General features: G+C 72.4%; 51 protein-coding genes and 3 pseudogenes (1 of these 54 running past the window's edge). 31 read left to right on the forward strand and 23 right to left on the reverse strand.

Going from position 1 to position 56,623, the window contains the following annotated elements; all coding sequences use genetic code 11:
* Positions 1-51: 51 nt before the first annotated feature.
* The 3 genes from ACGF13_RS29130 (at position 52) to ACGF13_RS29140 (ending at position 3,297) form a co-directional block, all read left to right on the forward strand.
* On the forward strand, positions 52-642 hold the full coding sequence (locus ACGF13_RS29130; RefSeq protein WP_392880637.1) for a hypothetical protein: 591 nt from the start codon (positions 52-54) through the stop codon (positions 640-642).
* A gap of 117 nt (positions 643-759) precedes the next feature.
* Positions 760-2,109, forward strand: coding sequence for a Dyp-type peroxidase (locus ACGF13_RS29135; RefSeq protein ID WP_392880639.1), 1,350 nt, complete (start codon positions 760-762; stop codon positions 2,107-2,109).
* A 57-nt stretch (positions 2,110-2,166) separates the two neighbouring features.
* Positions 2,167-3,297 (forward strand): catalase family protein, encoded by a 1,131-nt coding sequence (locus ACGF13_RS29140; RefSeq protein WP_392880641.1) that lies wholly within the window; start codon positions 2,167-2,169, stop codon positions 3,295-3,297.
* A 37-nt stretch (positions 3,298-3,334) separates the two neighbouring features.
* Here ACGF13_RS29140 and ACGF13_RS29145 read toward each other — a convergent pair whose 3' ends face one another.
* Complete coding sequence (locus ACGF13_RS29145; protein WP_392880643.1) at positions 3,335-3,568, reverse strand: hypothetical protein; 234 nt, start codon at positions 3,566-3,568, stop codon at positions 3,335-3,337.
* A gap of 88 nt (positions 3,569-3,656) precedes the next feature.
* A pseudogene (locus tag ACGF13_RS29150) lies at positions 3,657-3,806 on the reverse strand (histone-like nucleoid-structuring protein Lsr2); the annotation flags it as partial.
* A gap of 285 nt (positions 3,807-4,091) precedes the next feature.
* On the opposite strand from ACGF13_RS29150, the pseudogene ACGF13_RS29155 reads away from it, so the two are divergent.
* A pseudogene (locus tag ACGF13_RS29155) lies at positions 4,092-4,379 on the forward strand (integrase core domain-containing protein); the annotation flags it as partial.
* 194 nt (positions 4,380-4,573) lie between these two features.
* Here the strand turns inward: ACGF13_RS29155 and ACGF13_RS29160 are convergent.
* The gene (locus ACGF13_RS29160) at positions 4,574-5,158 is read right to left on the reverse strand and encodes a hypothetical protein (protein WP_392880645.1); all 585 of its coding nucleotides are present in this window, start codon (positions 5,156-5,158) and stop codon (positions 4,574-4,576) included.
* Positions 5,159-5,292: 134 nt separating this feature from the next.
* Positions 5,293-5,724, reverse strand: coding sequence for a transposase family protein (locus ACGF13_RS29165; RefSeq protein WP_392880806.1), 432 nt, complete (start codon positions 5,722-5,724; stop codon positions 5,293-5,295).
* Between the two features lie 118 nt (positions 5,725-5,842).
* On the opposite strand from ACGF13_RS29165, the gene ACGF13_RS29170 reads away from it, so the two are divergent.
* Together ACGF13_RS29170 and ACGF13_RS29175 are read left to right on the forward strand one after the other, a co-directional pair.
* A complete protein-coding gene (locus tag ACGF13_RS29170) occupies positions 5,843-5,995 on the forward strand; it encodes a hypothetical protein (protein WP_392880647.1) in 153 nt (50 codons plus the stop codon).
* 70 nt (positions 5,996-6,065) lie between these two features.
* Positions 6,066-6,506 (forward strand): annotated as a pseudogene (locus tag ACGF13_RS29175) (flavodoxin family protein); the annotation flags it as partial.
* Positions 6,507-6,676: 170 nt separating this feature from the next.
* On the opposite strand, the gene ACGF13_RS29180 reads toward ACGF13_RS29175, so the two are convergent.
* Complete coding sequence (locus ACGF13_RS29180; protein ID WP_392880649.1) at positions 6,677-8,128, reverse strand: sensor histidine kinase; 1,452 nt, start codon at positions 8,126-8,128, stop codon at positions 6,677-6,679.
* Between the two features lie 16 nt (positions 8,129-8,144).
* Complete coding sequence (locus tag ACGF13_RS29185; RefSeq protein ID WP_392880652.1) at positions 8,145-8,822, reverse strand: response regulator transcription factor; 678 nt, start codon at positions 8,820-8,822, stop codon at positions 8,145-8,147.
* 129 nt (positions 8,823-8,951) lie between these two features.
* Here ACGF13_RS29185 and ACGF13_RS29190 point away from each other — a divergent pair, with 129 nt between their 5' ends.
* The 5 genes from ACGF13_RS29190 (at position 8,952) to ACGF13_RS29210 (ending at position 12,740) form a co-directional block, all read left to right on the forward strand.
* Positions 8,952-9,491, forward strand: a complete 540-nt coding sequence (locus ACGF13_RS29190; protein ID WP_392880654.1) for a hypothetical protein — start codon at positions 8,952-8,954, stop codon at positions 9,489-9,491.
* Between the two features lie 55 nt (positions 9,492-9,546).
* Positions 9,547-10,347, forward strand: a complete 801-nt coding sequence (locus ACGF13_RS29195; protein ID WP_392880656.1) for a hypothetical protein — start codon at positions 9,547-9,549, stop codon at positions 10,345-10,347.
* 347 nt (positions 10,348-10,694) lie between these two features.
* A complete protein-coding gene (locus ACGF13_RS29200; RefSeq protein ID WP_392880659.1) occupies positions 10,695-11,114 on the forward strand; it encodes a BlaI/MecI/CopY family transcriptional regulator in 420 nt (139 codons plus the stop codon).
* A gap of 122 nt (positions 11,115-11,236) precedes the next feature.
* Positions 11,237-12,052: a M56 family metallopeptidase gene (locus ACGF13_RS29205; RefSeq protein ID WP_392880661.1), complete on the forward strand. Its 816-nt coding sequence runs from the start codon at positions 11,237-11,239 to the stop codon at positions 12,050-12,052.
* Positions 12,053-12,164: 112 nt separating this feature from the next.
* Positions 12,165-12,740 carry a hypothetical protein gene (locus ACGF13_RS29210; protein WP_392880663.1) on the forward strand — a complete coding sequence of 192 codons (576 nt, stop codon included), beginning with the start codon at positions 12,165-12,167 and terminating at the stop codon, positions 12,738-12,740.
* 74 nt (positions 12,741-12,814) lie between these two features.
* On the opposite strand, the gene ACGF13_RS29215 is transcribed toward ACGF13_RS29210, so the two are convergent.
* The 4 genes from ACGF13_RS29215 to ACGF13_RS29230 are packed head-to-tail and all read right to left on the reverse strand — an operon-like array spanning position 12,815 to position 17,668.
* On the reverse strand, positions 12,815-14,278 hold the full coding sequence (locus ACGF13_RS29215) for an ABC transporter ATP-binding protein (protein WP_392880666.1): 1,464 nt from the start codon (positions 14,276-14,278) through the stop codon (positions 12,815-12,817).
* On the reverse strand, positions 14,275-15,117 hold the full coding sequence (locus tag ACGF13_RS29220; protein WP_392880669.1) for an ABC transporter permease: 843 nt from the start codon (positions 15,115-15,117) through the stop codon (positions 14,275-14,277). Before ACGF13_RS29220 ends, ACGF13_RS29215 begins: the two co-directional genes overlap by 4 nt.
* Positions 15,117-16,112: an ABC transporter permease gene (locus tag ACGF13_RS29225; RefSeq protein ID WP_392880671.1), complete on the reverse strand. Its 996-nt coding sequence runs from the start codon at positions 16,110-16,112 to the stop codon at positions 15,117-15,119. Before ACGF13_RS29225 ends, ACGF13_RS29220 begins: the two co-directional genes overlap by 1 nt.
* Positions 16,109-17,668: an ABC transporter substrate-binding protein gene (locus ACGF13_RS29230; protein ID WP_392880674.1), complete on the reverse strand. Its 1,560-nt coding sequence runs from the start codon at positions 17,666-17,668 to the stop codon at positions 16,109-16,111. The genes ACGF13_RS29225 and ACGF13_RS29230 overlap by 4 nt, the downstream gene beginning before the upstream one ends.
* A gap of 380 nt (positions 17,669-18,048) precedes the next feature.
* On the opposite strand from ACGF13_RS29230, the gene ACGF13_RS29235 reads away from it, so the two are divergent.
* The 5 genes from ACGF13_RS29235 to ACGF13_RS29255 are packed head-to-tail and all read left to right on the forward strand — an operon-like array spanning position 18,049 to position 23,886.
* Positions 18,049-19,038, forward strand: coding sequence for a TauD/TfdA family dioxygenase (locus ACGF13_RS29235; RefSeq protein WP_392880676.1), 990 nt, complete (start codon positions 18,049-18,051; stop codon positions 19,036-19,038).
* A gap of 43 nt (positions 19,039-19,081) precedes the next feature.
* Entirely contained in the window at positions 19,082-20,071 is a 990-nt protein-coding gene (locus ACGF13_RS29240; RefSeq protein WP_392880678.1) for an ornithine cyclodeaminase family protein, read from the forward strand.
* Positions 20,062-21,390 (forward strand): Y4yA family PLP-dependent enzyme, encoded by a 1,329-nt coding sequence (locus tag ACGF13_RS29245; RefSeq protein ID WP_392880681.1) that lies wholly within the window; start codon positions 20,062-20,064, stop codon positions 21,388-21,390. The genes ACGF13_RS29240 and ACGF13_RS29245 overlap by 10 nt, the downstream gene beginning before the upstream one ends.
* A gap of 22 nt (positions 21,391-21,412) precedes the next feature.
* Positions 21,413-22,441, forward strand: coding sequence for a cysteine synthase family protein (locus ACGF13_RS29250; protein ID WP_392880684.1), 1,029 nt, complete (start codon positions 21,413-21,415; stop codon positions 22,439-22,441).
* 23 nt (positions 22,442-22,464) lie between these two features.
* Positions 22,465-23,886, forward strand: a complete 1,422-nt coding sequence (locus ACGF13_RS29255) for an MATE family efflux transporter (protein WP_392880808.1) — start codon at positions 22,465-22,467, stop codon at positions 23,884-23,886.
* Positions 23,887-24,119: 233 nt separating this feature from the next.
* Here ACGF13_RS29255 and ACGF13_RS29260 read toward each other — a convergent pair whose 3' ends face one another.
* Positions 24,120-24,512 (reverse strand): MerR family transcriptional regulator, encoded by a 393-nt coding sequence (locus ACGF13_RS29260; protein WP_392880687.1) that lies wholly within the window; start codon positions 24,510-24,512, stop codon positions 24,120-24,122.
* 122 nt (positions 24,513-24,634) lie between these two features.
* On the opposite strand from ACGF13_RS29260, the gene ACGF13_RS29265 reads away from it, so the two are divergent.
* Together ACGF13_RS29265 and ACGF13_RS29270 are read left to right on the forward strand one after the other, a co-directional pair.
* Positions 24,635-25,300 carry a class II aldolase/adducin family protein gene (locus ACGF13_RS29265; RefSeq protein WP_392880689.1) on the forward strand — a complete coding sequence of 222 codons (666 nt, stop codon included), beginning with the start codon at positions 24,635-24,637 and terminating at the stop codon, positions 25,298-25,300.
* Positions 25,297-25,701, forward strand: coding sequence for a carboxymuconolactone decarboxylase family protein (locus ACGF13_RS29270; protein ID WP_392880690.1), 405 nt, complete (start codon positions 25,297-25,299; stop codon positions 25,699-25,701). The genes ACGF13_RS29265 and ACGF13_RS29270 overlap by 4 nt, the downstream gene beginning before the upstream one ends.
* A gap of 60 nt (positions 25,702-25,761) precedes the next feature.
* Here the strand turns inward: ACGF13_RS29270 and ACGF13_RS29275 are convergent, their stop codons facing one another.
* From ACGF13_RS29275 to ACGF13_RS29295, 5 genes are all read right to left on the reverse strand, one after another.
* Positions 25,762-26,622: an amidohydrolase family protein gene (locus ACGF13_RS29275; RefSeq protein ID WP_392880692.1), complete on the reverse strand. Its 861-nt coding sequence runs from the start codon at positions 26,620-26,622 to the stop codon at positions 25,762-25,764.
* Between the two features lie 8 nt (positions 26,623-26,630).
* Positions 26,631-27,515 carry a 3-hydroxyacyl-CoA dehydrogenase NAD-binding domain-containing protein gene (locus ACGF13_RS29280; protein WP_392880693.1) on the reverse strand — a complete coding sequence of 295 codons (885 nt, stop codon included), beginning with the start codon at positions 27,513-27,515 and terminating at the stop codon, positions 26,631-26,633.
* The gene (locus ACGF13_RS29285) at positions 27,512-29,482 is read right to left on the reverse strand and encodes an acetoacetate--CoA ligase (RefSeq protein ID WP_392880694.1); all 1,971 of its coding nucleotides are present in this window, start codon (positions 29,480-29,482) and stop codon (positions 27,512-27,514) included. The genes ACGF13_RS29280 and ACGF13_RS29285 overlap by 4 nt, the downstream gene beginning before the upstream one ends.
* On the reverse strand, positions 29,479-30,273 hold the full coding sequence (locus ACGF13_RS29290) for a crotonase/enoyl-CoA hydratase family protein (RefSeq protein ID WP_392880696.1): 795 nt from the start codon (positions 30,271-30,273) through the stop codon (positions 29,479-29,481). Before ACGF13_RS29290 ends, ACGF13_RS29285 begins: the two co-directional genes overlap by 4 nt.
* Before the next feature lie 359 nt (positions 30,274-30,632).
* On the reverse strand, positions 30,633-31,334 hold the full coding sequence (locus ACGF13_RS29295) for a substrate-binding domain-containing protein (protein WP_392880698.1): 702 nt from the start codon (positions 31,332-31,334) through the stop codon (positions 30,633-30,635).
* Between the two features lie 74 nt (positions 31,335-31,408).
* Here ACGF13_RS29295 and ACGF13_RS29300 point away from each other — a divergent pair, with 74 nt between their 5' ends.
* From ACGF13_RS29300 to ACGF13_RS29330, 7 genes are all read left to right on the forward strand, one after another.
* The gene (locus ACGF13_RS29300) at positions 31,409-32,176 is read left to right on the forward strand and encodes an IclR family transcriptional regulator (protein WP_392880700.1); all 768 of its coding nucleotides are present in this window, start codon (positions 31,409-31,411) and stop codon (positions 32,174-32,176) included.
* 105 nt (positions 32,177-32,281) lie between these two features.
* Positions 32,282-33,493, forward strand: coding sequence for a 4-hydroxybenzoate 3-monooxygenase (locus ACGF13_RS29305; RefSeq protein ID WP_392880703.1), 1,212 nt, complete (start codon positions 32,282-32,284; stop codon positions 33,491-33,493).
* Between the two features lie 26 nt (positions 33,494-33,519).
* Positions 33,520-34,542, forward strand: coding sequence for an amidohydrolase family protein (locus ACGF13_RS29310; RefSeq protein ID WP_392880705.1), 1,023 nt, complete (start codon positions 33,520-33,522; stop codon positions 34,540-34,542).
* Positions 34,543-34,559: 17 nt separating this feature from the next.
* Positions 34,560-35,249 (forward strand): 4-carboxy-4-hydroxy-2-oxoadipate aldolase/oxaloacetate decarboxylase, encoded by a 690-nt coding sequence (gene ligK, locus ACGF13_RS29315; protein ID WP_392880707.1) that lies wholly within the window; start codon positions 34,560-34,562, stop codon positions 35,247-35,249.
* Positions 35,250-35,251: 2 nt separating this feature from the next.
* On the forward strand, positions 35,252-36,169 hold the full coding sequence (locus ACGF13_RS29320) for an amidohydrolase family protein (protein WP_392880710.1): 918 nt from the start codon (positions 35,252-35,254) through the stop codon (positions 36,167-36,169).
* Between the two features lie 27 nt (positions 36,170-36,196).
* Positions 36,197-37,504: a protocatechuate 4,5-dioxygenase subunit alpha gene (ligA, locus tag ACGF13_RS29325; protein WP_392880712.1), complete on the forward strand. Its 1,308-nt coding sequence runs from the start codon at positions 36,197-36,199 to the stop codon at positions 37,502-37,504.
* Between the two features lie 4 nt (positions 37,505-37,508).
* Positions 37,509-38,480 carry a Gfo/Idh/MocA family oxidoreductase gene (locus ACGF13_RS29330; RefSeq protein ID WP_392880714.1) on the forward strand — a complete coding sequence of 324 codons (972 nt, stop codon included), beginning with the start codon at positions 37,509-37,511 and terminating at the stop codon, positions 38,478-38,480.
* Positions 38,481-38,602: 122 nt separating this feature from the next.
* Here the strand turns inward: ACGF13_RS29330 and ACGF13_RS29335 are convergent, their stop codons facing one another.
* Complete coding sequence (locus tag ACGF13_RS29335) at positions 38,603-39,253, reverse strand: FAD-dependent oxidoreductase (RefSeq protein ID WP_392880716.1); 651 nt, start codon at positions 39,251-39,253, stop codon at positions 38,603-38,605.
* Here ACGF13_RS29335 and ACGF13_RS29340 point away from each other — a divergent pair.
* Positions 39,180-39,902 (forward strand): carboxylesterase family protein, encoded by a 723-nt coding sequence (locus ACGF13_RS29340; protein ID WP_392880718.1) that lies wholly within the window; start codon positions 39,180-39,182, stop codon positions 39,900-39,902. The genes ACGF13_RS29335 and ACGF13_RS29340 overlap by 74 nt on opposite strands.
* A gap of 159 nt (positions 39,903-40,061) precedes the next feature.
* Here the strand turns inward: ACGF13_RS29340 and ACGF13_RS29345 are convergent, their stop codons facing one another.
* Positions 40,062-41,357: a sensor histidine kinase gene (locus ACGF13_RS29345; RefSeq protein ID WP_392880720.1), complete on the reverse strand. Its 1,296-nt coding sequence runs from the start codon at positions 41,355-41,357 to the stop codon at positions 40,062-40,064.
* Positions 41,354-42,016: a response regulator transcription factor gene (locus ACGF13_RS29350; RefSeq protein WP_392880723.1), complete on the reverse strand. Its 663-nt coding sequence runs from the start codon at positions 42,014-42,016 to the stop codon at positions 41,354-41,356. The genes ACGF13_RS29345 and ACGF13_RS29350 overlap by 4 nt, the downstream gene beginning before the upstream one ends.
* 21 nt (positions 42,017-42,037) lie before the next feature.
* Between ACGF13_RS29350 and ACGF13_RS29355 the strand changes: the two genes are divergently transcribed.
* From ACGF13_RS29355 to ACGF13_RS29365, 3 genes are all read left to right on the forward strand, one after another.
* Entirely contained in the window at positions 42,038-42,256 is a 219-nt protein-coding gene (locus tag ACGF13_RS29355) for a hypothetical protein (protein ID WP_392880725.1), read from the forward strand.
* Between the two features lie 580 nt (positions 42,257-42,836).
* On the forward strand, positions 42,837-43,100 hold the full coding sequence (locus ACGF13_RS29360; protein WP_392880727.1) for a hypothetical protein: 264 nt from the start codon (positions 42,837-42,839) through the stop codon (positions 43,098-43,100).
* Positions 43,006-43,278 carry an alpha/beta hydrolase gene (locus tag ACGF13_RS29365; protein WP_392880729.1) on the forward strand — a complete coding sequence of 91 codons (273 nt, stop codon included), beginning with the start codon at positions 43,006-43,008 and terminating at the stop codon, positions 43,276-43,278. Before ACGF13_RS29360 ends, ACGF13_RS29365 begins: the two co-directional genes overlap by 95 nt.
* A gap of 361 nt (positions 43,279-43,639) precedes the next feature.
* On the opposite strand, the gene ACGF13_RS29370 is transcribed toward ACGF13_RS29365, so the two are convergent.
* Complete coding sequence (locus tag ACGF13_RS29370) at positions 43,640-45,121, reverse strand: serine/threonine-protein kinase (protein WP_392880731.1); 1,482 nt, start codon at positions 45,119-45,121, stop codon at positions 43,640-43,642.
* Positions 45,122-45,577: 456 nt separating this feature from the next.
* Here ACGF13_RS29370 and ACGF13_RS29375 point away from each other — a divergent pair, with 456 nt between their 5' ends.
* A complete protein-coding gene (locus tag ACGF13_RS29375; protein ID WP_392880733.1) occupies positions 45,578-46,228 on the forward strand; it encodes a hypothetical protein in 651 nt (216 codons plus the stop codon).
* 513 nt (positions 46,229-46,741) lie between these two features.
* On the opposite strand, the gene ACGF13_RS29380 is transcribed toward ACGF13_RS29375, so the two are convergent.
* From ACGF13_RS29380 to ACGF13_RS29390, 3 genes are all read right to left on the reverse strand, one after another.
* Positions 46,742-48,175: an NAD(P)/FAD-dependent oxidoreductase gene (locus tag ACGF13_RS29380; RefSeq protein ID WP_392880735.1), complete on the reverse strand. Its 1,434-nt coding sequence runs from the start codon at positions 48,173-48,175 to the stop codon at positions 46,742-46,744.
* Positions 48,176-48,379: 204 nt separating this feature from the next.
* Positions 48,380-49,258 (reverse strand): nuclease, encoded by an 879-nt coding sequence (locus ACGF13_RS29385; protein WP_392880737.1) that lies wholly within the window; start codon positions 49,256-49,258, stop codon positions 48,380-48,382.
* Positions 49,259-49,465: 207 nt separating this feature from the next.
* Complete coding sequence (locus ACGF13_RS29390) at positions 49,466-50,635, reverse strand: cytochrome P450 (RefSeq protein WP_392880739.1); 1,170 nt, start codon at positions 50,633-50,635, stop codon at positions 49,466-49,468.
* An 827-nt stretch (positions 50,636-51,462) separates the two neighbouring features.
* On the opposite strand from ACGF13_RS29390, the gene ACGF13_RS29395 reads away from it, so the two are divergent.
* Positions 51,463-56,623 carry the 5' portion of an SDR family NAD(P)-dependent oxidoreductase gene (locus ACGF13_RS29395; protein ID WP_392880741.1) on the forward strand. 17,639 nt of this gene lie beyond the right edge of the window, so 5,161 of the gene's 22,800 nt are visible here — the first part of the coding sequence; it begins with the start codon at positions 51,463-51,465; its stop codon lies off the right edge, out of view.

The following is a 56,623-nucleotide window of genomic DNA, read 5'->3' on the forward strand; positions in this document are numbered from 1 at the left end:
ATGTCGTGCGCTTGGAGACCCTCTCACCGACCGCAGCAGGAGGATCTCACGATGACTGCGACGACAGGTGGAACCCAGTCTGCTCACCCCGAGCGCCCGGGCAGGTCGGATGGGGTCTGCAGCGAGTTCACCGTCTTCACCAAGATCAAGCCGGGCGAGGCCGATGCGCTGCGTAAGGACCTCGCCGCGATGGCCGACGCGGCGCAGGACGCGGAGACCCACGCGGCGGTACGGCAGATCGGCACCCTGCATGACGCGCGGCACGTGATCTTCGACGACGACACCCGGTTCATGTTCGCCAGCGTCTTCGACGGTTCCTGGGACACCTACATCGACGACTTCGCCAAGACGGTGGTCGGCGCCCGCTTCGAGAGGGTCTTCTCGCACAGCGAGGGGTTCCCCGGCATCCACGATCCGGGGGTGAAGGACTGGTTCGTCGCCCATCAGGCGCCCGCGAACGTCTTCATCAGCGCCTATCCCGATCTGACCGTTCAGCAGATCTACAAAGATCATCGTGTGGAGGAGGCGTTCGAGGATGTGCTGGACACCCCCGAGTTCCGCTCGGCCCTGAAGAACCCGGCGAACGCGGAGTTGGTGGCCACGCCCGCTTTCCAGAAGCTGCTGGAGGAAGCCTCGGCCTAGCAGCCGGGCGCAAAAAACGACCCTTGGAGCCGACGCGCCGGTGGACCGGCCGGCGACCGTGAGGCCGGTCGCCGGTGGGCTGCCCAGGCAGCGGCCGATGTGGAGGCACGACCGATCATGAACACCGCGGACAGCAGCACGGCGAGTGTGCGCGTCGAGATCGACGACGTCCAGAGCGGGGCCCTCCGTCCTCGGCCCGTTCCCTACGAGGGAAAGTTCGTCTTCCTGCACGTCGACGACCGTCACGCGGGGCGCGCCCTGCTCCGGCGGCTGCTTCCGGTGACCTCGGGTGGTCTGCCCAGCGCGGACCGGAGCCGGGACGCCTGGGTGGCCGTGGCGTTCACCTATCAGGGACTGAAGGCCCTGGGGGTACCCCAGGAGTCGCTGGACAGTTTTCCGCGGGCGTTTCGTGAGGGTATGGCCGCTCGCGCGGAGCTGATCGGTGACGTGGGCGAGAGCGCACCGGCCCGCTGGGAGGCACCGTTCGGAATGGGTGAGGTCCACATCGCGTTGAGTGCTCTCTCCTCCGACGCCGCGCAGATGGAGAGGGAACTGGAGCGGGCCCGTGTCGCCTACGAGGACATCCCCGGTGTCCGGGTGATCTGGCAGCAGGAGGTCCGCCAGCTCCCGACCGGGCGCACCACTTTCGGCTTCCGTGACGGCATCAGCCATCCGAACATCGAGGGCGTCGGGCTGCCCGGCTCCAACCCGCAGGAGGCTCCCATCAAGGCCGGCGAGTTCATCCTCGGTTACCCCGACGAGACCGGCAATCTGCCGCCCATGCCCAGCCCCGATGTGCTGGGGCGCAACGGGACCTACGTGGCCGTCCGCAAGATCCACACCAACGTTGCGGCGTGGCGCCGGTTTCTGCGGGCGAACAGCTCCAGTGCCGAGGAGGAGGCCCTGCTGGCGGCGAAGATGGTCGGGCGCTGGCCCAGCGGGGCGCCGCTGACCCTGGCACCGGAGCACGATGATCCGGAACTGGCGGCCGATCCGCAGCGCGTCAACAACTTTCTGTACCGGGAGCACGACGATGGCGGCTTCCGGTGTCCCGCAGGTGCGCATATCCGGCGCACCAATCCTCGCGATGCCACGATCATCGGCGACGCACGGATGCACCGCCTCATCCGCCGCGGCACCACCTACGGCCCGCCTCTTCCCGAGGGCGTGCTGGAGGACGACGGCGCCGACCGCGGGCTGGTCGGAGTGTTCATCGGGGCCCATCTTGAACGGCAGTTCGAGTTCATCAAGTCCGAGTGGGTCAACGACGGCAACTTCATCGGCTACCCCGGCGAGCAGGACCCCGTGGCCGGGCACCACGGCGGAACCGGCAGCATCACCATCCCGGCGAAGCCGGTCCGCCGGCGCCTGCGCAACCTGCCCAGCTTCGTGGTCACCCGCGGCGGCGAGTACTGCTTCCTTCCGGGTCTGCGTGCCCTGCGCTGGCTCGCCGAACTGGAGGACTGAGAACCGATCCCCGTAGCCCGAGGGTCCGATCACGCTCTGCGAGGAGAGGCCGAAGCCATGGCAACACAGTTCGTCCGCTACACGCCTGACGTCGAAGACGACGACCCGGACTTCGACCAGAACCTGCAGAAGGTGATCGACAAGACCGAGAGCTACGTCACCGAGTCCGTCACGGCCGGCGGCACCGGGCAGGCCCTGCGCGACGCCCATGCCAAGGGCTACGGGCTGGTCCGAGGGGAAGTGGAGATCCTGGCCGGGCTTCCCCCCGAGTACGCCCAGGGCATTTACGCGACCCCGGGAGTCCACGACGCACTCATCCGCTTCTCCAACGGCTCGCCCCACGCCGGAGCCGACGCACGACTGGGCGCCGCCACCGGACTAGCGCTGAAGATGTTCGACGTCCCCGGCCCCACGCTGCTGGAAGACGAACCAGACACCGGCACCTTCGACTACGCCAACATCAACGGACCGATCTTCTTCTGCAACACCATCGAGCACTACCTGTTCATCCAGGATCTGTTCCTGAACGCGCCGGCCTACTTCTCCCAGGGGCGGCCCGGAGCCCACCGCTTCTTCACCGACTTCGTGACCGGAAAGGGATCCCTGGACCAGGACAACTGGGCGTGGGACGAGTTCCTGGCATTCCTGCGCCTGTCGAAGACCCGACCGGCGAACGTGCTGCTGTCCAGCTACTGGACGATGGGCGCGGTCCGGCACGGGGACTACATCGCCAAGGTGCGCATCACCCCCGACCCGGCCTGCGCCGCCGCGGTGCTCCTACGCGACATCGACCCGACCTCCGCGCAGGAGGTCTTCCGCCCGGCCCTGCAAGCTGAACTCCTGGCGCGGCCCTACGCCTTCGACATCCAGGTCCAGCTCTGCACCGACCTGCAGCGTATGCCGGTGGAGGACACCACCGTGGAGTGGCCCGAACAGCTCTCGCCGGCCGTCACCGTGGCGAAATTGCGGCTGCCGCAGCAGGATATCTCCGGTCCTGAGAACCTGGCGAAGATGGACGCGCTGTCCTTCACGCCCTGGCGGGTCACCGCCGAACACGCGCCCCTGGGCAACATCATGCGGGCCCGCAAGGAGGTCTACCGGCGCTCCTCCATCGCCCGTCACAAGCTCAACCAGCAACCCCGGACAGAGCCGCGCAGCGCCGACGAGGTGCTTAGCCCGCCCCGATGAAGCGGGCGGCTGCAGTCATCGATCGGTTCGCCGTCTATCACCCGCGCCCAGCCATGGCCGTGGACGGCCCGTGGCCCGTGTAAGGCCACAGCGCCGTCCCTGGCTCAACACGCTGGACTTTGACAGACAAGGAGTCGGTCGCCATCTCGCGGTAGGCGTCCAGGCAGACCCGCCAGGACGCCAGGCGCTGGCCGGCCAGGGTGGTCTTCCCGGAGCCGGAGATGCCGACCGGGACGGCGAGCGTGCCGCCGGCGAAGGTGATCGAGTCCACGAGCGGGTGCCCTTCTGTAGGTGGGATGGACGAAGCCGCCCGGCCCCGGGCGGGGTCGGGCGGCGGTGAACGGGGGTGCGGGCCGGGGTCAGCCGGTGGGGCGCAGCGCGCCGCTGTGGCGGGCGGCGTAAGCGCCGAGGACCTGCTTGGGGATGACGCCGCGGTCGGCGACCTGGTGGCCGTGCTGGCGGGCCCAGGTGCGGATGCGGTCGCGCTCGGTGCGGTCGGCGGCCAGTTCGGTGACGGTCGCCGGTGTCGGCGCGGGGGTGGGCTTTGCCGGTCTTCACCTGCTTCAGCTTCTGCTCGGCCGCGGCGAGCTGACGGCGCAGCCGCCCGACCTGGGCTTCGGCGGCGGCGAGGACAAGGGGGTCGCCGTCGGGGGGCGCGCTCGCAGGGCCGCGCAGCGCCACCGGGGTGGGCAGGTGGTCCTGGTCGGCGAGGCGGGCGGCGATCATCTTGATGATGGCCGCGGCCCGCGGCTTGGTGGGGGCCGCGGAGGGCTGCGGTCGCGGCGAGCACATGGGCCCAGGACGTGTCGACGGAATTCGCCGCTGTCTGCCGTGAGGTGGGTGTGACCAGGTCGCGCGGCGCTGTCGGCACGAGTGCGGACAACGCCGCTGCGGAGGCGTTCAACGCGACCCTGAAACGGGAGACCCTGCAGGGCGCGAAACGCTGGCTGGGAGCCCGCGCTGCCCGCCTGGCAGTCTTCCGCTGGATCACCCGGTACAACACGAGAAGGAGGCACTCCGCCCTGAACTACCTCAGCCCGATCGAGTTCGAGCAACGATCAGTTACGCTGGCGCTCGCCGCACAGCACTGGTGTCCACACTTCGGGGGAGCCCCCAGCTCCTTCATCATGGACGGCGACGACGGCACCACCATCAAGGCCAGCGACAAGCCAAAGCAGAGCATCACCGCCACGACAACCACTTCCAAGGGAGGCCGGCGGTACCGCCGCCGGTGGTGGAACCAGAGGTCCTGGAGGAGAGCTTGAGCCACGACCGTTCATGATCGCGATTCTGGTGACGCTCCGTGGCTTGGCAGGGAAAGTGCTCCAGAACCACGGTTCGCCAGCAAAGGTGAGACGCTGGCCGTTGGGCCCACCGTGGGAGCCGTCGAGAGCTGCGCCGACGGCGAGGCGGAGCTGACGACATAGGCGTTGACCGTGCCGTGTCCGGCACGAGCGAAAGTGAAACCGACCAGCCGGTACGTGCCCGGGCTGACCGCTCCAGACAGTTGTACCTGTGGATAGCCCGGCGACCCCACCAGGACCGGCTCCCCCGGCGGAAGCACTACACCCGCTGGGGACGAGCCGCCGCCCTCCATGCTGACTGCCGCCAGGGTGTCGGGCTCCCCACTCGGGTTGAGGATGTATGCCGCCAGCGAGGCGGTGCCGTTTCCGCTCGCATCCATGACCAGACGCACATCACGGAGGTTCAGGTCCCCGATGTTGGCGTTCACGTTGTCCGGCTCGATCCGCCCGGTCTCCGCGCCGTTGCCGGCCGCGCACGCCGCTGTTGGGATGACCGTCAGCAGCACAGCACCCCAGCGCAGCACGGCTTTCCGACGAAGGGACGGCTCGGGTCTCATACGGATCCTCCGGTGCACGGTCAGTGTGCGATCCGTTCCCAGCTTGAGACCCGGGCACGCTGTGTCTCACCCGAACCGCCCGTGTGCGCGTGGTGCACGTCCGTGTTGCTGGCACCGCACTGCGAGAAGAACGGTCAGAAAGGACACTCGTGATACCGGCCGTCAAGTGCTGTTGGACGTGCGCGACGGTGCAGGGTGGATCTGTAGCTCGTCGGTACGGCAGGGACAGACCTGGTCAGCGTGTGTGGGTCTTGTGTCTGGTCCGCAGCTGTAGGGCGAGTCTGGTGGCGCAGATGGACAGGGCGACCCTCCATACCGCGGCCAGGCAGGCGACGCACCCTCAGGTCCAGCCGTACCCGCCGACCCGCCACCGGACGGTCCGCAAGACGACGCCTGTAGTAGCAGTGCAGCCGCGACGATCTCCGCCCGCACCCCGGGCAGACGGCCGCCGCCGCCACCGACCGCACGGCGAGACGAACCTCGCCATCCCCAAGAACCATCTCCTCGACCTCCACACCGATCCCCGGAAAGAGAAGGTCCGCCACACGCACACGCACCGGATCCATCACGCCCAGGTCATGCCCACCACCCGATCACGGTCGGCACGCACCCCTCAATCAGCGACAGAGCCACTTTCCGTGCTGGAGCCACGGAGCGTCACCCGAACCGCGATCATGAACGGTCGTGGCTGACGATCTCCTCCAAGACCTCTGGCTCCACCGGACCTGCGACGTCACGGTCAACACCCTGACTGTCCACGCCGTGACGACCGGCGCCGAGGCGGGCTGTCCGTCGTGCGGAACCGTCTCGGCCCGGGTGCACAGCAAGTACGACTAGCGTCCCGACGGTGAGGGGCCCAGGCTCTTCAGGAGTTTCAGCTGGTCAGGTAGTGTGCCAGAGTGTTCCGCCGATCTGGCTGGGAGACAACTCCTCCGTGATGAAGAGGGTGATCGAGCGGCTGTACGCCTGCTCGTCGATCCTCAACTCCGAGGGCCAGTACGCGTATTACGGACGGGTCGGCGGCTGTCTGATCACCGGGAACGAGGACGGCGCCAAGCACTGCGCGATGAACGTGCTCTACAGCCTCCAGCACCTGGGCTGCACCGTCCCGCCGCAGGCCGACGCGGGTTGGGTGGGGGAGGCGGGCCCGGGGCCGTCGTACCTCGACCCCGGGTCGGGTGGCCCGGAGAACGACTTCACCAACCGCAACACCACCTTCATGACCTGGAACCAGCTCCACCTCGCCCGCATCCTCAAGGACGCCGGCGGCATCCCGGCGCACGGCAACCAGCGCTCCGAGTGGGACGCCGGCTGCCGCTTCGACTTCGAGAACCCCGAACACCGCTGAGCCGCCGGGGCCGGTCGATCCGCGGGGCAGATGTCCTCGTCCACGAACGGCTGGTGGTTCACGTTCTGCGTCCCCCGGTGGAGAACGCAGAGTGGCGTGCCGTTCCGGGGCGACGCTGATGCGGGTCATGACGTGTCACCTCCGGACCTGCCGCAGCGCCGAAGTGCACCTCAGCGGTCGCGGTCCGGTTCGTGGCCCGCGGAGCGGCGGGCCGGGAGCGGGATCCGGGTCCGGAAGGTGGCTGTACCGGGGGTGTCGAGGACGGTGAGGGTGCCTCCGTGGACGGCGGCGATGTCGCGGGCGATCGGAAGGCCGAGGCCGGTGCCGCCGTCGTCGCGGCTGCGGGCGTCGTCGAGGCGGGTGAAACGTTCGAAGATCTTCTCGCGGTCCGCCGGTCCGATCGGGGGGCCGTCGTTGGAGACGTCCAGGAGGGCGTGGCCGGTGGCCCCGTCGACGTGCAGGCTCACGGTGACGTGGTGGCGGGCGTGGCGTTGGCCGTTGTCGAGCAGGTTGGTGAGCAGGCGGCCCAGCCACAGCGGGTTGCCGTGGACGGTGACCGGCGTGGACGCGTGGACGGTGACCGGGTGGGGCTCGCTGCCGCGGGCCGCGACCGTGGTGCGGACGAGGTCGGCGAGGTCGACGGGTTCGTGCGGCCAGTCGTGGCCCGTGGCGTCGAGGCGGGCGAGCAGGAGCAGGTCGGTGGCGAGGGCCTGGAGCCGTTCGGTGTCCTGAAGGGCGCCGCTGACCAGGTCGTTGCGGACCCCGGGGTCGGGGTGGGTGAGGGCGACTTCGAGCTGGGTGCGCAGCACGGCGAGGGGGCTGCGCAGTTCGTGGGAGGCGTCGGCGATGAAGCGGCGCTGGCGGGCCCCGGCGGCTTCGAGGCGTTCGAGCATGGCGTTCATGGTGTCGGCGAGGCGGGCGATCTCGTCGTCGCTGCGGGGGCCGGGGACACGGCGGTCCAGGTCGCGGTCGCCGATGGCGGCCACCTCCGCGCGGATGGCCTCGACGGGGCGCAGCGCCCGGCCGGTGGCGCGCCAGGTGAGGGCGCCGACGGTGAGCAGCAGGAGTCCGCTCAGGGCGGCGAGGGCGGCGGTGGCGAGGTCCTCGGCGGTGTCGACGGTGCGCAGGGAGGCGCCGACGTGGACGGTGACGGGGCCGGTCGGGGTGTCGGCGGTGAGCGTGGTGACGCGCTGGTGGTGTTCGTCGCCCAGGGCGCCGAGGTCGAAGGTGTCGTGACCGGCCCGTCGGCCCCCGGGGGCGATGGCGGGGTGGCCGGCGAGGTTCTGGCTGGCGGCGACGACGTGGCCGTCGGCGTCGACGACCTGGATGAAGTCGGTGCCGTGGTCGAGGGGGAGGGGGTTGGTGAGGCGTCCTTCGCCGGCGAGGCGGGCGACGGCCTGGGCCTGTTCGCGGGCGCCGGTCTCGACGGTGCGTACCAGGTTGGCGCGCAGCAGCAGGATGACGGCGGCCGAGGCGACGGCGAGGACGACGGCCACGCTGAGGCAGGCGGCGAGGGTGGTGCGGGCGCGGACCGAGCGCGGGGTCAGCCGGTCGACGAGGGCGGCGAGGCGCGGGTGCCGGGCGAGGTGGCGGCGCCCGGCCGCGCGGACGCGGGCGCTCACGGGGGCGGCGGTCCGGTCAGCCACCGTCGGCCGCCAGCCGGTATCCGGCGCCGCGGACGGTCTGCACCGCCGCTCTCCCGTACGGGGTGTCGATCTTGCGTCGCAGGGCGCTGACGTGGACCTCGACGGTGTTGGGGTCGCTGTCGAGGGCGTTGTTCCAGACGGCGTCGAGGATGTCCCGTTTGGAGACGGCCTCGCCGGCGCGGCGGGCGAGGTAGTCGAGGATGGCGAACTCGCGGGGGGTGAGCGGGATCACGGTGCCGGCCCGGGTGCAGGTGCGGGCGGCGGAGTCGACGACGAGGTCTCCCAGGACGGTTTCGCGGGGTGCGCGGCTGCCGATGCGCCGGGCGAGCGCCTTGAGGCGGGCGACGAGGACGACGAAGGAGAACGGCTTGGACAGGTAGTCGTCGGCGCCGGTGTCCAGGGCCTCGGCCTCGTCCCACTCGCCGTCCTTGGCGGTCAGCATGAGGATGCCGACGTCGCTGCCCGCGGCCCGCAGGCGCGAGCACACCCGGTAGCCGTTGAGGCCGGGCAGCATGATGTCGAGGACGATCACGTCGTAGGTGTGGTCCATGGCCCTGGCCAGGCCGGAGAGCCCGTCGTGGGCGACGTCGACGGTGAAGCCCTCCGCGGTCAGGCCGTGCTGCACCGCCAGGGCCAGCCGGCGTTCGTCCTCCACCACCAGTACGCGCATACCCACCAGGGTGACAGCGCGGGGCTGAAGGCGCCTTCAGGTCTTCAGCCGATCTTCAGCGACCGCCGGACATGCTGGCCGTACCGCCCGGGGAACGGCCCGGGCCTGTCGAGGAACGGGGTGGGTGCCGTGAGCGAACCCATGGAGGCCGGGGAACCCTTCGAGCCGCAGAAGTCCGCGGGACGGAGGCGTACGGGGCTGGGCATCGCCGGGCGCTGGGTGCGCCGGCGTTCCGGGCGCTGGGCCGTGGTCGGTGCGGCGGTGGTCGTGCTGGGCGGTGGCGCCGCCGCGGTGGCGCTCCACCACGAGGGCGAGGGCCACGGCGACCGCAAGCTCGCCGGTGAGCGGGAGCGGCACGACGACCCGGGCGGTCGTCACGGCGGTGAGGGCCGTCACGGCGGTGAGGGCGGTCACGGCGGTCACGCGCAGCGGGGACCGGGGACGGACGGCGCACCGGCGCCGCTGCCGTCGACCGACGCCGCCGACGCGGTGGTCAAGGCCTCGTCGGCGGTGCCCGCCGGCAAGGTCGAGTCGCTGGCCCCGGTCACCGAGCAGGGCGGTGGCCGCGCCTGGCAGGCAGTGGTCCTCGGCCCGGACGGGGTGCGGCACCTGGTGACCGTCGACGGAACCAACGACACGATCACCGCCAACACCGTCCTGGGCGGCTGACCCACTCGCCCCGGTGCGGCCCCGGCCGCGCCCCACGGAAAGGAGCGCCGTCGTCTTGGGCGCCACGATCGTCCCCGCGGGGATCCGCCGACACCGGGCCGGGGCCGCCGGGCCCGTCCTGAGCAGGGTTCCGCAGGTCACCGCCGTGTTCTGGATCGTCAAGATCCTCACCACCGGCATGGGCGAGACCACCTCCGACTATCTCGCCCGGGTGCTCGGGCCGGTGCCCGCCGTCGGCTCGGCGGCCCTGCTGCTGGCCGCCGCGCTGTTCGCACAGGCCCGCACCCGCCGCTACGTCCCGGTCGTGTACTGGGCCGCGGTGGCCATGGTGAGCGTGTTCGGCACCATGGCCGCCGACGTCGCGCACGTCGCCCTCGGCGTGCCGTACGCGGGGTCGGCGGTGGCGTTCGCCGCAGCCCTGGCCCTGGTGTTCGCCGTGTGGCGACGGACCGAGGGAACGCTCGCCGTGGAGACGGTCGCGGGCGGGCGCCGCGAGGTCTTCTACTGGTGCGCGGTCATGGCCACCTTCGCGCTCGGCACCGCCGTGGGTGACCTGACCGCCGCCACCCTGGGCTGGGGCTACCTGCCCTCCGGGCTGCTGTTCGCCGCCCTGATCGCCCTGCCGGCGCTCGCCCACCGCCTGTCCGGCCTCTCGCCGGTGCTCACCTTCTGGTGGGCCTACGTCCTCACCCGGCCTCTGGGCGCCTGCTTCGCGGACTGGGCCGGGGTCAGCCGCGAGCGCGGCGGCCTGGACCTCGGTACCGGGCCGGTCAGCCTCGTCCTCGCGGTGGTCATCGTGGCGGCCGTGGCGTGTCTGGGCAGGGCCGAGCGGCACCGTTCCCGAGTGCCGGCCTGACACCCCACCCCGTACCCGAGCGAACAATTCGTTTCCCGAGGAAGGGCGCTGAACGCGATACACCTCTCGTCGAGCCTCCTGGTCGTCAACCCGCTGGACGCGGGATCACTCCTGGGGGCGTCCGGCTCCCGCGCGCTCGCTCTCGACGGCCGCCCGGTCGACGGTGGCCTGTACCTCACCGTCGACCACCGGGCCCCGGCAGATCGCAAGCCCCTAAACTTAGCTGAGGCACACCTAAGTAACACGGGTCGCACCCCTTCTCGCCACACTGGCGCGAGCGGCCCTCGTCGCCGACGGCCGTCGGTGCTCGGGTGCGCCGGCCAAGGGCATCGGCGACAGGGAGAGAGATGGCGAACGGCAGCCAGGAGGCCAGGCGTCCGCACGGGGAACTGGTCGCGGACGTGATGGCGGTGCTGTGGGCGGCCGGTGAGCCGATGACCGCCAGGCAGGTCAAGGGCGCGCTGAGCCAGGACCTCGCCCGGACGACCGTGGCCACGATCCTTGCCCGCCTGCACGAGAACGGGACCGTGGACCGTACGCGGCCGGGGGGTTCCTTCGCCTATGCGCCGGTTTCGGATGCCGCGGGCCTGGCGGCCGGGCGCATGCGCCGGGAGCTGGAGAAGGAACCGCAACGGGACCTGGTGCTGAAGCGGTTCGTGTCCTCGTTGTCCACGGACGACGGCGAAGTCCTGCGGCGTCTCCTCGTCGAGGTGGAGGCCGGGGTGGCTCCTGCCGGGAGCGAGACCGCCTCGAAGGGCGACGCGTGACGGCGTTCCTGGTGGTCGTGGCGCTCGCGGTCGTCCTTCCGTGGGCCGCGGCACCCGCGGCCCGTCGCCTGGCGGGGCTCCTTCCGCCGCGTGAGGCCTCCCTGGCCCTGGCCGGAGCGGCGGTGCTGCTGGCCGGTGGCACGGCCGCGGCGCTGATCGGGCTCTTCCATGTGCCGTTCCTCGCGAAGCTGGAGGACCTGAGCTTCGCTCAGGTGATCACGAACTGGCCGGTGGTGGTGCCGGTGTCCTGCGCCGCCGGGGTACTTCTCGGCGTCCAGGCGGTGCGGCTGGCGCTGGCTGTCCGTCGGCACCGTGTGCTGCTGTCGCGCGCGTGGAAGCTGACCGGCGAGGGGGCGGCCGAAGGCGATGTGCTCGTCGTGCCGGGTGAGGAGGCGGAGGCCTTCGCCCTGCCGCGTCATCGTGGGCGCGCCGGCCGTGTCGTCGTGACGGAGGGCATGCTCAGGGCCCTCGCGCCGTCCGAGCGCGCGGTGCTGCTCGCGCACGAGCGGGCTCACCTCCGCGGACGGCATCATGTGCTCGCTTCCGTCGCCGACCTCGCTGCCGCCGTGCATCCGGCGCTCCGGCAGCTGGGGGCCGCGCTGGAGTTCCACCTGGAGCGGTGGGCGGACGAAGCCGCCGCCGCGGTGGTGGGGGACCGGAAGGTCGCCGCGACCGCCATCGCCCGCGCCGCGCTCGCCGGCTCGGCCGGGCCGGGAGGGCGCGGTCACGGCTTCCTGTCCGTCAGCACGGGGCCGGTGCCCCGGCGGGTCCGGGCGCTGCTGGAGCCGGAGCCCACCGGGCCGGATGGGCGCGGACCGCGTGCCGCCGCGGCCGGGCTGGTCGCCGTGGTGGTGGTGTCGGGCCTGCTGGCGCTGGGCCTCGCCTACGGCCTTCACGAGTACGTGGAGGAGGTCGCGCGGACGGTCGTCGGGCGGTGACGATCGGACGACATCGATGTAGACCAATGGTCGGGTGCGTGGGTATGGTGAGCCTCGGCTCGCTTGCTGGACGCCAAGGGGCGTCGAGCCCACCCGATGACGAGGACACGGTTTGTACGACGGACGAAATGGCTCGTCGAGCCCGTTCGAGCAAACCGTCTACCTCCTGTCGGAGGCCGGCCGGGCTGCCGAGCGCCTGCTGGCGGACCGGCTGGATCACCGGGGGATGACCTCGGTCCACCGCGCCCTGCTGTCGACACTGGCCCGACTGGGACCCCACGGTCGGGATGACCTCATCGCCCGCGTCACGGCGCCCGCGGCCGAGGCGGACCGGGCACTGGACGACCTCGTGGCTGCGGAGCTGTTGCGGTCGATGGTCGTCCACATCGGCGGTCGGCAGGAGGTGCTGACGATCACCACGGTGGGCCGGTCCGCTCTGGACGTGCTCCATGCCGACGCGTCGGCCACGCAGGAGGACCTGCTGGCGTCGCTGACGAAGGGGCAGCGCGTCGAGCTCAACTCCCTGCTCCGTCGGGTGTGCGCGACGGCCGCCCGCGGAGTCGGCCCGCGGCCGGTGCTCCGCGAGAGCGCCGGCTGGACGCTGACCGCCGGGCCACGGCGGACCTGGACGAGGGCACGCGAAGGCGCCGACGCCACGGCAGGTCCGGTCGCCGAGGCAGCCGGCTGACGCGTCGCGCGGAGACGGCCGCCGAAGGCCCGTGCCGTCCGAGGCCTCGCCCCGAACGCGGTGCCCGCGCTCGCTCAGTTCGGCACTGGGCTCGGGACCGGGTGGAGCTGCGCCTGGAGGGCTTCCCCGGCACCGGTGAGGCGGAGGACGGTGTCGGCGTAGGCCGACACGAGTGGCAGGTCGTGGCTGACCAGGACGACGGCGAGTCCCTGATCGGTCCGTAGGGTGCGCAGGAGTTCCATGATGCCGTCGGCGGTGTCGGCGTCGAGGGCGGAGGTGACCTCGTCGCAGAGCAGGACGTCGGGTTCGGCGGCCAGCGCGCGGGCGATGGAGATGCGTTGGCGCTGTCCACCGGAGAGTTCGTGGGGATACCGGGCGGCGTGGTCGGGGGTGAGGCCGACGGCGGTGAGCAGTTCGGCGACGCGGGTGCCGCACCGGTCGGCGGGCCGGGCGAAGTGGAGCCTCAGCGGGCGCGTGAGGGTGGCGCCGACGGTGTGGGCCGGGTTGAGGGCACCGAGCGGGTTCTGCGGGACGAGTTGGATGCGGCGGCGCTGGTCGCGGGTGCGCCGCCGGTAGGAGGGGGCCAGGGGTTCGCCGCCGAGGGTGATGCTTCCGGCTTCGGGGCGGTGGAGGCCGGCCAGGGTGCGCAGCAGCGTCGTCTTGCCGCATCCCGAGGGGCCCGTGATCCCGGTCAGAGTGCCCGGGTGGAGGGAGAGGTCGAGGCCGGCGAGGACCTGCCGGCGGGTCCGGCCGGTGCCGACCCGGGCATCGAGTGCCTTCACTTCGATGACGGGCTCCGTACCGGCGGGAACGCACGCCTGCCCGGGTACCGGGGGCGTTGCGGGCGTGTTCGGGGTCGCGACCGGGCGGGCGGGCCGCAGCGCGAGGACGTCGTCGGCGCAGCGGGCGACGAAGTCGGAGTCGTGGCTGGTGAGGGCGATGGCGATGGCGTCGCAGTCGGCGAGGTCGCGCAGTAGGTCGGCGATGTCGTCGCGCAGGGCGGCGTCCAGGCCGGCGGTGGGTTCGTCGAGGAGCAGGATCGCGGGCCGGCGGGCGAGGGCTCGGGCGAGGGCGACGCGCCGCTGCTGTCCGCCGGAGAGGTTCGCGGTCCGGCGCCGTTCGAGTCCTTCGTCGACCGGCAGCCGGACGGCGCGCAGCAGGTCCGGTACGCAGACGCCGCGACGGTCGACGGCGGTCTCGGTGATGAGCCGGTCGACGCGCATGCGGGGGTTGAGCCCGGAGCCCGGGTCCTGGCCGACGAAGGCGAGTCGGTGGCGGCGCAGTCGGCGCAGTTCCTCTGGTGGGAGGGTGAGGATGTCGTGGCCGAGGACGGTGAGGCTGCCCGCCGTGACGCGCGCGCCGGGCGGGAGGGAGCCGACGAGGGCGCGCAGCAGAGTGGTCTTGCCGGCGCCGGAGGGGCCGGTGACGGCGGTGATCCGGCCCGGGGTGAGGGTGAGGGCGGCGCCGGCGAGCAGCGGGGTGTCCCCGAGGGTGATGGTCAGTGCGGTGGCGTGGGCAGCGGGGGCGGGGGTGCTCACAGCGGGGTCTCCGGGGTGGGCCGGGCGGGGGCGAGGGCTTCGGCGGCGAGGTTGACGCTGATGGCGAGCAGGCCGATGGCGAAACAGGGCGCGCCGACGGCCCAGGGGTTGAGGGTGATCCCGGCGGCGTTCTCGCGGATCATCAACGCCCAGTCGGCTTCGGGGGGTTGGGGTCCGAGTTGGAGGAAGGCGGCGACGGAGACGATGTAGACGCCTTCGACGAAGCGCAGGCCGAACAGGGCGAGGACGGTGGAGCGCAGGTTGGGGAGGACTTCGTGGACGGTCAGGTGCCAGAGGTTCTCCCCGCCGGCCGCGGCGGCTTCGACGTAGCCGGCGGTGGCGATGGGCGCGGCCGCGGCGGCGACGATCCGTACGGCGTAGGGGACGCCGAGGAGCGTGGCGGCGGCCGCGACGGCGAGGCGTCCGCCGCCGGGCCAGGCCAGGGCGATCAGCATGATGGCGAGGACCGAGGGCAGCAGGATCGTGAGGTCCGCGGCGCGTTCGATCCACCGGCCGAGGGTGGGGCGCAGCACGGCGAGGATGCCGATGGCGGTGGCGGCCGCGGTGACGATCAGGGCGATGGCCAGGGCGGTGGCGATCAGGGGCGCGCCGCCGGTCAGGAGGCGGCTGAGGACGTCGCGGCCGAGCTGGTCGCCGCCGAGCGGCGCGTCTGCGCCCGCTTCCGCGTAGGGGAAGGTGACAGGGGTGTCGATCGGGTGCGGGGCCAGGAGCGGTCCGGCGAGCGCGAGGACGACGAGCAGGAGTGCGGGGGCCGCGCGCAGGAGGACCCGTCGCTTCCGTCGGACGGTGCGTACGGGGGTCGGGGCGGTGGTGGTCATCAGCGCTCGTCTCCGAGGGTGGTGGTGCGGACGAGGTCGGCGAGCAGCAGGAGCAGGCTGATGGAGGCGCCGGCGGCGGCCACGACTCCGGCGACGAGCGGGGTGTCGCGGTCGGTGATGGCTCCGGCCAGGACGGCGCCGATGCCGGGGTAGTTGAAGAGGGTCTCGACGACGACGGTGCCGCCCAGCAGCATGCCGGCGGAGGTGGCGATGCCGACGGCGATGGCGGGCAGGGCGCCGGGGAGCATGTGGTGGCTGAGGATCCGTCGGCGGGGCAGGCCGTCGAGGACGGCCGCCTGGACGTGTGGCAGGGCGGACTGGTCGGCGAGTGCGCCGCGCACGATGCGGGTGTTCCAGCCGATCTGCGGGACGGCCAGGGAGAGCAGCGGCAGGACGATCATGGTCCAGGACTCGGGTCTGCCGTCCGGGCCGGTGAGGGTGACGGCGGGCAGCCAGCCGGTCCACTGGGACAGCAGCAGGAGCAGGGCGACGGAGACGACGAACTCCGGCAGGGCGAACGCCGCGGTGGACACGGCGTCGATCGTGCGGTCGACGCGCCCGCCTGGGCGCAGGGTGGCCCAGCCGCCGAGGGCGAGGGCGCCGACGGTGCTGAGGGCGAGGGCGAGGCCGCCGAGCAGGAGGGTGTTGGGGAAGGGGCCGGCCAGGACGTCGGTGACGTGCTGTCCGCGGGCGGTGGTGCCGAGGTCGCCGGTGGGCAGGCCGGTCATCCAGTCCCAGAACCGTTCGGCGACCGGCCGGTCGAGGCCCATGGCGGTGCGTCTGGCGGCGAGGTCGGCGGCGGTGACGCCCCGGTCGGAGCTCGCGCCGGCAGCGTCGCCCGGCAGGAGCTCGATGGCGGCGAAGACGGCCGCGAGCAGGACGACGAGCATGAGCAGGCGTCGGACGGCCTGCCGGGCGACCCGGCCCGCACCGGGGAGGATGCGGGCCGGGAGGCTCCGGGAGGCCGGCGGGCCCACCGGGTGAAGGGTGGTCAACGCGCCAGCCAGGTCTTCTCAAGCTGGACGCGGCCGTAGCCGGGCAGCTTGGGCAGGTCACGGACGGCCGCACCGGCGAGGTCGATGCCGTCGGCCATGCCCCACAGCAGGTAGCCGGACTTGGCGAACTCGATCTCCTGGAGCTGGTGGAGCAGCTTGTCGCGCTCGGCGGCGTCGGCGGTGCCCATGGCCTTGCGGTACGTCTCGTCGAAGCTCGGCTCGTTCCAGCCGGACTCGTTCTGGCCCGCGTCCGAGAGCATCGTCTTGGAGGCGAAGAAGACCACCGAGTCGTTGGTGCCCCAGTAGCCGGTGTAGAGCGTGCCCTTGAGCCAGGTGTCGTCCCAGAACACCTTGGAGTCCTGCTTCACCACGTTGATCTTCACCCCGGCCTCTCGGGCCTGGGTGGCGAACAGCGTCGCGGACTCCGCCAGGCCGGCGATGTCCTCGGTGGTGATCAGGTCGTAGGTCTTCGAGGTGTCGAAGCCGGCGTCGGCGAGCAGCTGCTTGGCCTTGGCCAGGTCGCGGGTGCGCTGCGGGATGTCCTTGGCGAAGGCCGGGTCGCCGGTGCCGAGGATGTCGTTGGCGACGCTGCCGTAGCCGGAGAGGACCTGCTTGACCATGGCGTCGCGGTCGACGGCGAGCCTGAGCGCCTCGCGCACCCGGACGTCGGCGAACGGACCGTCGGCGGTGCGCATGACGATGGGCATCGCCATGTCGTTGGGGCGGCGGACGATCTGGACGTCCTTGCGGGCCTCGGCGGTGCGCGCGGCGACGGCGCCGACGTTGGAGGCGACGTCGATCTGTCCGGCGAGCAGGGCGTTGGCCATGGCCTGAGGGCTCTCGAAGAGGCGCACCTCGACGGCGTCCAGGAGGACCTTGCCGCCGTACCACTTGTCGTTGCGCACCAGGCGGGCGTTGCCGTCGCGGTACCAGTCGAGCTTGAAGGGGCCGGTGCCCGGGGCGCCGGCGACGGCGTCGTCCTTGGTGTCCTTCTTGAGGACGAAGGTGGTCAGGCGGGTCAGCAGCGGCAGGTCGGCGTTGGGGTAGTCGGAGACCAGCACGACGGTCCTGGCGTCCTCGGCCGAGATGCCCTCGGGCTGGATGCCGGGCAGGCGGCTCTTGCCGGCCGGGGTGTTGCGCAGCCGCTTCAGCGACCAGACGACGTCGTCGGCCGTGACCGGGGTGCCGTCGTGGAAGACGGCGCCGTCAGCGAGGGTGAAGCGCCAGGTCTTCAGGTCCTCCGAGGGCTTCCAGGAGGCGGCCAGACGCGGAGCGGTGTTGGCTGTGTCCCCGGGTATCGCGAGCGTGTCGTAGAGCAGGCTGATGATGAGGTAGTCGCTCTCGTTGGCCTGGGTGCCGTGTGGGTCGCGGGTGATGGCCGAGGCCTTTCCGAGCGCACCGACCTTCAAGGTGCCGCCCGCGCGGGGCTGTTGGGAGGCGCCGCCGGAGGGGGCGGCGTCCCTGGAACCGCCCGTGCCGCTGCTGCAGGCGGCTAGCACGCCGGTCGCCCCCACGCCGGCACCGGCCCACAGCAGCTGTCGTCGGGTGACGCCCACGTTCGTTCCTCGTTTCGGGGTTGAGCTCGATTTACTTAGGTTTACCTATCCTAAATTCGCGAGGGGGCGCAAGCTGCCCGGCGGAGCGCACGATGCTTCCTGCCGTGCGCCCGGCCGCCTCAAGGGCCGTTCTGGCCAGGGTGGTTGGGCCTGCGCCGGCCGTGCGCCGCCACCCGAAACCGACACTACGTAAATGTAGACATCCAGTTGGGTAAGGCTTGCCTAACATCGGAGACGTTGTTACGTTTCCTGTCGTCCGGCCGTTCGAGCCGCCCCGGACCAACGCCCCACGCGCAGCTCCCGTCGCCGTCCCACAACGGCGCGGTGATGCCACGTGCCCGCGCCCCTTTCTTCCTCTCCTGTCCCCGGAAGGCCCCGCCGTGCCCACCTGCCCTGCCCCGGTACGCCGTCTCGACGCCGACGCCGTCACGGAACTCACCTCCACCGCCGCCAGGCTGCTGGCCTTCCACGGCTCGGCCACCAGTCCCGGCCTGCTGGCCGACCTGCCCGTGACGTGCGCGCAGCTCGGCAAGGAGCTGCGCCGCCAACTGCGCCCCGTCGACACCGCCGACGGCCTGTTCGTCCTGCGCGGCCTGGACGTCGGGGACGCCGACCTCGGCCCCACACCCGGCCACTGGTCGACGGTCGGCGACGCCGGCGCGCTGTGGGACGTGGTGCTGCTGCTCGTCTCCGCGCTGATGGGCACCCCGATCGCGTGGGACGGCCAGCAGGACGGCAGGTTCGTGCACAACATCGTTCCCTCGCCCGGCCACGAGAGCGAACAGACCGGTGCCTCCAGCTCCGTTCTGCTCACCCCGCACACCGAGGACGCCTTCCACCCCGGCCGCGCCCACCTGCTGCTGCTGTGCTGCATGCGCAACCACGACGCCATCGCCACCACCGCGGCCAGCGTGCGCCTCGCCGAGCTGTCCGACGCCGACATCGAGCAGCTGAAGCGACCCGTCGCCCCGATCCTGCCCGACGACGCCTACGAGCAGGCGCGGAGGTTCGGCGGCCGGCCCGCGCCGGTGCCCACGCTCTTCGCCACCCCCGACGGCCTGACCATGCGCTACGACCCGGCCTACACGCCGCTGGAGGGCGCCGACGGGCCGTGGCGCGAGGCGTACGGGCGCCTGGGCGAGGAACTGGCCCGGGTCTCGGTCGCGGTGAGCCTGGAGCCCGGCGACGTCCTGGTCGTGGACAACGACCTCGTCGTCCACGGTCGCGTGCCGTTCCGGGCCCGCTACGACGGCACCGACCGCTGGCTCAAGCGCGCCTCCGTCCGGGTCGAGAACCGTCCCACCCGCCCGGCCGCCGAGAACGACGAACACGGCTACGGCCAGGCCGCCCTCACCGCCTGGGCCGCCTGAACCCCGCACCTGCCGCCGCCCCACCACCTCGAAAGGGCTCACCATGGACCGGGACGACACCACCCTGCGCGTACTGTCCACCAGCGACCTCGCAGGCCTGGACATCACCCTCGCCGACGTCGTCGACACCGTCGAACAGGCCTACCGCACCCTGGCAGCCGGGCAGTCCGACAACCCGCGCAAGCTCACCGTCAAGCCCGCCGACGGCCACTCCGTCTCCTACGCCATGCTCGGGCGCGACGGCGTGCGCAACGTCGTCGCCGTCAAGACCTCGTACAAGCACGGCCTCCACGAGAGCCGCGAAGAGCAGCACTACTACACGACGCTGACCATCTACGACGACGTCACCGGCCTGCCCGTGGCGATGATGGACTGCTCCCGCATCGGCTCCCTGCGCACCCCGGCCGTCTCCGCGCTGCTGGCCCGCGAGTGCGCCGCCCCCGACGCATCCACGGCGCTGGTGATCGGCACCGGCACCCAGGGCCGGCTCGCCCTGCCCTTCCTCCTCACCACCCTGCCGAAGCTGGAGCGGCTGCTGCTCTCCGGAACCCATCCCGACGGCATCGCCGCCGTCCGCACCGAACTCGCCCGGCACTTTCCCGACCGCGAGATCGAACTGGTCGCTGACCTCCGGGCCGCCGCCCGCGATGCCGACGTCATCGTCGCCACCGCCGGCGGACACACCCCGGCCGCCGTCGAGGCCGACTGGCTCAAGCCCGGCGCGGTGTCCATCCTCGTCGGCCACGGCCTGGCTCCCTCCACGCTCCACCGGGCGGACCGGGTGATCGCCACCAGCGAGGCCCAGATGCGCGTCACCGGCACCGACATGGCCGACCAGGACGGCAACCTTCCGGACGTCGACCTGGAACTGCCCGTCATCATCTCCGGCGTCTCCAGGGCCCGAACCGCCCCGGAGCAGCGGATCTTCGCCTACAACAGCGGACTCGTCGTCACCGACATCGCCCTCGGCCACCGCTTCGCCCAGCTCGCCATCGACCAGAACCTCGGCACCGAGGTGGCCCTGTGGCGCTGACCCTGCCCGCCCACCCCGACCCGCTCACCGACCGGATCCACGACAGCGGCCTGCTCCAGGAACTGGCCCACGGCCTCGGCGGCGCCTTCCACTACCTGCTCCCGGGACGCTTCGACGCCAACCTGGCCGCCTTCCGCCGAGCCCTCACCGAGGCCGGCGTCGAAGGCCGGGTCTACTACGCCAAGAAGGCCAACAAGGCCTCGGTGTTCATGGACCGCTGCGCCGCCGCCGGCGGGGGAGCGGACGTCGCCTCCCTCGGCGAACTGCGCGACGCCCTCGGCCAGGGCGTGCGCGGCGAGGACCTGGTCGTCACCGGCCCCGCCAAGGCCGAGGAGCTGCTGCGGGTCGCGGTCCGGCAGGGAGCGCTGATCGCGGTCGACGCCCTGGACGAGCTCGACCGTCTGCTCACCCTCGGCGACGAGCGCCCCGTCCGGGTGCTGCTGCGCCGCTATCCGCCGGACCAGCCCCGCAGCCGGTTCGGTCTGGACGACGCACAGGTGCAGGAGGCGCTGGAGCGCTGCGCCGCGGCCGGGGACCGCGTGCGGATGGAGGGCTTCAGCTTCCACCTCTCCGGCTACGACGTGCAGCCGCGCGCCGACCTCGCCGGAGAGCTCGTCGAACTCTGCCTCAAGGCCCGGACGCTGGGCCTGCAGGCGGACCGGATCAGCATCGGCGGCGGCTTTCCCGTCGACTACGTCGCCGCCGACGCGTGGGACACCTTCCTCGCCGAACAGGAGCCCGGGCACTACCACGGCCGGAAGTCCTTCGCCGCGGCCGACTTCTATCCGTACCACTCGCCGGTCGCCGGTGCCGACGCGCTGCGCGCGATCCTCGCCGCCCGGCCGGCGGGCAGCGCGGCGAGCCTGGCGGAGCGGTTGCGGCAGGCCGGTGTGATGCTCCTGCTGGAGCCCGGCCGTGCGCTGCTCGACCGCGCCGGATCGTCGGTGTTCCGGATCCAGGGCGTCAAGGACCGGGCCGGGTACGGGATCCTCACCGTGGACGGCACCAGCCTCAGCCTGTCCGAGCAGTGGTTCAACAGCGAGTACCTGCCCGAACCCGTCCTGCTGCCCCAGGAGGACCGCGAGAACGGCCCGTACGAAGCCTGTGTGGGCGGTGCCAGCTGTCTGGACTCCGATCTGCTGACCTGGCGCAGGATCCGATTCCCCGCCCGGCCCCGGGTCGGTGACCTGCTCGTCTACCCCAACACCGCCGGCTACCAGATGGACTCCAACGAGTCCCCGTTCCACGAACTGCCCCTGCCGCCCAAGGTCGTCATCGACCAGGACGGCGACCGCCCGCGCTGGCGCCTCGATCGCTGACCCCCACTGGAGTACTCCCGCCATGACCGACGCCCTGCACCGCCCTCCGGTGGTCAGCCGGATATCCGACCTCATCGGCTACACCCCGCTGTTCGAACTCGCCCGCGCCGACAACGGCGCCCGCCTCCTGCTCAAGCTGGAGATGTACAACCCGACCGGCAGCGCCAAGATCCGGATGGCCCGCCAGATGGTCCTCGACGCCGAGGAACGCGGCGAACTGCGCGAGGGCGGCCACATCATCGAGTCCACCTCCGGCAACACCGGCCTGGGCCTGGCCGTCGTCGCCGCCGAACGCGGCTACCGCTTCACCGCCGTCGTCGACCACCACGCCGCCGCCGACAAGCTGCGCGGCATGAAGGCCATGGGCACCGAACTCGTCTACGTGGACGAGGACGGCGGCGAGGACCTGCACACCGCCGCCCGCGAGGAACTCGCCGAGGAGATGGCCCGCGGCAAGGACAACACCTTCTTCACCGAACAGCACAACAACCCCAGCAACGCCGTCGGTTACCACGCCGTGGGCCGCGAGATCGCCCAGGCCCTGGACAACCGGGTGGACGTGCTGATCGGCGCCGTCGGCACCGGCGGCGGCCTGTGCGGCACCGGACTGGAGCTGAAGAAGACCGTCCCGGACCTCACCGTCGTCGGCGTCGAACCCAAGGGCTCGATCGCGTTCGGCCCGCCCGCCCACGACTACTACCAGTCCGGCACCGGCACCCCCGAAGGCGCCACCATCGGACTCCTGGTCGACTACGACCTCATCGACGAGGGGGTGAAGGTCGGCGACGTCGAGGCCTTCGCCACCGCCCGCGTCGTCGCCCGCCGCACCGGCCTGCTGATCGGCGGCTCCGCCGGCGGAGTCGTGTACGAGGCCCTCGACCGGCTGCAGACCCTGCCACCGGACGCGGTTATGGTCGCCTTCATCAACGACGGAGGCGAGAAGTACATGGACACCGTCTTCAACGACGACTGGATGGACGCCCGCTCCCTCACCGACCCCGCCGTCGAAGCCGAGATCGACGAGACCCTCACCAAACTCCGCAGGCCGTGACCTTGAGAAGCGTGACCCTCACCATGCAGCAGTTGACCACCCTCGCCCGCGACAGCCGGGCCCTGGCCGCCCTCGCCGTCCCGCTCGCCCTCACCCAACTCGCCCAGGTCGCCCTCACCACCACCGACACCGTCATGATGGGCGTCCTCGGCACGGAGGCCCTGGCGGCCGGCGGCCTCGCCCTGGTGATCTTCAACCAGCTGCGCACCATGGGCGTCGGCCTCGTCACCTCCGTCGGCAACCAGGTCGCGGCGGCCGCGGCCCGCGCCGAGAAGGCCGAAGCACCGGAGGAGGCCACCGCGGCCGGGGACGGCGACGAGGTCCGCGGCCTGGTCCGGGCTGCGATGGCCGTCGCCACCCTCGCCGGTCTCGCCGGCGCCGTCCTGATGGTCCTGATCGGCCAGGCCGCGACCTGGCTCGGCCAGGACGCGGACGTCGCCCACCGTGCCCAGGGCATGCTCGCCGCCCTGGCACCCGGTCTGTTGCCCTGCCTCTGGTTCCAGGCGATCCGCCAGTTCACCGTCGGCATGCGCCGACCCCAGGCCCTGCTGCGGATCACCATCGCCTCCGTCGCCGTCAACGCCGGGCTCAACTGGGTCTTCATCCACGGCACCTGGGGCCTGCCGAAGCTCGGACTCACCGGTATCGGCGTCGCCACCAGCAGCGTCCACCTGCTCTCCTTCCTCGCCCTCTACGCCTCCGCCCGCCGCGACCCCCAACTCGAGCCGCTGCTGAGCCTGGACTTCTGGCGCGCCGACGTTCCCACCGTGCGCCGGCTGCTCGGCCTCGGCACACCGATCGCCGCCACCTACGGCTCCGAGGCCGGGTTCTTCTCCGTCACCGCCCTGCTCGCCGGCAGCTTCGGCGCCGCCGCGCTCGCCGCCCACACCGCCGTCAACCAGCTGATCTACATCGTCTTCCAGGTCGCCGTCGGTCTCTCGCACGCGGCATCCATCAACGTCAGCCGCGAACTCGCCCTCGGCGAGTACGCCGCCGCCCGCCGGATCAAGAACACCGCCCTCGCCTGCGGCGCCGTCGTCACCACCGTGGTCGGCATCGTCTACCTCGTGGCCCCCGACCTCGTCCTGCGGCCCTACTTCGACCCCGGTTCGGCAGCCGACCAGCAGGGCCTGCACATCGCCACCGGCCTTCTGGTAGTCGTCGCCGTCCTGCAGTTCTTCGACTGCGCCCAGAACATCGGCGTCGGCCTGCTCCGCGGCCTCGACGACACCGGGAGCGGCTTCCGCATCACCCTCGTCGGCTACTGGCTCGTCGGCCTGCCCGCCGCCTGGCTCCTCGCCTACCCGCTCGGCGGCGAGACCCGCGGCCTGTGGCTCGGCCTGCTCATCGGCCTCGCCACCACAGCCGTCCTCCTGCTTCGCCGGTACGGACTCGCCCTCACCGCCAAGGCGGCCGCCGCCCCGGAGCCCGTGGCGGCCGGCTGAGGCGGGGCACGGTCCCGCCTCACGGGTGATCGCCGTCCGTGGCCGGTGACCGACGACAGTCCGGCCCTCCGGGGAACCGGAGGACCGGACGGGGGTCAGAGGTCGATGCCGAAGTACCGGCCGAGGTAGTCGATGATCTCGACGCTCCCTGAAGGCGGCGGGCCGGAGACTGGAGGGGCTCTGAGCCGGCGCCGTCCGTGGCCGGTCCGGGCGGAACGGCCGCTACCCGCGGTTCACGGTGCCGGATCCGCTTCTCGCCACTGCGCCATCTGCTCCCGGAACTTCGGGCAGACGACGATGTCCTTCTCGCCGCATCTGAGGGCGTGGGTCAGGAGTTGCTGTGCGTGGTCGAGATCGACCATCAGGTGCCGGATCTCGGTGAGCTTGGCGCGGATCATCGCGTCCCGGCGTTGTCGCTCCTGTTGGAACTCCTTGATCTCGGCCAGGCTCAGCCCGGCCTGCTGGCACGTGCGCAGGACCGTGATCCGCTCGGCGGCCTCGGGCGGGTAGCGCCGTTGCCCGCTCTCGCGCTCGGGCGCGGGCAGCAGGCCGTGGCGCTCCCAGTACCGGATGGCCGACGCGGGCACCCCGGTCATCTCGGCGAGTCTGCCGATCGTGATGCGCACGTTCCGTTTCCCCTGCTCCTCGTCGCTCCGGGCATTTGACTTGAACCTTAGTTCAAGGAGAAGAGTGGCCGGCACGTGGACGGCGGCGAACGAGAGCCGCCGGCAGCACACTTGGAGCCGCCATGAGTGACAGGAACGTACGGGAAGAGCGCGCCGACCAGCTGGTGGAAGCCGCGGAGAGGCTGTTCGCGGCCGGGGTGATGTCCCACTCCGGGCACGCCAACCTCAGCGCCAGGCTGGACGGCGGGCGTCTCCTGCTGACGCCGGGGTTCGTCCGCGGCCTGAGGCCCGAACAGCTGGCGACCGTCGGTTTCGACGGGCAGGTCCTCGACGGTGAACTGCGGTCCGTCAGCGCCGAGATCATCGCCATGCACAGCGCCGTGTACGAGGCCCGGCCCCAGGTGGGCGCGATCATCCACACCCACTCGCCCGCCGCGACCGCCTTCGCCGTGGCCCACCGTCCGCTGCCCTGCCGTACGGAGCCGATGCTGCGCTTCGGGCAGGCCGAGGAGGTCCCGGTGGTGCCCTGGGGACCCCGCGGATCGGACGTGTCGGTGCGCGGCATCGCCGACGTGCTGCGACGGCGCCCGACGACGGCCGCCGTCCTGCTGGCCAACCACGGCCTCCTCGTGTTCGGCCCCGACGCCGCGGCCACCGCCCACCTCGTGGTGGCGATCGAGGAGAGCGCCGAAGCCGAGATCGCCGCCGCGGCGATCGGCGGGGCCGTGGACTTCCCCCCGGGTGCCCGGGAGGCCGTGCGCGCCTCGATCGCGCGGGTCGCGTCATGACGGACGACACCCTCGCCTCCCGCACCGAGGCCGTGCGCGACCGCTACCGCGCCACCCTCGGGACCGTCCCCGGCGGGGTGCGGGAACGGCTGCGCCTGGCCGGGCAGTTCGACCGGTTGCCGACCGAGGAGGCGATCGCGGAACTGCGCCACATCGTGCTGACCGACAGCCCGCTCGGAGCGCGGGTGCAGCAGCTCGTCCACTTCGGGCAGCTGCTGGCCCTCGGCCGGGAACACCCCGCCCGGATCCACGCCCGGGGCGCGCTCCACGCCGGAGCGGGCATCGCCGAGCTCATCGGCGTCGCGGAGACCGCGCTCATCACCGCGGGCGTGCCGGCGTACGCACTCGGCACCGAGATCATCGCCGAACTCCTGCCGCACGCGGACGACGGGGAGGGGTGAGCGTCGGACCCTGCGGCCGCGGGAGGCCGCGGCCCCGGTGACGGCTCGGCCGTGAGCGTTTCAGAGGGCCAGGACGCGGACGGCGTTCTCCTTGAGGATCAGCGGGCGGACCTCCGGCTTGATGTCGAGAGCGTCGAAGTCCGCCAGCCAGCGGTCGGGCGTGACGACGGGGAAGTCCGAGCCGAACAGCACCTTGTGCCGGAGGAAGGAGCCGGCCGCCTTCACGAGCTGCGGCGGGAAGTACTTCGGCGACCACCCCGACAGGTCGATGTAGACGTTGGCCTTGTGCGTGGCGATGGAGATCGCCTCGTCCTGCCAGGGCACCGACGGGTGCGCCAGGACGATCGTCAGGCCGGGGAAGTCGGCGGCGACGTCGTCCAGGAGCATCGGGTCGGACCAGCGCAGCTTGATGCCGCGCCCGCCGGGCAGGCCCGCGCCGATCCCGGTCTGCCCGGTGTGGAACAGGGCGGGGACACCGAGTTCCTGGATGGCCTCGTAGAGCGGGTAGTGCTCACGGGCGTTCGGCGCGAACGCCTGGAGGCTCGGGTGGAACTTGAAGCCGCGGACGCCGTGGTCGAGGACGAGCGAGCGGGCCCGGGCGACGGCGTCCGGGCGGTGCGGGTCGACCGAGCCGAACGGGATGAGGACGTCGCGGTGGGCGGCCGCCGCCTCGGCGATCTCCTCGCTGGACAGGGCGGGGTGGCCCAGGCCCGTGGTGGCGTCCACCGTGAAGATCACGGCGGCCATGCGGCGCTCACGGTAGTACGCGGCCAGGCGCTCCACGGTCGGCGTGCGGTCCTGGCCGGACTTGAAGTAGGCGGCCGAGGCGTCCATCAGCTCCGCGTCGAGCGCGAGACGGCCGTGGGCGTCCTGCTCCACGTGCACGTGGAAGTCGATGGCGATCGGATCGGTGGGGTTCATCGGAGTGCTCACAGGTGGTCGGTCCGGTTCTTGGCGTCGAGGAGGAGGGAGAGGAGGGCGTCGCGTTCCGCGACGAGGTCGGCCTCCGCGGTCCCGGCCAGCTCGTCGCTGACGCCTTCGGTGATCGCGCGCGTCAGCTCGGGGGTGAGGCGCGGTGCGCCGAGGTCGGCCCACCACTCCTCCATGGGCGGGCCGAGGTGCTCCAGGACGTGCGCGATGCCGCCCGCACCGCCCGAGAGGTGCTGGTTGAGGAAGGGCCCGAGCAGCGCCCAGCGCAGGCCGGGACCGTGGGCGATGGCCGCGTCGATGTCGGCGACGCTCGCCGCGCCCCGCTCGACGAGGGAGTACGCCTCCCGCCAGAGCGCGGCCTGGAGCCGGTTCGCGACATGGCCGGGCAGTTCCCGGCGCAGCCGGATCGGGTGGCGGCCCAGGCTGCGGTAGAAGCCCATGGCCTCTTCGACGGCGGCCTCACCGGTCCGCTCGCCCGGCACGACCTCGACCAGCGGGATGAGGTGGGGCGGGTTGAACGGATGCCCCACGAGGACCCGTTCGGGATGGGCCGCGCAGGCCCGCTGGATCCGCGACGGCGGCAGCCCGGAGGAACTGCTCGCCAGGATCGTCCCCGGCGGGGCCGCGGCGTCGAGGACGGCGAAGACCTCGTCCTTCAGCTCGGGACGCTCCGGGCCGTTCTCCTGGACGAAGCCGGCGTCCGCGACGGCCTCGGCGAGGTCGGGGGTGAACGACAGCCGGCGCTGGTCGGCGGCGACGGCCGCCCGGAGCCGTTCCTCCGCGCCGGGCGCGGGATCGCTGGCGACGACCTCGTGCCCGTGCAACAGGAAGAGCGTGGTCCAGGAGGCCCCGATGACCCCGGTGCCGACGACGGCGACCCTCACGACGCGCTCCCGTGCCCGGTGCCGGCGGCCCGCCCGGCGGCGTACGCGACGAAGGCGGTCAGCGAACGGGGGTCGGCGAGGACGTCGGTGCTGGCGACGGACTCGGGACGCGCGCCGAGGAGGATCCGCTTGACCGGCACCTCCAGCTTCTTGCCGGTGCGGTTGCGCGGGATGGCCGGCACCCGCTCGATGACGTCCGGGACGTGCCGCGGCGACAGCGCCGACCGCAGCGCGCGGGCGATCCTCGTACGCAGGGCGTCGTCCAGCTCCACGGGGCCCGCGACGAAGAGCAGCAGCTCCCCGTTGCCGCCCTCGGGGTCCTCGATGTGGACGACGAGACTGTCCTCGACCTCGGGCAGGTCCTCGACGACGGCGTAGAACTCGGCGGTGCCGAGCCGGACCCCGCCCCGGTTGAGGGTGGCGTCGGAGCGGCCGGCGACGACACAGTGGCCCTCGGGGGCGAACCGCACCCAGTCGCCGTGCCGCCACACGCCCGGGTACTCCTCGAAGTACGCGGCCCGGTAGCGGGAACCGTCGGTGTCGCCCCAGAAGCCGACGGGCATCGACGGCATCGGCTCGGTGATCACCAGTTCGCCCAACTCGCCGACGACCCTTCGGCCCTCGCTGTCGTAGGCGTACGCGGCGACCCCGAGGCAGGGGCCGGAGATCTCTCCGGCGCGCACGGTCTGGAGCGGGCTGCCCTGGAGGATGCCGGTGCAGACGTCGGTGCCGCCGCAGCCGACGTTCAGGAGGACCCGGTCCCCGAACTGCTCGGCCACCCAGCGGAAACCGTCGGCGGCGAGCGGGCTGCCCGCCGCGCCGAGCTGCCGCAGCCGCGACAGGTCGAACTCCTCGGCGGGCCGGATCCCGGCCTTGCGGCAGGCCATGAGGTAGCCGGGGCTCACGCCCATCAGCGTCGCCCCGGTCTCCTCCGCGATCCGCCACTGCTCCCGCAGGTCGGGGTGGACCGGATTGCCGTCGATCATGACGATCGAGGCGCGGACGAGCAGCGCCGAGACCAGGGTGTTCCACAGCATCCAGGCGGTCGTGCTGAACCAGAGCATCCGGTCGCCCGGCTTCAGGTCCCAGCTCAGCGCGTTGTTCTTCAGGTGCTCCAGGAGGATCCCGCCGTGCCGGTGGACGATCGCCTTGGGGATGCCGGTGGTGCCCGAGGAGAAGAGCACGAACAGCGGATGGTCGAACGGCACGGCCTCGAAGGACAGTTCGGCCGGTTCGGCCAGCAGCTCCGTCCAGCCCAGCGCGTCGGGGAGGGCGTTCGGTCCGTACGGGACGTGGACGACCCGCTCCACACCGGGCAGCAGGGAGGCGATCTCCGCCACCTCGGTACGGCGGTCGATGTCGCGGTCCCCGTAGCGGTATCCGGCGACGGTCAGCAGCACCTTCGGTTCGAGCTGGGCGAACCGGTCGACCACGCTGCGCGGGCCGAACTCCGGCGCGCAGGCGGCCCAGACCGCGCCGATGCTCGCGGTGGCGAGGAAGGCCACCAGTGTCTCCGGGATGTTCGGCAGGTAGGCGACGACCCGGTCGCCCCTGCGGACGCCGAGGCGCAGCAGCCCGGCGCGTGCCCGGGCGACCTGGTCGCGGAGTTCGCCGAAGGTCAGCTCGACGGGCGCCCGGGTCTGGGAGCGGGCGACCAGCGCGACGGCGTCGAGGTCCTCCTCGCGGCCGAGCGCGTGTTCGGCGTAGTTGAGGGTCGCGCCGGGGAACCACTCGGTGTCCGGCATGGACCTGCGGCCCAGGGCGGCCGTGGGCGGGGTGTGGGGGCGGACGTCGAAGAACTCCCAGACCGACGACCAGAAGCCGTCCAGATCGGTGACGGACCACTGCCACAGGCTGTCGTAGTCCGGGAAGCCCAGCTGCCGCTCCGACTCCAGCCAGCGGAGGTAGCGGCCGATCTCCGAGTCGTCCCTGACCGCCGGACCGGGGGTGCTGAGGATCTCGCTCATCGGGCGTCCTTCCCGTGGGAGTCCTGTCCGGCGGAGACCTTCGCGGCGCGGCCGTCCAGGAACGCCCGCATCCGCTCCTGGGCGTCGCGGCTGCCCGCGGCGACGGCCGACATGAGGGATTCGAGCAGCAGGCCGCCGGCGGGCGACGCCTCGGCGATCCGGGGGAGCGCCTGGAGGACGGCGAAGTTGGTCAGGGGGGCGTTGGCCGCGATCCGCTTCGCGAGTTCCAGGGCCCGGGCCCGCGCCCCGCCCTCCTCGGTCAGGTACTGCGACAGGCCGGCGGCCTGGCCCGCCGCGGCGTCGAGGACGCGGCCGGTGAGCATCATGTCCGCCATCCGGTGCGCGCCGATCAGCCGGGGGATCCGGACCGAGCCGCCACCGCCGACGAAGAGTCCGCGCTGTCCCTCGGGCAGCGCGTAGAAGGTGGACGGCTCGGCCACGCGGATGTGCGCGGTGGCCGCGAGCTCCAGGCCGCCGCCGATCACCGCGCCCTTGAGCGCGGCCACCACGGGGACGCGCCCACCCTCGATGGTGTCGAAGACGCGGTGCCACATGAGCGAGTGCTCCAGCGCCTCCTCGGTGGAGCGCTCGGTCAGCTCGCCGAGGTCGAGCCCGGCCGAGAAGTGATCGCCTTCGGCGTCCAGGACGACGGCGCGGACGTCCGCGCCCGGCTTCCGGAAGAACTCCTCGACGCGCAGCACGGTGGCGTCGTCGAGGGCGTTGCGCTTGGCGGGGCGACGGAGTGTCAGCACCGCCACCCCGTCGCGGTGTTCGATGGAGATCGTGCTCAAGGGAAGGCTCCTCAATTCGCTGGCGGTCGGGCACCGCGGATGCACCTGCCCGTACCGGGGCAGGGGGGGATGGTCCGGCCGGGGTGGACCTCGTTGCCCGCCGCCGCCCGGTGCGGGCGGCGGCGGGCACGTGACGCCGACCGTCGACGAGGTGCACGACCGCCGGCAGGCGCAGGCCGACCACCCCGGCCATCGAGCCCGGGCCGATCCCGATGCTGCTGGTGGCGGCGGGGGTGGGGGAAGTGCGAGTCATGAAACCGGGGGCGACATGAAAGGTCAATGCTGTTGTCATAAGAACCCCGGGGTCGGCGGCCGGACGACCGTCCGCCGAGCCCCGGTCGCCGCCTCGGAGTGCCGCGTCAGCTCTGCTGCCCGAACGCCCGCATGCCCCTGGCGCGGGCGATCCCCGACGCCGCGTCGGAACCGAGGAGGTCGAGGACCTCGCGGGCACGGTCCGGTCGGACGGAGGAGGCCAGTACGGCCCCGCCGAAGACCGAGTCGATCCTGGTGTCGCCCGGCAGCGGGCCGACGACGACGACGCCCGGCAGGTCCATCAGCTCGCTGTGCTGCTGGAAGGCCAGATCGGCCCGGCCGGACGAGAGCAGGCTGCCGGCGGGTACCCCCGCCGGTGCCTGGACGAGCCGGTCAGACAGCGCGTCGGCAAGCCCCAGCCGGGTGACCAGTGCGACGAGAGCCGTCCCGCTGGGACCGGTGGAGTACGCGATCCTCTCCGCGGACAGGAGAGCGGCTCGCAGGTCGGATTCCGCGTCGAAGGCCGGAACCGGCGTTCCGTCCGGGACGGCGGCGACGACCCGGGAGACCCACAGCGGGCGCGCCGTGCCCCCCAGGAGGTGCCCCTCCTCCTCCAGTTCGGTCAGTGCTCCCTCGGCGAGGACGAGCAGATCGGCCTCGGCGCCCTCGCGCACCCGCCGAGCGATCTCGACCCCGCCGGCGGAGTCGAAGCGCACGGCGGTGCCGTGGGTGTGTCGGATGTGTTCGGAAAGGTCGGTCAGGATCGGCCGTGTCGCCATCGAGGACAGCCCGGAGATCTCCTGGTTCACATCGCCTCCTTGAGTTCGGCAGATGGTACGACGTGCGCTCCGGGGGCCCGACGCCGGTCTGCGACACTGGCCGGATGAGCACAACCCGAAGTACGGCAGCCGGCAAGGTCCTTGAGGTCCTCTCGACCTTCGACCGTGAGCACCCGTCGCAGACACTGTCGGAGATCGCTCAGCGTACGGGCATGGCCTTGAGCACCACGCACCGAGTGATCACGGAGCTGGCGGGGTGGGGAGCGCTCGAGCGCGCGGAGGACGGGTCGTGGCACGTCGGGCTGCGCCTGTGGGAGATCGCCTCGGGGTGTCCCCGGACCCAGATCCTGCGCGATTCGGCGCTGCCGTTCATGCAGGACCTCTACGAGGCGACCCATGAGAACGTCCAGCTCGCGGTGCGCGAGGGCACGGAGCTGGTCTTCGTGGAACGGATCGCGGGGCACCGGTCGGTGGAGGTGGTCACGATGGTCGGGTCCCGGTTCCCCGTCGTCTCCACCGGGATGGGGCGGGTGCTGCTGGCGCACGCGCCCCGGGAGATCCAGGAGGAGGTGCTCGGATCGCCGCTCCGGGCGTGGACCCCGCACACCGTCACCGACCCGAAGGCGCTGCGGGCGCAGCTGGACCGGATCCGCCGCGAGCAGGTCTTCGTCAGCGACCGGCAGCTCTCGGAGCGCTCCGTCGCGGTGGCCGCGCCGGTGCGGATCGGCCGGTCCGGCCCGGTGAGCGCCGCCTTGGGGATCGTCGTGGCGGCGCGGGGCGCGAGCCGGGCGCGCGGGCTGCGCGAGCCGCTGCTGAGGGCGGTGCGGGGGATCTCCGAGGAACTCGGCAGGCGGGCCCGGACGGCGGTCTGAAACCCGGGGCGGTTTCCGCCTGACGGAAAGGGGGGCGACCGGTCGAGGGCCCGGATGCGAGCGTTCGGGGTGTTCGAAACCCCGCGCCACCGTTCAGGAGATGCCATGGCCGATGCCATCGTCGACACCGTTGCCTCGGTCCCAGTCGCCGTCGTCGGGGCCGGCCCGGCCGGACTGATGCTGGCCCACCTGCTCGGGCGCGCCGGTGTCGAGACGATCGTGCTCGACACCCGCACCCGGCACGAGATCGAGACGACGCACCGGGCCGGCATCCTCGAAGCCGACGCGGCCCGGGACCTGGTGGAGACCGGTGTCTCCGAGCGGATCCTGCTCGACGGTCACGAGCACGAGGGCGTCGAGCTCCGGTTCGGCGGCCGGCCGTACCGCGTCGACTTCAAGAAGCTGGTCGGCGCGTCGGTGTGGCTCTACCCGCAGACCGACGTGTTCGTCGACCTGGCCGACGCCCGGGAGCGCGACGGCGGCACGGTCCACTTCGGTGTCAGGGAGACCGAGGTCCTCGACGTGACGACCGACGCTCCCCGGGTCCGCTGGACCGCGCCCGACGGGACCCGCCACGAAGTCCGGGCGCGGTACGTGGTCGGCGCGGACGGGTCGCGCGGCATGTGCCGCGACCTGGTGCCCGAGGACCGGCGGGTGCGCTACGGCAAGGAGTACCCCTTCGCGTGGTTCGGCATCATGGCCGAGGCGCCGATGAGCGCACCCGAGCTGGTCTACGCCCACTCCGAGCACGGGTTCGCGCTGATCAGCCAGCGCACCCCGACCGTGCAGCGGATGTACTTCCAGTGCGCCCCCGACGAGCCCGTGGAGGCCTGGTCGGACGACCGCATCTGGGAGACGCTCCAGGCCCGGGTGGCCGGCGAGGACGGTTTCCGGCTCAAGGAGGGGCCGATCCTGGAGAAGACGGTGCTGCGGTTCCGCTCGTTCGTGCAGGAGCCGATGCGCTGGGGCTCGATGGCGCTGGCGGGCGACGCCGCGCACACCGTACCGCCGACCGGCGCCCGCGGGCTGAACCTGGCGCTGCACGACGTGAAGGTGCTCGCCGGTGTGCTGCTGCGGGCGCTCGGCAGCGAGGGCGCGGCCGCGCTGGACGACTACCAGCCGCGCGCCCTCCAACGGGTCTGGCGGGCACAGAACTTCTCGTACTGGATGACCCGGCTGCTGCACACCGCGCCCGGCGCCACGCCGTTCGACCTGCGGCGTCAGCTCGGCGAGCTCGACAACGCGGTGGGCACCCGGGCCGGCCGCACCTTCCTCGCCGAGCAGTACACCGGCTGGCCCACCGTCGCCCGGGACTGACCCGGACGCCCTTCAGGAGAGCACACATGATCATCGACTGTCACGGTCACTTCACCACCGCACCACCGCAGTTGGCGCAGTGGCGGGACCGGCAGGTGGCGGCGGCCGGCTCCGCCGGCGACGCACCCGACCCCGACGACCTGGTCATCACCGACGACGACCTGCGCCAGGCGATCGAGGGCAACCAGCTGCGGCTCATGGACGAGCGCGGCAGCGACCTGACGATCTTCTCCCCGCGGGCCAGCTTCATGGCCCATCACATCGGCGACTTCGCGGTCTCCTCGGTGTGGGCACGGATCTGCAACGACCTGGTCCACCGCGTCAGCACGCTCTACCCCGACCGCTTCGCGATGGGCGCGATGCTCCCGCAGTCGCCCGGCGCCGACCCCGCCACCTGCCTGCCCGAGCTGCGCCGCGCCGTCGAGGAGCTCGGCGCGGTGACGGTCAACCTCAACCCCGACCCGTCGGGCGGCCGGTGGACCGCACCGCCGTTGACCGACCGCAGCTGGTACCCGGTCTACGAGGCGATGGCCGAGTACGACATCCCCGCCATGATCCACGTCAGCACCTCGTGCAACCCGGCCTTCCACACCACCGGTGCCCACTACCTCAACGCCGACACCACGGCGTTCATGCAGCTGGTCCAGGGCGACCTGTTCGCCGACTTCCCGACGCTGCGGTTCGTGATCCCGCACGGCGGCGGCGCGGTGCCCTACCACTGGGGGCGGTTCCGCGGCCTGGCGATGGCGCTCGGCAGGCCGGACCCGGAGACGCTGCTGGACAACGTCCTCTTCGACACCTGTGTCTACCACCAGCCCGGCATCGACCTGCTGACCCGGGTGATCCCCAGCCGGTCGGTCCTCTTCGCCAGCGAGATGATCGGCGCGGTCCGCGACATCGACCCGCGCACCGGCCACCACTTCGACGACACGAAGCGGTACGTCGACGCGACGCCGAACCTCTCGGACGAGGAGCGGGCGGCCGTCTACGCCGGCAACGCCCTGCGCGTCTACCCCCGCCTCGCCGCGCGCCTCGCCGCCGGCCGCTGACCCGAGGAGAAGAAGGCATGGAACACACCGAGATCGGTGTCGTCCACACGGCGATCACCCGCGCCGACCCCGAGACCGTCGCCGCGCTGTCGGAGTTCGGCGTCGCGACGATCCACGAGGCGATGGGCCGGGTCGGACTGATGCGCCCCTACCTGCGTCCGGTCTACCCGACGGCGCGCACGTGCGGCACGGCCGTGACCGTGTTGCTGCAACCCGGCGACAACTGGATGCTCCACGTCGCCGCGGAGCAGATCCGCGAGGGCGACGTCGTCGTCGCCGCCTGCACGACCGAGAGCGAGGACGGCTTCTTCGGAGACCTGCTCGCCACCTCCTTCCGCGCCCGGGGATGCCGGGGCCTGGTCATCGACGGCGGCGTGCGCGACGTGGCCGAGCTCGAGGAGATGGACTTCCCGGTCTTCGCGCGGTCGATCAACGCCAAGGGCACGGTCAAGGCCACCCTCGGCTCGGTCAACGTGCCGGTGGTCTGCGCCAACGCCCTGGTCCGGCCCGGCGACGTCGTCGTCGCGGACCGCGACGGCGTCGTCGTCGTGCCGCGTGAGCGGGCCGCCGAGGTCGCCGAGGCGGCGGCCAGGCGCGACGCGGGCGAGGCGGGCAAGCGCGCGAGGTTCCGCGCGGGCGAACTCGGCCTGGACATCTACGACATGCGCGGCCCGCTGGCCGCGCTCGGGTTGCGGTACGAGGACTGAGGATGACGACCTTCGAGAAGACCCCCGGCTGGCTGGACTGGTACGCCGGTCCGAGCCGCCCGGAGTTCCGGCTGCCCGAGGGCGCCGTCGACGCGCACTGCCACGTCTTCGGGCCGGGTGCGGAGTTCCCGTTCGCCCCCGAACGCAAGTACACCCCGTGCGACGCGTCCAGGGACCAGCTCTTCGAGCTGCGCGACCACCTGGGCTTCGCCCGCACCATCGTGGTCCAGGCGACCTGCCACGGCGCCGACAACAGCGCCATGGTCGACGCCCTGCGGGCATCGGGGGGCCTGGCCCGCGGGGTGGCGACGGTGCGCCCCGGGATCCCCGACGCGCAGGTGCGGGAACTGCACGAGGCCGGTGTGCGCGGCGTGCGGTTCAACTTCGTCAAGCGGCTCGTCGACGCGGCGCCGCAGCAGGACCTGTGGGACGTCGTCGAGCGGATCCGACCGTACGGCTGGCACGTCGTCGTCTACTTCGAGGCGGCCGACCTCGCCGACCTGCGCGAGTTCCTCCTCTCGATCCCGGTGCCGCTGGTCGTCGACCACATGGGCCGGCCCGACGTCACCAAGGACCCGCACGGCCCGGAGTTCGAGGCGTTCCTGGACTTCCTGCGGGCCCGGCCCGACATCTGGTGCAAGGTCACCTGCCCGGAGCGGCTGTCGGTGAGCGGCCCGCCGGCCCTCGACGGGGAGCGGACGGCCTACCGCGACGTCGTCCCGTTCGCCCGGCGCGTGGTCGAGGAGTTCCCCGACCGGGTGCTGTGGGGCACCGACTGGCCGCACCCGAACCTCACCGACCACATGCCCGACGACGGCCTGCTCGTCGACTTCGTGCCGCACGTCGCGCCGACGCCGGAGCTGCGGCACAGGCTCCTCGTCGACAACCCGACGCGCCTGTACTGGCCCGAATCGGACTGAACCGTCCCACGAACGGAGGACCCACCCATGTCGCTGGACAAGAGCTACAAGCTGGTCCCGGGGACGACCGTCTTCGACGCCGAGCAGTCCGCCAAGGGCTACCACCTCAACCAGTTCTGCATGTCCTTGATGACGGCCGAGAACCGGGACCGCTACCTCGCCGACGAGCGCGCCTACCTGGACGCGTGGCCACTGCGGGAGGAACAGAAGCAGGCGCTGCTCGACCGCGACCTCAACGCCGCGATACGCGAGGGCGGCAACATCTACTTCCTCGCCAAGTGGGGTGCGACGCTGGGGCTGTCGTTCCAGCAGATGGCAGGCTCGATGACCGGCATGACCGAGCAGGACTACCGCGACATGATGGTCGCCGGCGGCCGCTCCATCGCCGGCAACCGGATCGACCACGCCGTCCTCGAAGCGGCGCACACCGACCGGCGGTCGCCGCGGGGACAGGCCGTCATCACCGGCGCGGTGTTCACCTCGCACGTACCGGCGATCGGCGCGGCGATGGACCACCACAAGACCGACGAGCCCTACTGGCGGCCGGTCTTCGAGGGCTACGAGTTCTCCAGGCAGTGGGAACGGGACAACGCCCCCGACGTGATCGTCCTGGTCTACAACGACCACGCCTCCACCTTCGACCTGTCGATGATCCCGACCTTCGTGCTCGGCACCGGCGCGGCCTACCCCACCGCCGACGAGGGCTACGGACCCAGGCCGGTGCCCGGGATCGAGGGCGACCCGGAGCTGGCCGCGCACATCGCGCACTCGCTGATCCGCGACGACTTCGACCTCACCCTCGCCAACGAGATGACCGTCGACCACGGCCTGACCGTGCCGCTGTCGTTGATGTTCGGCGACGTCGAGCGGTGGCCGTGCAAGGTGATCCCGTTCCACGTCAACGTGGTGCAGTACCCGGTGCCTTCGGGCGCGCGGTGCTTCCGGCTCGGCCAGGCGCTGCGTAGGGCGATCGAGTCCTACGACAGGCCGCTGAACGTCCAGGTGTGGGGCACCGGTGGCATGAGCCACCAGCTCCAGGGGCCGCGCGCCGGACTGATCAACCGGGAGTGGGACAACGCCTTCCTGGACCGGCTGGTCGCCGACCCGGAGGGCCTGGCCCGGGTGCCGCACCTGGAGTACGTCGAGGAGGCCGGCTCCGAGGGGATCGAGCTGGTCATGTGGCTGATCGCCCGAGGGGCGATGAGCGATGTCGGCGGCTCGGGCCGTACAGAGGTCAAGCACCGCTTCTACCACGTGCCGGCGTCCAACACCGCCGTCGGCCACCTGATCCTTGAGAACCACCCGGTGGGCGAGACGCCCGCCGCGAAGGAGTGACGACATGACCGACGAGCAGACCGTCCGGATCGCCCTGGTCGGCGGCGGCGCCTTCGGCGCCAAGCACGCGGCCGCGCTGCGCCGGATCAAGGGCGTCGAGGTGACCGCTGTGGTCAGCAGCAGCCTGGAGAAGGCGCGGCGGTTCGCCGAGGAGCAGGCCGTGGGCCGCGCCGTCGCCACGCTGGAGGAAGTGCTGGCGATGGACGACATCGACGCGGTGATCCTCGCGACGCCCACCCAGATGCATGCCGGGCAGACCCTCGCCTGTCTGGAGGCGGGCAAGCACGTCCAGGTCGAGATCCCGCTGGCCGACTCGCTGGCCGACGCCGAGGCCTGCGACGCGGCGCAGCGACGCACCGGGCTGGTCGCCATGGTGGGACACACCCGGCGCTTCAACCCCAGCCACCAGTGGGTGCGGCAGCGGATCCAGGCCGGGGACTACCGGATCCAGCAGATGGACGTGCAGACCTACTTCTTCCGCCGCGAGAACCTCAACGCACTGGGCCAGGCACGTTCCTGGACGGACCACCTGCTGTGGCACCACGCCGCGCACACCGTCGACCTGTTCGCGTACCAGGCCGGGGCGCCGATCGTGCAGGCCAACGCGATCCAGGGACCGATCCACCCCGAACTCGGCATTGCGATGGACATGTCCATCCAGCTGCGCGCGGAGAACGGGGCCATCTGCACGTTGTCGCTGTCCTTCAACAACGACGGTCCGCTGGGCACCTTCTTCCGCTACATCGGCGACACCGGCACCTACCTCGCACGTTACGACGACCTGTTCACCGGCAACGACGTGCCGATCGACGTGAGTGGGGTCGACGTCTCGATGGACGGCATCGAGCTGCAGGACCGCGAGTTCGTCGCCGCCATCCGCGAGGGCCGCGAGCCGAACGCGTCCATCGCCCAGGTGCTGAACTGCTACCGGACGCTGGCCGCCCTGGAGGAGCAGCTGGCGGCCGCCGCCTCCTGACCGCGGGGAAGACCTCGGGCCCGGGCCGCCGCGTGCTGCGGCGGCCCGGCTTTTCGGCTCCCGCGTGACGGGCGGTCCCGTGAACCGACGTCACGCGGCGCGCTCGCGGCTCGACGGTCCGGTCAGGAATCGAAGCCGAGGCCGAAGCGGTCGAGGGTGCGCAGCCAGAGGTTGCGGTGGCCGGCGTTGGCGTCGGCGCGGGTGAGGGCCCACTGGGTGATGCCGATGCCGATCGAGCGGGCCGGCTCGGGCGGGAAGGGCAGCGGCTTGCGGCGGACCATCTCCAGGGCGGTGCGTTCGGTGCGGGCGCCGGCCAGGAGGTCGAGCATCACCTCGGCCCCGAAGCGGGTGGCGCCGACGCCGAGGCCGGTGTAGCCGGCGGCGTAGGCGACCCGGCCGTCGTGGGAGAGGTCGAAGAAGGCGCTGAACCGGGTGCAGGTGTCGATGGCCCCGCCCCAGGCGTGGGTGAAGCGCAGGCCCTCCAGCTGGGGGAAGGTCCGGAAGAAGTGCAGGGCGAGGGTGGCGAAGGTCTCCGGCCGCTGGTCGCGTTCGGCGCGTACCCGGCCGCGGTACTGGTGGACCACGTCGTAGCCGCCGAACAGGATGCGGTTGTCGGCGGAGAGCCGGACGTAGTGGAAGTGGTTGGCGGACCGGGCCACCGCCGAGGCCGTCAGCCGGGCCTTCGCCGAGCGCACCGGCGTGCCCGCCACCGCGGCCGCCCTCCAGGACGCCACCGACGCCGAACTGCTCGCCCTCCAGGACGCGCTCGACACCCCCGGCCCGGACCGCGACGAACTGCCCGCGCTGCTCCTCGCACCCTTCACCGACGGCGAGTTGGTGCCCCGCCCGGTGCCGGAGGCGCTCGCCGACGCGGACGTCCCGCTGCTGCTCGGCTTCACCGCGCACGAGTTCGCCGCCCCGGCCGATGCGGCCGCGCCGGCCGCCGAGGATGAACTCCTCGGCCTGCTGGGCGCCTTGGGCCTGGACGACAGCCGCGCCGCACGGTTCCTCGCCGAGCACCCGGACGCGGCCGCCGGCGACGCGATCACCGACTGGCTGTTCCGCGCCCCCGCCCTGGCCGTCGCCGAGGCCCGCGCCGAACGCCAACGGCCCACCTGGCTCTACCAGTTCGACTGGTCCGGCAGTGCCCCCGGCCGGACCGGCCAGGCCTACCACTGCAGTGACCTGCCCTTCGCCTTCGACCTCCTGCACGCCGAGGGCGTCGAGGCCGCCCTCGGTGCCCACCCGCCGCAGGCACTGGCCGACGCCGTCCACACCGCCTGGGTCGCCTTCGTCCGCGACCTCGATCCCGGAACCGCCTGGCCGCCGTACGGGGACGGCCGCGCCACCATGCGCTGGCACGCCGAACCGCGACCGGAAGGCGACCCGCTGCGCACCGTCCGGGAGATCTGGCTCACCTGACCCGGAAACGGCCGGGGGCGCTCGGACCGTCCCGCTGTACGCGGGGTGGGACACCTCCCACTACGCCGGTCCGGCCATCCATGCCCTGGTCGCGGGGCTGCGTGCCTTCTGCGACGACCACACCCCGGGGAATGCCGGGGCTCGAACTCGGCGGGTGACCTACCCGGCCCTGGCGGCCAGTCGGAGGGTGAAGCGGGCACCGCCGAGCGGGCCGGGGCCGGCGGTCAGAGTGCCGCGGTGGGCGCGGGCGACCCGGGAGGCGATGGACAGGCCGAGGCCGCTGGAGCCGGAGCCGCTGCGGAAGCGGTCGAAGAGGGAGCCGGCGAGCTCGGCCGGGATGCCGGGGCCGGCGTCGTCGACGGTGAGCGTGCCGTCGGCCGTCACGGTCACCTCGACCTCGGCGGGGCGGCCGGCGGTGTGGCCGTGGGTGAGGGCGTTGCCGACCAGGTTGGCCACGGCACGGCGCAGCAGGTCCGGGTCGGCGGTGACGACGGTGGGTTCGGTCCGCAGCGTGATGCGGTGCTCGCCGGTCCGCAGCTCGTCGACGACGGCTTCGACGAGCTGGTCGAGGCGCAGCGGTTCGCTGGCGAGCCGCTCCACCCCGGCGCTGAGGCGGGCCTGGGTGAGCAGGTCGTCGATCATGCCGCCCATGCGGGTGGCGAGGCGGACCGTGCGCTCCAGGGCGGTGGTGCGCGAGGCCTCGTCGAGCAGGGCGGTCTCGGCGAGCATGCGCAGTGACGCGGCCGGGGTGCGCAGGTCGTGCGCGGCGTCGGCCAGGAAGGCCTCCTGCTGTTCCAGGGCGGTCAGCGCCGGCCTGATCGCGCGCCCGGCGAGCAGGTGGCCGGCGACCGCGGACAGCGCGATCAGTGCGGCGCAGCCGCCGGTGAGCAGCACGGCGAGCTCGCGGTGTGCGGCCTGGTCGGTGGTGAGGTCGCGTGCCGCGACGATCGCACCGCCGGCGGTCTGCCCGCTACCGTCGGTGCTCTGGTCCTCCGGCCCGGCGAAGACCGCGGCGGCGAGCCGCAGTGGGTGGCCGTCCGTGCCCTCGGCGTCGGCCATGGCATCGGTCTCCTGCTGGGCGGCGGTGGCCACGGCCCGGAGGTCGACGGGACGGACATGTGCGCAGGGCTGGCGGGGCGTGAACACGGGCTTCAGGTCGGCGGCCGAACCGGTCAGCACGTGCAGAGCCGGGCAAGCGGTTTCGACGTAGTCGTTCAGGAGCGAAGTGTCGAGGCGGCCCTGGTCGTCGATGCTGATGCCGGGCATGGCCTGGCTGAGCTGGAGCGTCAGCTCGGTGTCGATCTGGCGCCGCCGGGAGACGTCGTCGTTGTGCACGGCGAAGGCGGCCAGGCCGATCAGGCCGACCGCGCTGGTCAGCGTGAACAGCGCGGTGAGCCGGCAGCGCAGCCGGTGCGCGCGGCGGGCGGCGGGCGTCGGAGCGGGCCGGCGTCTCACGCCGTCGCTAGCCGGTAGCCGACGCCCCGGACGGTGTGGATCGGCGACGGGTCTCCCAGCTTGCGGCGCAGCTGGGAGACCAGCACGTCGACGACGTTGGAGTTCGGCTCGGCCATCTCGTCCCAGCACTTCTCGACCAGTTGCGCGCGCGGCACGGCCTGGTCGGCCCGGGTGGCCAGCAGCTCCAGGACGGCGAACTCCTTGGGGGTCAGCACGAGCAGCACGCCGTCGCGCCGGACCTGGCGGCGGGCCGTGTCCACCTCCAGGCCGGCGATGCGGTGCACGGGCGGGGTGAGACTGCCGGACCGCCGGCAGAGGTTGCGCACCCGGGCGATGAGCTCGGGCAGGGCGAACGGCTTGACCAGGTAGTCGTCGCCTCCGGCGGCGAAGCCCTCGACCCGGTCGGCGATCTGGTCGAGCGAGGTGAGGAACAGGACGGGAACGGTGCCGCCGTCGTGCCGAAGTCGCCGGACGTAGTCGAGGGAGTCCCCGTCGGGAAGCATCCGGTCGAAGACCACGCAGTCGTAGGCGGTGACGAACAGCGCCTCGTCGGCGGCCGACAGGTCCGCCGCCTCGTCGACGGCCAGCCCGTCGCTACGCAGCGTAGCGGCCACCGCGAACCGCAGATCCTCGTTGTCCTCGACCACCAGCACGCGCATGGCGGCCAACCATAGCCTGCCGTGACCGCCGAACTCGAACGGCCGTCCGACTGTCCGACATGGGCCGAGGGCGAGCCTCATCGAATCCTCACGGGCACGGCGCCGGTCAAGGTCCCGCTCGCGAAGCTCGCCGCCCACCCGGTGGTGCCGCTCGGCCACCTGCCGGTCTCGGTCGGCCTGGAACCGACCCTCACCGCCGAGGTCAGCGCCGACGGCGATGTCACCATCGACGCCCAGTAGTCGATGGACGGGGCCTGGGGCATCCACACCGAGTACACCAAGGGCACCGGCTGGTCCACCGACACCAACCCCGGCACCACCACCATCAGCCCGGTCAGCGCCAGGATCGTCGGCAACGGGAAGCTGCGCAGCGGCCTGACCGCCGACGGCGGGGTCTTCCTCTCCCACGGAAACGCGGTGGGGGAGACCCTCATCAAAAGCTCAGGGTGTCCCGACCATGCTCCTCGACGTACCCGTACGCCGACCTGGGATGGAACCGAGAAGTGCAGCGTTTTCCGTGGAGCCATGGCACCTCGCACGCGGGGGAGGAACGGTCCGAACCCGCAGGGGCGCCGCGTTGCCGCATCCGGCAACGCGGCGCCCTCGCGTTGGCGCTCAGCGCGCTGGGTGTCGTCCAACTCACCGCCTGTGCACCGGGTGAGCCTGCTGAGCAACCGGTGACGGTGGCCGCCGAGCCCGCGCCCCGGTCGGCGCTCCAGGACTTCTACCGGCAGAAGCTCGACTGGTCCCGCTGCGGCGACGTGCAGTGCGCCACGCTCACCGTCCCGATGGACTCACCCCGGACGGCATCCGCAAGGTCGTGTCCGACCTCTACGCCCAAACGGCCCGCCACCCGCTGCGCATCAAGGGCAGCAGCGAGGTCCTCGATGCGAACGCCCTGATCAGCGCCATCACGGCCTCGATGTACTCGCCGGAATCCCAGTGGCAGGCGCTCTCGGAGGGCCTGAGCGCGGCGAGCAGGGGCGACGGTGGCAAGCTCGCCGAGATCGCCGGCTCCGGGGCCTCCGGCGCCGCTGCTGTCCGTCGCGTCGCCGCCGTCTCGGGCAGTCGGCACCACCGGTGACGCGGCGACCCCGTACCAGGATGCCAAGAGCCTCGCCTCCCAGCTTCCCGGCGGCATGCTGCTCACCTACCGGGGCCTGGGCCACACCGCGTACGGACGCGGCAACGCCTGCGTGACCGAGGCCGTGGACGGCTACCTCGTCGATCTCAAGCCCGTGAGCCCCGACGCGAGTTGCTGACCAGGTCGGCCGACGCCACTGCCTCCCGGACGCGATCGTCCGGGAGGCAGTGGCGGTTCAGGGCCGGTTGGTCGGCGGCCCGATGGGGTGTCAGACGTCGCGGCGGTTGGTGGCCCGGTCGACGGTGGCGGTGGCCTGCGAGGAGCACCGCTGGGGCGTCAGCAGGTCGCGGTCGAGCTGCCCGGCGGCGGGGCCGGTCAGGGCGAGGTCGACGTCGGAGACGGGGTGGGTGGTGCCGGCCGGCCGGACTGTCGGCGGTGGTGTCGAGGCTGTTGCCCTCGGTGATTCCTTTCGGGATGTGACGGGTTGTCAATCCTCGGTACGGGCGGACATCGCGCATGGGGAAATCGGCTTCAGGACGTCAGGACGTCAGGGCGGCCGAGGAGCCGACGCGGTCGTCGGGGCGGCGGCAGGTCGCGGGGCTGGGCGTGGGGAGTGCCTCGCAGTGGTAGCCGCGGTCGGCGCTGTCGGTGCTGAGGTAGCGGCCGGAGCACTGTTCGGCGCCGGTCCTGGCGCAGTAGGCGAGGGCGTCGTAGCCGCTGGCGAACTCGTCGGGAGCGCGGACGATCCAGTAACCCGGGGGCAGGGACTCCCAGTTGTCGCTGTCGACGAGGGAGGCGCCGGGGACCTGCTGCTGGAGGGCGGCGAGTTCCTGGTCCCGATCGTCGGAGTCCGTGGTGTGGGGGATCCGGGACAGTTCGGCGATCCAACTGCCGTGCTGTGCGGCGGCAGGAGCCGGGGCGGTGTCGGCGGGGCCGTCTTCCGGGCCCGGCAGGGTGAACACGACCACCGAGGCGACGGCGGCGCCGATGGCGGCGGCGACCGCGACGGCGGCGAAGGCGAGGGGCAGCCGACGACGGCGGCGCCGGGGTGCGGGTTCGTCGGCCACAGGAGGGGGAACGGCCGCGACGTCCTCGGCGGGCAGCTCCACCGGCCTCGGCACATTCAGCAGCGTCGGGGCGGGCGTACGGTCGACCACGACCGTCATCGCCTCGCTCATGGCGGCCACCCGGTCGCTCGCGACTGCGGCGTCGAGCATGACGGCGACCCGGGGCGCGCTCGGCCGGGCCTCGGGGTCACGAGTGAGCAGGGCGTCGATCGCCGGCGCGAGCGGGCCGGCCTTCGACGGCGACGGAAGCGGTTGGTCGCAGACCGCCAGCAGGGTCTGCCACACCGAGTCGCGCTGGACCGGGCTCTCACCCTCCACGCACACGTAGAGCAGCATGCCCAGCGACCACAGGTCGGAGGCGGGGCCGACCACGCCGCCCCGGATCCGCTCCGGGGCCATGTACTCGGGTGAGCCGATGATGTCGCCGGGCTCGGTGAGGGTCTGCGAGCCCTGGACGGTGGCGATGCCGAAGTCGGAGAGCACGGCGGAGCCGTCCGGGCGGACCAGGACGTTCCCCGGCTTCACGTCCCGGTGCAGGATGCCGGCCGCGTGGGCGGCGTCCAGGGCACCGAGCACGTCCAGACCGACGCGGGCAGCCTCGCCTGGGGTGAGCGGGCCGCCCCGAAGGACCTCCTGGAGGGAGCGCCCCTCGACCACCTCCATCACCAGCCAGGGGTGGGGCCGCTGGTCGAGGACCTCGTGGACCGAGACCACGTTCGCGTGATCGATCCTCGCCAGGGCCCGCGCCTCCCGCAGTACCCGGTGCCTCATGGCGTTAGCCCGGTGCGCGTCCTCGTAGGCGGCCGAGCGCATCTCCTTCAGCGCCACCTCGCGTTCCAGGACGAGGTCGCGCGCCCGCCACACCGTACCCATGCCGCCGGCACCCAGCCGCTCCAGGAGTTCGAACCGCCCGGCCACCACGTCGCCGACCACGTGTTCCCGCATCCGGGTCATGAATCCGATTCCTCGCGCCGCGCACCCCCGACCCCGCCCCGTCGAGCCGGTGGTGCACGGTCCTTGCTCAGTTGCCTGCTGTTCAGGGACTGCGGGCAGCCTGCCCGGCGGAACCTGAGGATTCGATGAGACGTCCCCGACCGGGCAGACTGGCGCGGAGCGTCATTCCAACCGTGCGGTATTCCTCTACCCGGACTCTCTGCGGTGGCCGCTGTGTGCGGCTGCGGTTCGAGTTCTTCGAGGGACTCGGGCCGCGCGCCTTCGACCGGCCGGGCTGCACGGTGGATCCGCCGGGCCGTCGCCGGACGTCACCCCGAGCGGGACAGCCGGCCGCTGAACCGTTCGAGCGGTACACCGCTTTTGTTTGTCTGCAGACGGTTTGGGGCGTTCAGGGTGCCGGAATTCTGCGCTTCGGGTGGATCTCACCCCCTTTGAACAGAGAAGGGAATCGATGTCATGAAAGGCATCGCACAGAAGGTCCTGGCGCTTGCCGCTGTTGCCACCACGGCGGTCGCGACCGGCGTCGTTCCGGCTTCGCATGCCCAGGCCCGTGCCCGTCAGCCCATTTCCCCGGAGATCGGCATCCAGTTCAACCCCGACGGCGACCCTGGCCAGTGCGGTGGACGAACAGGCGAACAGTGGAAGCCCGAAGGGATCGCGACCGAACCGATCCGCTTCGACACCGACTCCCGACCCGGCGGCTGCCTGCTCGCCTTCGGCATCTACGACCCGAGCAATGAGCTGGCGGGTGAGCACATCACCTACACGTTCCAGGCCACCCCCGGCGCCGACCACGGCCAGTGCGGAAACGAGGGCGTCCATGAGATGCCGATCCAGAGGCAATCCCGGGGCTTCGGTCCCGTCATCCGGATCGACACCGACAACCGGCCGGGCGGGTGCGATCTCACGTTCGCCTTGTCGAGCGGTGCCAACACGACGTCGCTTTTCGTCGACTACTGGTCGGACGGCGACCGCGCCCAATGCGGTAACGCCCTACCGTTCCCCAGCGGCTTCAGCCCCGTGGACAATGACCGCACGGTAACCGCCCGCATCGACACCGACGACCGAGCCGGCGGCTGCCGGCTCCAACTGCGGCTGGGCCAATAGCCTCAATCCCTCGTGACGGCCCGTCGAATTCGCCTGGTGCCGCGAGGCCGCTGCAGGTGGTCTGCCGGGGTGCCGGTGTCATGGGGCACCACCGGCTCACCGCGGGTCTCTGCCGGGGCAGGTGCGAGTCGCCCGATGGGCGCGGCGAGCAGGGCGTCGGCAGGCGGTCGCGGCGGAGCTCATCGAATCCTCAGGTTTCCCCTGTGACGATCGTTCGTGTCGGCGGCCGCGCCTCGGGTTCCCCCACGGACGAGAGGTGCGCGGCCGCCGACGCTTCCGGTCTCCGGCCGCCGGCGGGCGGGCGCGGGCCGATGAACGGCGGTGCCCTCCGGTGACGCGTCCCCCGGGTCGGCGGAGAGGCACCGCCACCTCGCACCACGGTTCGACGTGGGCCGGGAGCCCCCGTGGAACGGGAAGCCCGAGTCTCGCGTTCGGGCATGTGCGCAGGGTTCGATCGGATCGACGCCGACCTCTTGCCGACGTTCCTGACGGCATGCCAGGTGGCCGCTCCGGCTACTTCCGCCGTTGCAGGTAGGTGTGGATCGTCTCGGCCAGGGCGGGCGCCTGCTCGTAGGCGAGCGGGGCGAGTTCGGGTGGGAGGACGAAGCCGTCGGGGAGCAGACCGTAGGCGTCGGTGAGCTGCCGGTGGTAGGCGTCGGCGAGCGCCTGGGGCCAGGCTCCGGTCAGGGGCGGGCGCATGCGGGCCTCGGCGGCGAGGGCCTGGTGGTGGGCGGCGGCCTCGGCGATCGCCTCCTGGGCGGTCCAGTCGCTGATCGGCGCCCGGTCGGGTCGCCACGGCGCGAGCCAGGGGCTCGGTGTGCCGTCGATGATCTCCCGGGCGAGTTCCTGGGCGATCAGGGGCGAGGCGTGCAGGCCGTCCCGGTGGGTGCCGGTCGCCACCCAGAGCCCGGGCCGGCCGGTGGCCCCGATCAGCGGGTGGCCGTCCAGGCCGATCGGCCGGTTGCCGAAGTGCAGGTGGCGCAGCCGGGCGGTGGCGAGGCCGTGGTGGAGCTGGCCGAGGGCGGCGTCGAGGAGGAACCGTACGGCGCCCAGCTGCGGGTTGTCGCCGGGGACGAGCGCGGGGGCGGCGCTGGCCCCGAGGTACCAGCTGCCGTCGGCCTGGGGCACGGCGTGCAGCCCGCACGCGTACGCCCGGTTCGGGGTGCGGAGCACGGCGGGCAGCGGGGCCGGGGCGGACACGCTCACGGCGGTGCCCTCCGCCGCGGCCACCGGCAGGAGCGTCAGCTCGGGATCCACCGCCTCGACCAGCGGGCTCGTCCACGCCCCGGCGGCCACCACCACGGTGGGCGCGGCGACGCTCCCGTCGCGGGTCGACAGGACGTAGCCGGAGCCGTCCGAGCGCAGTGGGGCGGTGGCCGTCCGCGTCACGTTCGGCAGCGAGTCGAGCGCGCCGTCCAGGGATTCGAGCCAGCGGCGGGCGTCCAGGAACGCCTCCTCGGGCAGGTGGAGGGCGCGCAGCGGCCGCTCGTTGTCCAGCGGCCGCACGGCCGGCACATCGGCGGGCTCGACCTCCTTGACCGCGACGCCGTACTCCCGACCGGCGCGGACGATCGCCGCGAACGACCGCTCGTCCAACGGCGAACTGACCGCGTTCAGCAGCACGAACGTGCCGGCCCCGTAACCGTCGCCATCCGGCCGGGCCCCGGCGGCGCCGGTCTCCTGCACGGTGCTGCGCCACCGGGGCCACCGCCTGGCGGCTTCCAGGGCCAGCTCGACCCGCAGACGGCCGTGCCGGCGGCTCAGCGAGGCCTCGGTCACCTCGCCCAGTGCCCCGAGCATGGCGCCGGCCGCTTCCGATGCCCCGGGGCCCCGGCGGCCGGACAGCACGACCCGGAGCCCCGGCCGACCGGAAGCCAGCGCGAAGGCCACCGACCGGCCCACCACGCCCGCGCCCACCACGATCACGTCCACCACGCGACGCGCCACCGAAGATCCTCCGCTCGACGACCGGCACCAGCCCCAGCACTACCCGCGGCGCCACCCGGATATCCCGACTCACGGTGAACACCCCGCCCCGTCGGGTGTGGAGCGTGCCCGGGATCGGGAACGAACAGGTGGGCTTCCGGCCGGATGGTGAACCCCCGGCCGGGCGGACGGACCCACCCGACGCCCCGCGCGTCGTCATCCCCCTCACTTCTCGACGAAGACGATGTCGTCGATCCGGGGGCGCAGCTTGATCGTGTCGCCGATGACGTCGATGATGCGGTGCAGGCCCTTGGTCGAGTCCCTCTGGTCGGAGAGGTAGTACTCGTCGTCCCCGCCGGCGAGGAAGGCGGGGAGGTGGTCGAGGGACGGTCCGAAGAGCCGCAGGTAGTCGGCCAGGCGTCGGAACAGCTTCGGCATGATGACCAGGTGGTCGGTGAGGGAGCTCAGGTCCTCGATCGTGGCGCCGCTGTGGGTGACGTCGTTGGCCCAGACGCTGTCGGGGGCCTTCTCGGCCCGCGCCTTCTGGGTGGTGGCGGCCATGTCGAGGCGCAGTTCCTTCGGCAGGTTCTTGTAGAACGTCGGGTAGACCAGGCCGCGGGAGAGCAGTTCGTGGTTGGCGGTCTGGTGCAGCAGCGGCACGTCGACCCTGAGGACGGCCCCGCTCTCGGCGTCCGGGATCGGCGCGCCCTTGCCGATCAGGGCGACGCAGCGCCCGTAGGTGTCGGCGCCGCCGGTGAGGATGAATCCGGCGACGGTCTCCGGGGTGGCGGAGGTGACCTTCTCGTCCGCCCCCTGTTCGACGTCGGTGAAGCCCAGCCAGGTCAGCAGGGCGTCCCGGGCGGCGTGCGCGCCCAGGTCGAGCGGCTGGTGCACGAAGTCGGGACCGACGCCCAGGTAGTGGGTCTCCAACGCGTCGATCCCGTCCAGTCGCAGGCTGGCGCCACCGTGGTCGTCCGTCTTGACCTTGTGGTCACCGGGGAGTTGGGACCAGACGGTGATGTCGTCGGGAAGGAAGTGGACGGTGTCACCGTCCGGTTCGAAGCCCTTGATCTGGTAGCGGCCCTTGATGAGCGTCATGGTCATGGGTAGCCTCCCGTAGTCGAGTCGCGACCCATTGTGATGCGCTTCGTAAGCAAACGGCGGAACCGTGCGGTCGGCGAGTTGACCGGGTGGTGTTCGCCGTGCCGGTCGTACCGCAGGCCGAAGGTGGTGGAAGGGCCGTCGGTCGTGTCGTGCCCCGACCGGTCGATCCCGTCCGGTTCCCGCGCCTGCGGTACGAGAGGCCACGGATCACCAGGTGACCGGCAACGCCTGCAGGCCGCGGAAGACCAGTTCCGGTACGTAGGTGAGTTCGGACTCGTCGACGGCGAGACGCAGTCCCGGATACCGCTTCACCACGGACCCGATCGCGACCCGCATCTCCCGGCGGGCCAGTATCGCGCCGAGGCAGAAGTGCGGCCCGTGCCCGAAGGCGAGGTGCGCTGCCGGTCCTTCGCGCGTGATGTCGAAGCGGCCGGGGTCCGGGTAGACGGCGGGGTCGCGGTTGGCCGCGACGATGACCGGCAACACCGGTTCGCCCGCCCCCAGTTCGACGCCCTCCAGCTCGACGGGCTCGGTCGTGACCCGGACCTCGGCCGAGGTGAAGAGCCTGCTGTAGCGCAGCAGTTCGTCGACCGCCGGTCCGATCAGGTCCGGTGACGAGCGCAGCAGCGCGAGTTGGTCCGGGTGGCGCAGCAGGGTCAGCAGCGAGTTGCCGAGCTGGTTGACGGTCGTCTCGTGGCCGGCGATCAGCAGGCCCTCGAGGTTGGCCAGCAGCTCGGGTTCGGTGAGGTGGTCGCCCTCGTCGTTGGCGGCGACCAGCGCCGAGATCAACCCGTCGTCCGGCTGCGCCCGCTTGTGCCGCACCAGGTCGGCGAGCCAGTCCTGCATCTCGCTCTGCGCGGCCCGCAGTTCGTCCGAGGTGATGTTCGTGACGAACAGCCGCCTGGTCCACCTGCGGATGGCCTCCGCCTCGGAGTAGGGCACGCCGAGCAGCTCGCAGATGACCATCAACGGCAGTGGAGCGCAGAGACCTGCCACAAGGTCCGCGGTCGGATCGAGGGAGTCGAGCAAGGAGTCCACGATGGACTGCACGCGTGGTTCGAGCTGATCGACCATGCGTGGGCTGAACGCCTGCGACATCAGCTTGCGCAGGCGGGCGTGGCGCTCGCCGTCCTGGCTGGAGATCAGGAGCGGGTCGGAGGCGACGGACAGTTTCAGCGGGCTGCCCGGAAGTGTGGCCGCCTCCCGGCTGAACCGGCTGTCGCTCAGGACCTGGCGCACCGCCTTGTAGGAAAGGGCGAGCCAGACGTTCGCCGGACCCATCGTCGCGAGGACGACCGGAGCCTGCGCGAGCAGAGCCTCGGCTTCGGGCTCGTTGTCGAGGTGGTGTGGTGTGGTGAGGGGAAACGTGGCTTGCATCGCTGCCTCCTGACTGGATGTCACCAGACCCGGGCACCGGGTTTCGGGCGCGAACGGCCGGGATCGATGCACGGATCGGTGACAGCTGGGTTTTGTGCCGCCGGTGGCGGTGGCGCTTCGCGATCGTCTCGAAGTCGGTGGGGGCGAACGGTTCGGCCGGAGCTGTCGGCAGCGCCGGTGGTCGGTTCGCCCGATCCGGGTGGTGATCGCCGTGCGGAGGTTTCCCCGGCTGGCCGGATGACGGTCGAGGACGTTCTTCTGCGCGAGTGCGAACGGGATTCTAGGGCGTTGTCACCCGCGGCGTCGACGGTTCCCATGAACCCGGCCGGGGCGTGACGATGCAGGGCGTGGACGAACTTCCTGACCTCACCGGCGGGTTCACCGGCGGACTCTGCGACGGGCCGTCCGTGAGAAATGGCGCGTTTCATAAAGGGCACGGGACGGATCTCGCCACGGTGCCTCTTTCGTGCAGGCGTATGAAGTTGTGATGTGCCTCCTTCGACACAGTCTTCACCTGGCCTGTGGCGAGGGCGTGGTGTTGCTGCCATGCTCGGCTGCGCGGCGGAACGATCATCGCCTCGGCCCCTACGCTCAGCTCACCAGTGCATCTCCTCGAAGAGCGTCGCCAACACCGGCGCTTCCGAGGACCGCTCCACTGATCCATAAGCCCGAAGCGCGGGCGAGTCCGGGTTCGGATACCACCCGGTCGCCGGGCTGCCCGCGTGCTCGATGATCCGGCCGCTCGCGCGGCCGGAGCCGCACCATCGGGACTGCTACGGAAACACCCCGCCTTCCTCCATCCCCCCGGCTCACGAGGTGTCGATGTGATGCGCTTCCCCCTGGATTCGGACGCTGATCGTGTCGCTGTCATCGGAATGGCGGGCAGGTTGCCGAAAGCCCCGGATCCGGAGGCGTTCTGGCGACTGCTGTGCGACGGGGCCGACGCGATCACCGCGCCGCCCGTGGGCCGGCAGGGCGTACGGCACGGCGGCTACCTGGACCGGGTGGACGGCTTCGACGCGGCGTTCTTCGGTGTGTCCCCCCGTGAGGCCGTCGGCATGGACCCGCAGCAGCGGCTCATGCTCGAACTCGCCTGGGAGGCCCTGGAGGACGCCCGGATCGTGCCGAGCGCGCTGACGGGCGGCCCGACGGGGGTGTTCGTCGGCTCGATGTGGGAGGACTACACGTCCCTGGCGTACCCCGGTCACATCACGCCGCACACGCTGACCGGCACCAACCGGGGCGTCATCGCCAACCGTGTCTCGCACTTCCTCGGTGTGCGCGGACCGAGCATGACGGTCGACACGGCCCAGTCGTCGGCGCTGGTCGCGGTGCACCTGGCGGTCGAGAGCCTGCGCCGCGGCGAGTCGGCGCTCGCCCTGGCCGGCGGGGTGAACCTCAACCTGACCGCCGCCCGCGAGGAGGGAGCGGCGGAGTTCGGCGGCCTGTCCCCGGACGACCGCTGCTTCACCTTCGACGCCCGGGCCAACGGCTTCGTCCGCGGCGAGGGCGGCGCCTTCCTCGTCCTGAAACCGCTGGACCGGGCCCTGGCCGACGGGGACCGCGTCTACGGTGTCATCCGGGGCAGCGCGGTCAACAACGACGGCGCCACCCGGAGCCTGACCGTGCCCAGCGCGCAGGCCCAGGAACAGGTCATCCGCGAAGCACTGGCCCGCGCCGGCGTGCGTCCCGCCGATGTGCAGTACGTGGAGCTGCACGGCACCGGCACCGCTGTCGGCGACCCCATCGAGGCCGCCGCCCTCGCGGCGGCCTACCGCGACCCGGTCGAGTCCGGCGACGCCGACAGCGCCCTGCGGGTCGGATCCGCCAAGACGAACGTCGGCCACCTGGAAGGCGCCGCGGGCATCGTCGGGCTGCTCAAGGCCGTCCTCAGCGTGTACCACCGCGCACTGCCGCCGAGCCTGAACTACGAAACCCCCAACCCCGGCATCCCTCTCGACGCCCTGGCGCTGCGGGTCCAGACCGCGCTGACCCCCTGGCCGCGGCCGGACACGCCCCTGCTCGCCGGCGTGTCGTCGTTCGGCATGGGCGGTACCAACGCGCACGTGATCGTCGAGCAGGCGCCCGACGCGGCCGCGCCGCCGGCCCGGCGGCCCGCCCCCGAGGCCCGGCCGGCGCCGTGGATCGTCACGGCGCGGACCAAGCAGGCGCTACGGGCGCAGATCGGGCGCCTGCGCGAACACGTGCGCAGCCACCCGGACCTGACCGCCGCCGAGGTCGCGCACGCGCTGGCCACCACCAGGACCCGCTTCGCGCACCGCGCGGTCCTGCTCGACTCCGTCCAGGTCGCCGCCGACCGGGCCGGCACCCCGGGCCGCACCGTCTTCGTGTTCCCCGGCCAGGGCGCGCAGTGGGTCGGCATGGGCCGGGAGCTGTACGCCGCGTACCCCGTCTTCCGGGCCGCCATGGACGAGTGCGCCCAGGCCCTGGCCCCGTACACCGACTGGTCCCTGGCCGATGTCCTGGACGGCGCCCCGCTCGACCGCGTGGACGTCGTGCAGCCCGCCCTGTTCGCGGTGATGGTGTCCCTGGCGGAACTGTGGCGCTCCTTCGGTGTCGAGCCCGACGCGGTGGTCGGGCACTCGCAGGGCGAGATCGCCGCGGCACACGTCGCGGGCGCGCTGTCGCTGTCCGACGCGGCCCGGATCGTGGCACTGCGCAGCCGCGCGCTGGTGGCGCTGACCGGCCGGGGCGGCATGGTGTCCGTGGCCCTGTCCGCCGAGCGGGCCGAGGACTACGTGTCGCGCTGGGGTGGCGCGCTGACGGTCGCCGTGGTCAACGCCACCGGCTCGGTCGTGGTGTCCGGCGACACGCAGGCCCTGTCCGAACTGGTCGAGTCCTGCGCGGCGGACGGTGTCCGCGCACGCGTCGTCCCGGTGGACTACGCCTCCCACGGCACGCACGTCGAGGCGATCCGCGAGCGGCTGCACACCGAACTGGACGGTGTGCGGCCGCGGCAGGGCACCATCCCGTACTACTCCGCGGTCACCGGCGGCCTCCTCGACGACACCACGCAGCTCGACGCCGACTACTGGTACCGCAACCTGCGCGAGCCGGTCCGCTTCGATCTGGCCACCGCCGCGCTGCTGGCGGACGGGCACGACGTCGTGGTCGAGGTCAGCCCGCACCCGGTGCTGCTGCCCGCCATCGAACAGAGCCTGGAACAGGCCCGGGAGCGGACCGGCGTGCCCGGCGTCGCCACCGGCACGCTGGGCCGTGACCGGGGCGGGCCGGACGCCTTCCTGACCGCGCTGTCCCGGCTGTTCGTGGCCGGCGTGCCGGTCGACTGGTCCCCGGCCGTCGCCGAGGCCGCGCCGGTCGACCTGCCCACGTACGCCTTCCAACGCCGTTCGTACTGGCTGCCCGAAGCGACAGCCGGGCAGAGCGGACGGACCCCGGCCGGCCCGGGGACGCACGCGGCGCAGACCGCCGCGCCCGGCCGGCCGGACGGCGCCACGGACACGGGCGACCCCGACACGGCCGACGCGGCCGCCGTCGTCACCGCGCAGATCGCGCTCGTGCTGGGCCACGAGAACCCCGCGGACATCGATCCCGCGCTCACCTTCAAGGACCTCGGCTTCGACTCGGTCACCGGCCTCGAACTGCGCAACCGCCTGGCCGGCGCCCTGGACCGGCAACTCCCCTCCGGTCTCGTCTTCGACCACCCGACGCCCGCGGAGCTGATCGACTGGCTGCGCACCGGCCCCGGCGACCGGCCGGCCCCCGCCGCCCAGGCCGCCCACGACGACCCGGTCGTCATCGTGGGGATGGGCTGCCGCTTCCCCGGCGGGGTGGCCTCGCCGGACGACCTGTGGCGGCTCGTCACGGAGGGCGTGGACGCGATCGGCGACTTCCCGGACGACCGCGGCTGGGACCTGGGCGGCCTGTACGACCCGGAACTGCGCGGCGCGGGCACCACGTACATCACCCGGGGCGGGTTCCTGGAGGAGGTGGCCGGCTTCGACGCCCCGTTCTTCGGCATCTCGCCCCGCGAGGCGCTCGCCATGGACCCGCAGCAGCGGCTCGTGCTGGAGACGGCCTGGGAGACCTTCGAGCACGCCGGGATCGACCCGGCCTCGCTGCGCGGCAGCCACACCGGCGTGTTCACCGGCGTCTGGTCGTCCGGCTACGCGACCGGGCCGGGCCTGCCGGAGGACCTGGAGGGGTACCTGTTCACCGGCGTCGCGACCAGCGTCACGTCCGGCCGGGTCGCCTACCACCTCGGGCTGCGCGGTCCTGCGCTGTCCGTGGACACCGCCTGCTCGTCGTCCCTGGTCGCCGTCCACCTGGCCGCCCAGGCGCTGCGCGCGGGCGAGTGCTCGCTGGCGATCGCCGGCGGCGTCACGATCATGGCGACACCACTGGGCTTCACCGAGTTCTCCCGCCAGCACGGCCTCGCGGCGGACGGCCGCAGCAAGCCCTTCGCCGCCGCGGCCGACGGCACCAGCTGGGCCGAGGGCGCCGGCCTGGTGCTGCTGGAACGTCTGTCGGACGCCCGCCGCAACGGCCACCGGGTGCTGGCGGTCGTCGCGGGAAGCGCGGTCAACCAGGACGGCGCGTCCAACGGCCTGACCGCGCCGAACGGTCCGTCGCAGGAGCGGGTGATCCGTCAGGCCCTCGCCAACGCCGGGCTGGAGGCGTCCGAGGTGGACGCGGTGGAAGCCCACGGCACCGGCACCACCCTCGGCGACCCCATCGAGGCCCACGCCCTGCTGGTCGCCTACGGTCAGGACCGGGACGAGCCGTTGTGGCTGGGGTCGGTGAAGTCGAACATCGGCCACACCCAGGCCGCCGCCGGCATCGCGGGCCTGATCAAGATGGTCATGGCGATGCGGCACGGCGAACTGCCGCGAACTCTCCACGTGGACGCCCCCTCCCCGCACGTCGACTGGGCCTCCGGCGGCGTCCGGCTGCTCACCGAGGCCCGGCCGTGGCCGGAGCACGAGCACCCGCGCCGCGCCGGCATCTCGGCGTTCGGCATCAGCGGCACCAACGCCCACCTGATCATCGAGCAGTCCTCCGAGCCGGACCCCGGCCACCCTGCCGAACCCGCCGGCCGGACCGCCCCCACCGCCTGGCTGCTGTCCGCGAAGACCGACGCCGCGCTGCGCGCCCAGGCCGAGCGGCTGCACGCGTACGCGACCGCCCACCCCGACGTCCCGGCCGCCGCGATCAGCCGCGCACTGGCCGCCCGCACCCGGTTCGAGCACCGGGCCGCGGTGGTCGGCGCCGACCGGGACGACCTGCTCTCCGGCCTGGCCACGCTCCCGCAGGGACTGCCGGGCCTGCCGGCCCGTACCGGCGGGACCGTGTTCGTCTTCCCCGGACAGGGGGCGCAGTGGGCGGGCATGGGCCGTGACCTGTACGAGCAGTCCGAGGTCTTCCGCGCCGGCATCGACGCCTGCGCCGCCGCCCTGGCCCCGTACACCGACTGGTCGCTGGTCGACGAACTGCGCCACGGCTCGCTGGACCGCGTCGACGTGGTGCAGCCGGCCCTGTTCGCCGTCATGGTGGCGCTGGCCGACCTGTGGCGGTCCCACGGCGTGCAGCCGGACGCCGTGGTCGGCCACTCCCAGGCGGAGATCGCCGCCGCGTACGTCGCCGGCGCGCTGTCGCTGCGGGACGCCGCCAAGGTCGTGGCGCTACGGTCCAGGGCACTGGCCGACATCGCCGACCGGGGCGGCATGGTGTCCCTCGCGCTGTCCGTCGAGCAGGCCGCCGGCTACCTGGCCCGCTGGGGCGAGCGGCTGACCACCGCCGTGGTGAACGGACCCGCGGCGGTCGTGGTGTCCGGCGGCCTCGACGTGCTGGACGAGCTGCTGGCGGTCTGTGAGGCCGACGGAATCCGCGCCCGCCGCCTGCCCGTCAACTACGCCGCCCACTCCGCGCAGGTCGAGGCGATCCGCGAGCAACTGCTCACCGACCTGGCCGACATCACGCCCCACTCGGCGGCGATCCCGTTCTACT

Source organism: Kitasatospora sp. NPDC048286, assembly GCF_043201735.1.
Classification (GTDB): Bacteria; Actinomycetota; Actinomycetes; order Streptomycetales; family Streptomycetaceae; genus Kitasatospora.

Coding starts and splice junctions, on each gene's coding strand:
- ACGF13_RS29240 (WP_392880678.1), top strand. CDS start 19,082: ATGGACCGGGACGACACCACCCTGCGCGTACTGTCCACCAGCGACCTC.
- ACGF13_RS29375 (WP_392880733.1), top strand. CDS start 45,578: ATGAAAGGCATCGCACAGAAGGTCCTGGCGCTTGCCGCTGTTGCCACC.
- ACGF13_RS29135 (WP_392880639.1), top strand. CDS start 760: ATGAACACCGCGGACAGCAGCACGGCGAGTGTGCGCGTCGAGATCGAC.
- ACGF13_RS29130 (WP_392880637.1), top strand. CDS start 52: ATGACTGCGACGACAGGTGGAACCCAGTCTGCTCACCCCGAGCGCCCG.
- ACGF13_RS29300 (WP_392880700.1), top strand. CDS start 31,409: ATGAGCACAACCCGAAGTACGGCAGCCGGCAAGGTCCTTGAGGTCCTC.
- ACGF13_RS29285 (WP_392880694.1), bottom strand. CDS start 29,482: ATGAGCGAGATCCTCAGCACCCCCGGTCCGGCGGTCAGGGACGACTCG.
- ACGF13_RS29390 (WP_392880739.1), bottom strand. CDS start 50,635: ATGCAAGCCACGTTTCCCCTCACCACACCACACCACCTCGACAACGAG.
- ACGF13_RS29385 (WP_392880737.1), bottom strand. CDS start 49,258: ATGACCATGACGCTCATCAAGGGCCGCTACCAGATCAAGGGCTTCGAA.
- ACGF13_RS29255 (WP_392880808.1), top strand. CDS start 22,465: ATGCAGCAGTTGACCACCCTCGCCCGCGACAGCCGGGCCCTGGCCGCC.
- ACGF13_RS29270 (WP_392880690.1), top strand. CDS start 25,297: ATGACGGACGACACCCTCGCCTCCCGCACCGAGGCCGTGCGCGACCGC.
- ACGF13_RS29185 (WP_392880652.1), bottom strand. CDS start 8,822: ATGCGCGTACTGGTGGTGGAGGACGAACGCCGGCTGGCCCTGGCGGTG.
- ACGF13_RS29310 (WP_392880705.1), top strand. CDS start 33,520: ATGATCATCGACTGTCACGGTCACTTCACCACCGCACCACCGCAGTTG.
- ACGF13_RS29250 (WP_392880684.1), top strand. CDS start 21,413: ATGACCGACGCCCTGCACCGCCCTCCGGTGGTCAGCCGGATATCCGAC.
- ACGF13_RS29160 (WP_392880645.1), bottom strand. CDS start 5,158: ATGAGACCCGAGCCGTCCCTTCGTCGGAAAGCCGTGCTGCGCTGGGGT.
- ACGF13_RS29265 (WP_392880689.1), top strand. CDS start 24,635: ATGAGTGACAGGAACGTACGGGAAGAGCGCGCCGACCAGCTGGTGGAA.
- ACGF13_RS29140 (WP_392880641.1), top strand. CDS start 2,167: ATGGCAACACAGTTCGTCCGCTACACGCCTGACGTCGAAGACGACGAC.
- ACGF13_RS29200 (WP_392880659.1), top strand. CDS start 10,695: ATGGCGAACGGCAGCCAGGAGGCCAGGCGTCCGCACGGGGAACTGGTC.
- ACGF13_RS29370 (WP_392880731.1), bottom strand. CDS start 45,121: ATGACCCGGATGCGGGAACACGTGGTCGGCGACGTGGTGGCCGGGCGG.
- ACGF13_RS29275 (WP_392880692.1), bottom strand. CDS start 26,622: ATGAACCCCACCGATCCGATCGCCATCGACTTCCACGTGCACGTGGAG.
- ACGF13_RS29220 (WP_392880669.1), bottom strand. CDS start 15,117: ATGACCACCACCGCCCCGACCCCCGTACGCACCGTCCGACGGAAGCGA.
- ACGF13_RS29165 (WP_392880806.1), bottom strand. CDS start 5,724: ATGGATCCGGTGCGTGTGCGTGTGGCGGACCTTCTCTTTCCGGGGATC.
- ACGF13_RS29320 (WP_392880710.1), top strand. CDS start 35,252: ATGACGACCTTCGAGAAGACCCCCGGCTGGCTGGACTGGTACGCCGGT.
- ACGF13_RS29330 (WP_392880714.1), top strand. CDS start 37,509: ATGACCGACGAGCAGACCGTCCGGATCGCCCTGGTCGGCGGCGGCGCC.
- ligA (WP_392880712.1), top strand. CDS start 36,197: ATGTCGCTGGACAAGAGCTACAAGCTGGTCCCGGGGACGACCGTCTTC.
- ACGF13_RS29305 (WP_392880703.1), top strand. CDS start 32,282: ATGGCCGATGCCATCGTCGACACCGTTGCCTCGGTCCCAGTCGCCGTC.
- ligK (WP_392880707.1), top strand. CDS start 34,560: ATGGAACACACCGAGATCGGTGTCGTCCACACGGCGATCACCCGCGCC.
- ACGF13_RS29350 (WP_392880723.1), bottom strand. CDS start 42,016: ATGCGCGTGCTGGTGGTCGAGGACAACGAGGATCTGCGGTTCGCGGTG.